52 protein-coding genes and 2 pseudogenes (1 of these 54 running past the window's edge) are annotated in these 57,671 nt (G+C 42.7%); 32 read left to right on the top strand and 22 right to left on the bottom strand.

The annotated features are described in order from the left end of the window. The 3 genes from GX654_01455 to GX654_01445 all read left to right on the top strand — a co-directional run. A protein-coding gene (locus GX654_01455) for a serine/threonine protein kinase (protein NLD35516.1) crosses the window boundary here: on the top strand, nt 1-793 show its end. Its footprint begins 1,721 nt before the window's first position; only the last 793 of its 2,514 coding nucleotides appear in the window; its start codon lies beyond the left edge, outside the window; its stop codon occupies nt 791-793. Nucleotides 794-904: 111 nt separating this feature from the next. After that, nucleotides 905-1,774, top strand: a complete 870-nt coding sequence (locus tag GX654_01450) for a serine/threonine-protein phosphatase (GenBank protein NLD35515.1) — start codon at nt 905-907, stop codon at nt 1,772-1,774. 64 nt (nt 1,775-1,838) lie between these two features. Then, nucleotides 1,839-2,552 (top strand): FHA domain-containing protein, encoded by a 714-nt coding sequence (locus tag GX654_01445; GenBank protein NLD35514.1) that lies wholly within the window; start codon nt 1,839-1,841, stop codon nt 2,550-2,552. Between the two features lie 67 nt (nt 2,553-2,619). Here the strand turns inward: GX654_01445 and GX654_01440 are convergent, their stop codons facing one another. Next, on the bottom strand, nt 2,620-2,856 hold the full coding sequence (locus GX654_01440; protein NLD35513.1) for a hypothetical protein: 237 nt from the start codon (nt 2,854-2,856) through the stop codon (nt 2,620-2,622). A gap of 256 nt (nt 2,857-3,112) precedes the next feature. Between GX654_01440 and GX654_01435 the strand changes: the two genes are divergently transcribed. Genes GX654_01435 through aspS form a run of 4 tightly spaced genes read left to right on the top strand, consistent with a single transcriptional unit; the run spans nt 3,113 to nt 8,689 of the window. After that, nucleotides 3,113-4,168 carry an NAD-dependent epimerase gene (locus tag GX654_01435; protein NLD35512.1) on the top strand — a complete coding sequence of 352 codons (1,056 nt, stop codon included), beginning with the start codon at nt 3,113-3,115 and terminating at the stop codon, nt 4,166-4,168. A gap of 35 nt (nt 4,169-4,203) precedes the next feature. Continuing rightward, nucleotides 4,204-5,580 carry a nucleotide sugar dehydrogenase gene (locus GX654_01430; GenBank protein ID NLD35511.1) on the top strand — a complete coding sequence of 459 codons (1,377 nt, stop codon included), beginning with the start codon at nt 4,204-4,206 and terminating at the stop codon, nt 5,578-5,580. 55 nt (nt 5,581-5,635) lie between these two features. Beyond that, nucleotides 5,636-6,892 (top strand): histidine--tRNA ligase, encoded by a 1,257-nt coding sequence (locus tag GX654_01425; GenBank protein ID NLD35510.1) that lies wholly within the window; start codon nt 5,636-5,638, stop codon nt 6,890-6,892. 15 nt (nt 6,893-6,907) lie between these two features. Next, on the top strand, nt 6,908-8,689 hold the full coding sequence (gene aspS / locus GX654_01420; GenBank protein ID NLD35509.1) for an aspartate--tRNA ligase: 1,782 nt from the start codon (nt 6,908-6,910) through the stop codon (nt 8,687-8,689). A 67-nt stretch (nt 8,690-8,756) separates the two neighbouring features. Here the strand turns inward: aspS and GX654_01415 are convergent, their stop codons facing one another. The 7 genes from GX654_01415 to GX654_01385 form a co-directional block, all read right to left on the bottom strand. Continuing rightward, nucleotides 8,757-10,202, bottom strand: coding sequence for a DegQ family serine endoprotease (locus tag GX654_01415; GenBank protein NLD35508.1), 1,446 nt, complete (start codon nt 10,200-10,202; stop codon nt 8,757-8,759). Between the two features lie 84 nt (nt 10,203-10,286). Continuing rightward, complete coding sequence (locus tag GX654_01410) at nt 10,287-11,117, bottom strand: zf-HC2 domain-containing protein (GenBank protein ID NLD35507.1); 831 nt, start codon at nt 11,115-11,117, stop codon at nt 10,287-10,289. Between the two features lies 1 nt (nt 11,118). Further along, nucleotides 11,119-11,733, bottom strand: coding sequence for a sigma-70 family RNA polymerase sigma factor (locus GX654_01405; GenBank protein NLD35506.1), 615 nt, complete (start codon nt 11,731-11,733; stop codon nt 11,119-11,121). A 34-nt stretch (nt 11,734-11,767) separates the two neighbouring features. Continuing rightward, nucleotides 11,768-12,580, bottom strand: coding sequence for an orotidine-5'-phosphate decarboxylase (gene pyrF, locus GX654_01400; protein NLD35505.1), 813 nt, complete (start codon nt 12,578-12,580; stop codon nt 11,768-11,770). A gap of 26 nt (nt 12,581-12,606) precedes the next feature. Beyond that, nucleotides 12,607-13,029 (bottom strand): acyl-CoA thioesterase, encoded by a 423-nt coding sequence (locus GX654_01395; GenBank protein ID NLD35504.1) that lies wholly within the window; start codon nt 13,027-13,029, stop codon nt 12,607-12,609. Nucleotides 13,030-13,054: 25 nt separating this feature from the next. Beyond that, nucleotides 13,055-13,852, bottom strand: coding sequence for a glutaminyl-peptide cyclotransferase (locus GX654_01390; protein NLD35503.1), 798 nt, complete (start codon nt 13,850-13,852; stop codon nt 13,055-13,057). After that, nucleotides 13,849-14,577: a 1-acyl-sn-glycerol-3-phosphate acyltransferase gene (locus tag GX654_01385; GenBank protein ID NLD35502.1), complete on the bottom strand. Its 729-nt coding sequence runs from the start codon at nt 14,575-14,577 to the stop codon at nt 13,849-13,851. Before GX654_01385 ends, GX654_01390 begins: the two co-directional genes overlap by 4 nt. A gap of 141 nt (nt 14,578-14,718) precedes the next feature. Here GX654_01385 and GX654_01380 point away from each other — a divergent pair, with 141 nt between their 5' ends. Together GX654_01380 and GX654_01375 are read left to right on the top strand one after the other, a co-directional pair. Beyond that, on the top strand, nt 14,719-14,928 hold the full coding sequence (locus GX654_01380) for a hypothetical protein (GenBank protein NLD35501.1): 210 nt from the start codon (nt 14,719-14,721) through the stop codon (nt 14,926-14,928). A 4-nt stretch (nt 14,929-14,932) separates the two neighbouring features. Beyond that, complete coding sequence (locus tag GX654_01375; protein ID NLD35500.1) at nt 14,933-15,448, top strand: cytochrome c3 family protein; 516 nt, start codon at nt 14,933-14,935, stop codon at nt 15,446-15,448. Nucleotides 15,449-15,654: 206 nt separating this feature from the next. On the opposite strand, the gene GX654_01370 is transcribed toward GX654_01375, so the two are convergent. Continuing rightward, nucleotides 15,655-17,151 (bottom strand): DUF853 family protein, encoded by a 1,497-nt coding sequence (locus tag GX654_01370; protein ID NLD35499.1) that lies wholly within the window; start codon nt 17,149-17,151, stop codon nt 15,655-15,657. A 579-nt stretch (nt 17,152-17,730) separates the two neighbouring features. On the opposite strand from GX654_01370, the gene GX654_01365 reads away from it, so the two are divergent. The 4 genes from GX654_01365 (at nt 17,731) to GX654_01350 (ending at nt 19,635) form a co-directional block, all read left to right on the top strand. Further along, nucleotides 17,731-18,294 (top strand): RNA polymerase sigma factor, encoded by a 564-nt coding sequence (locus GX654_01365; protein ID NLD35498.1) that lies wholly within the window; start codon nt 17,731-17,733, stop codon nt 18,292-18,294. Further along, nucleotides 18,287-18,676 carry a hypothetical protein gene (locus GX654_01360; protein NLD35497.1) on the top strand — a complete coding sequence of 130 codons (390 nt, stop codon included), beginning with the start codon at nt 18,287-18,289 and terminating at the stop codon, nt 18,674-18,676. The genes GX654_01365 and GX654_01360 overlap by 8 nt, the downstream gene beginning before the upstream one ends. Before the next feature lie 325 nt (nt 18,677-19,001). Beyond that, nucleotides 19,002-19,250, top strand: coding sequence for an antitoxin (locus GX654_01355; protein ID NLD35496.1), 249 nt, complete (start codon nt 19,002-19,004; stop codon nt 19,248-19,250). Further along, nucleotides 19,234-19,635 (top strand): type II toxin-antitoxin system VapC family toxin, encoded by a 402-nt coding sequence (locus GX654_01350; protein ID NLD35495.1) that lies wholly within the window; start codon nt 19,234-19,236, stop codon nt 19,633-19,635. The genes GX654_01355 and GX654_01350 overlap by 17 nt, the downstream gene beginning before the upstream one ends. A 413-nt stretch (nt 19,636-20,048) precedes the next feature. On the opposite strand, the gene GX654_01345 is transcribed toward GX654_01350, so the two are convergent. The 11 genes and pseudogenes from GX654_01345 to GX654_01295 all read right to left on the bottom strand — a co-directional run bounded on the left by GX654_01345 (nt 20,049) and on the right by GX654_01295 (nt 32,884). Continuing rightward, nucleotides 20,049-20,624, bottom strand: coding sequence for a hypothetical protein (locus tag GX654_01345; protein ID NLD35494.1), 576 nt, complete (start codon nt 20,622-20,624; stop codon nt 20,049-20,051). Nucleotides 20,625-20,633: 9 nt separating this feature from the next. Continuing rightward, entirely contained in the window at nt 20,634-21,986 is a 1,353-nt protein-coding gene (locus GX654_01340) for a hypothetical protein (GenBank protein ID NLD35493.1), read from the bottom strand. Nucleotides 21,987-22,040: 54 nt separating this feature from the next. Next, entirely contained in the window at nt 22,041-22,409 is a 369-nt protein-coding gene (locus tag GX654_01335; protein NLD35492.1) for a hypothetical protein, read from the bottom strand. A gap of 170 nt (nt 22,410-22,579) precedes the next feature. Continuing rightward, entirely contained in the window at nt 22,580-23,488 is a 909-nt protein-coding gene (locus GX654_01330; GenBank protein ID NLD35491.1) for a prolyl oligopeptidase family serine peptidase, read from the bottom strand. A gap of 31 nt (nt 23,489-23,519) precedes the next feature. Continuing rightward, complete coding sequence (locus GX654_01325) at nt 23,520-24,878, bottom strand: hypothetical protein (GenBank protein NLD35490.1); 1,359 nt, start codon at nt 24,876-24,878, stop codon at nt 23,520-23,522. 26 nt (nt 24,879-24,904) lie between these two features. Beyond that, a complete protein-coding gene (locus GX654_01320; protein ID NLD35489.1) occupies nt 24,905-26,548 on the bottom strand; it encodes a tannase/feruloyl esterase family alpha/beta hydrolase in 1,644 nt (547 codons plus the stop codon). Between the two features lie 56 nt (nt 26,549-26,604). Then, on the bottom strand, nt 26,605-27,486 hold the full coding sequence (locus GX654_01315) for a hypothetical protein (protein NLD35488.1): 882 nt from the start codon (nt 27,484-27,486) through the stop codon (nt 26,605-26,607). A 26-nt stretch (nt 27,487-27,512) separates the two neighbouring features. Beyond that, the gene (locus tag GX654_01310) at nt 27,513-28,964 is read right to left on the bottom strand and encodes a family 43 glycosylhydrolase (protein ID NLD35487.1); all 1,452 of its coding nucleotides are present in this window, start codon (nt 28,962-28,964) and stop codon (nt 27,513-27,515) included. A 16-nt stretch (nt 28,965-28,980) separates the two neighbouring features. After that, nucleotides 28,981-29,535, bottom strand: a pseudogene (locus GX654_01305) (acetylxylan esterase). 411 nt (nt 29,536-29,946) lie between these two features. Beyond that, nucleotides 29,947-31,530 carry an FAD-binding protein gene (locus tag GX654_01300; GenBank protein ID NLD35486.1) on the bottom strand — a complete coding sequence of 528 codons (1,584 nt, stop codon included), beginning with the start codon at nt 31,528-31,530 and terminating at the stop codon, nt 29,947-29,949. 28 nt (nt 31,531-31,558) lie between these two features. Then, on the bottom strand, nt 31,559-32,884 hold the full coding sequence (locus GX654_01295) for an MFS transporter (protein ID NLD35485.1): 1,326 nt from the start codon (nt 32,882-32,884) through the stop codon (nt 31,559-31,561). A gap of 142 nt (nt 32,885-33,026) precedes the next feature. Between GX654_01295 and GX654_01290 the strand changes: the two genes are divergently transcribed. The 8 genes and pseudogenes from GX654_01290 to GX654_01255 all read left to right on the top strand — a co-directional run bounded on the left by GX654_01290 (nt 33,027) and on the right by GX654_01255 (nt 42,033). Continuing rightward, the gene (locus GX654_01290) at nt 33,027-34,193 is read left to right on the top strand and encodes an esterase (protein NLD35484.1); all 1,167 of its coding nucleotides are present in this window, start codon (nt 33,027-33,029) and stop codon (nt 34,191-34,193) included. Nucleotides 34,194-34,220: 27 nt separating this feature from the next. Next, entirely contained in the window at nt 34,221-35,123 is a 903-nt protein-coding gene (locus GX654_01285; GenBank protein NLD35483.1) for a formylglycine-generating enzyme family protein, read from the top strand. Nucleotides 35,124-35,224: 101 nt separating this feature from the next. After that, entirely contained in the window at nt 35,225-36,832 is a 1,608-nt protein-coding gene (locus GX654_01280; GenBank protein ID NLD35482.1) for an MFS transporter, read from the top strand. A gap of 38 nt (nt 36,833-36,870) precedes the next feature. Next, nucleotides 36,871-38,763, top strand: a complete 1,893-nt coding sequence (locus GX654_01275) for an alpha/beta hydrolase fold domain-containing protein (GenBank protein NLD35481.1) — start codon at nt 36,871-36,873, stop codon at nt 38,761-38,763. 376 nt (nt 38,764-39,139) lie between these two features. Next, nucleotides 39,140-39,637, top strand: a complete 498-nt coding sequence (locus GX654_01270) for a nuclear transport factor 2 family protein (protein NLD35480.1) — start codon at nt 39,140-39,142, stop codon at nt 39,635-39,637. A gap of 207 nt (nt 39,638-39,844) precedes the next feature. Next, nucleotides 39,845-40,783, top strand: a pseudogene (locus tag GX654_01265) (glycoside hydrolase family 43 protein). A 619-nt stretch (nt 40,784-41,402) separates the two neighbouring features. Then, complete coding sequence (locus GX654_01260) at nt 41,403-41,711, top strand: nucleotidyltransferase (protein ID NLD35479.1); 309 nt, start codon at nt 41,403-41,405, stop codon at nt 41,709-41,711. Further along, nucleotides 41,698-42,033 carry a DUF86 domain-containing protein gene (locus GX654_01255; protein NLD35478.1) on the top strand — a complete coding sequence of 112 codons (336 nt, stop codon included), beginning with the start codon at nt 41,698-41,700 and terminating at the stop codon, nt 42,031-42,033. The genes GX654_01260 and GX654_01255 overlap by 14 nt, the downstream gene beginning before the upstream one ends. 213 nt (nt 42,034-42,246) lie before the next feature. Here the strand turns inward: GX654_01255 and GX654_01250 are convergent, their stop codons facing one another. Both GX654_01250 and GX654_01245 read right to left on the bottom strand, forming a co-directional pair. Further along, nucleotides 42,247-43,275 (bottom strand): NUDIX hydrolase, encoded by a 1,029-nt coding sequence (locus tag GX654_01250; protein ID NLD35477.1) that lies wholly within the window; start codon nt 43,273-43,275, stop codon nt 42,247-42,249. Continuing rightward, on the bottom strand, nt 43,272-44,033 hold the full coding sequence (locus tag GX654_01245; protein NLD35476.1) for a class I SAM-dependent methyltransferase: 762 nt from the start codon (nt 44,031-44,033) through the stop codon (nt 43,272-43,274). The genes GX654_01250 and GX654_01245 overlap by 4 nt, the downstream gene beginning before the upstream one ends. Nucleotides 44,034-44,491: 458 nt before the next feature. Between GX654_01245 and GX654_01240 the strand changes: the two genes are divergently transcribed. The 11 genes from GX654_01240 to GX654_01190 form a co-directional block, all read left to right on the top strand. Then, on the top strand, nt 44,492-44,704 hold the full coding sequence (locus GX654_01240) for a helix-turn-helix transcriptional regulator (GenBank protein ID NLD35475.1): 213 nt from the start codon (nt 44,492-44,494) through the stop codon (nt 44,702-44,704). Between the two features lie 36 nt (nt 44,705-44,740). Next, nucleotides 44,741-45,367 (top strand): hypothetical protein, encoded by a 627-nt coding sequence (locus GX654_01235; GenBank protein ID NLD35474.1) that lies wholly within the window; start codon nt 44,741-44,743, stop codon nt 45,365-45,367. 274 nt (nt 45,368-45,641) lie between these two features. Beyond that, nucleotides 45,642-46,580 carry a hypothetical protein gene (locus tag GX654_01230; GenBank protein NLD35473.1) on the top strand — a complete coding sequence of 313 codons (939 nt, stop codon included), beginning with the start codon at nt 45,642-45,644 and terminating at the stop codon, nt 46,578-46,580. Nucleotides 46,581-46,600: 20 nt separating this feature from the next. Then, nucleotides 46,601-47,032, top strand: coding sequence for a DUF2752 domain-containing protein (locus GX654_01225; GenBank protein NLD35472.1), 432 nt, complete (start codon nt 46,601-46,603; stop codon nt 47,030-47,032). Nucleotides 47,033-47,197: 165 nt separating this feature from the next. Further along, on the top strand, nt 47,198-47,998 hold the full coding sequence (locus GX654_01220) for a DUF4097 domain-containing protein (protein ID NLD35471.1): 801 nt from the start codon (nt 47,198-47,200) through the stop codon (nt 47,996-47,998). Between the two features lie 345 nt (nt 47,999-48,343). Next, entirely contained in the window at nt 48,344-48,604 is a 261-nt protein-coding gene (locus GX654_01215) for a hypothetical protein (protein ID NLD35470.1), read from the top strand. Between the two features lie 639 nt (nt 48,605-49,243). Beyond that, nucleotides 49,244-50,125 carry an ORF6N domain-containing protein gene (locus GX654_01210; GenBank protein ID NLD35469.1) on the top strand — a complete coding sequence of 294 codons (882 nt, stop codon included), beginning with the start codon at nt 49,244-49,246 and terminating at the stop codon, nt 50,123-50,125. 690 nt (nt 50,126-50,815) lie between these two features. After that, nucleotides 50,816-52,312 carry an N-6 DNA methylase gene (locus GX654_01205; GenBank protein ID NLD35468.1) on the top strand — a complete coding sequence of 499 codons (1,497 nt, stop codon included), beginning with the start codon at nt 50,816-50,818 and terminating at the stop codon, nt 52,310-52,312. Continuing rightward, a complete protein-coding gene (locus tag GX654_01200; GenBank protein ID NLD35467.1) occupies nt 52,312-53,259 on the top strand; it encodes a restriction endonuclease in 948 nt (315 codons plus the stop codon). Before GX654_01205 ends, GX654_01200 begins: the two co-directional genes overlap by 1 nt. A gap of 133 nt (nt 53,260-53,392) precedes the next feature. Beyond that, nucleotides 53,393-56,533: a DEAD/DEAH box helicase gene (locus GX654_01195; protein ID NLD35466.1), complete on the top strand. Its 3,141-nt coding sequence runs from the start codon at nt 53,393-53,395 to the stop codon at nt 56,531-56,533. A 24-nt stretch (nt 56,534-56,557) separates the two neighbouring features. Further along, nucleotides 56,558-57,671 (top strand): hypothetical protein (locus GX654_01190; GenBank protein NLD35465.1); only part of this gene is annotated, 1,114 nt, incomplete at its 3' end.

Genomic DNA, 57,671 nt, shown 5'->3' with positions numbered 1-57,671 from the left:
GATAAACCGCCTTGTGGCCATAAAAACCATACGGTTCTCTGATGAATTTGAAGAGGATGTAATCAAGGAGATAAAGGAAAGGTTTTTCATGGAGGCGGAGATAGCCGGAAAATTATCCCATCAGTCCATTGTGACAATACATGATGTCGGGGATGACGGCGATCTTACCTACATGGCAATGGAATATCTGGAAGGGGAGGACCTGGATAAATTTATAAAAAAGGGGAATCTGCTTCCTGTCAGGACTGTGCTTAATATTGTGGCACAGATAGCAGAGGCCCTTGATTATGCCCACAGGGATGGGGTGATACACAGGGACATCAAACCGGCCAATGTCATGCTTCTGAAGAACGGGCAGGTCAAGGTTACAGACTTCGGGATAGCAAAGGCTATATCATCATCAAAGACCAAAACAGGGGTTATACTGGGCACACCCAATTATATGTCCCCTGAACAGATTATGGGGCAGAAAATAGATCTGAAATCTGACATTTTCTCTCTTGGCGTTCTTTTTTATCAGCTTCTCACAGGTGAATTACCCTTTCATGGTGACAACCTGAGCGGTCTCCTTTATCAGATCACCCAGGTGCAGCACACATCATGCAGAGAATATAATAACAGGATCCCTAAGGCATGCGAGCAGATACTTGACAGCGCGCTTGCAAAAAATCCTGCAAAACGATTCAGGACAGCCGGGCAGATGGCTCGCATACTTAGATTGCTTGGCGAAAAGATGGATCAACTGAAAACGCAAAAGGAGGGGCAGGTAAATGGTGATGAAAAACAGGTTTAAAACTGTCTGCCATGGTATGCCGGAATTACAAGCCCTTCCTGTGTTTATTTGTATGGATAAAAGAATTCAGGGCCTGAATGTATTTATAATTGATTTCGGGGTTTTTCAAACTTGCTGATAAAATCATCAGGCATAACCGATGTAGGCCTTAAAAGAGAAGGTAATGAGGATTCCTTTTCTGTTGATGATTCTCTTGGCCTCTATATTGTGGCTGATGGCATGGGAGGGCATCTGGCAGGAGAGATAGCAAGCCATATTTCTGTAGATATAATAAACAGAAGTTACAAAAGATGGCTGGAGGAGGATGCCAGCGCAGATGATATTTACGGCGGACCTGATGATTCGCTTTCAAGGGAGGGAAATTATATCCTTGGGGGGATACGCCTTGCAAACAGGGTTGTTTATGAGATGGCCCTTGAAAAGAAGCAATATCAGGGTATGGGTACCACAGTTGTTGTGCTCCTTGTCACCCCATCCATGATCATAGCTGCAAATGTGGGTGACAGCCGTATATATATGTTAAGGGATGGTGAAATTGAAATGCTTTCAAAGGATCACACTATTGTCGCAGAGCAGGTTGCGCTGGGGATGATGACCGAGGAAGATGCCTCACTTTCATCCATGAAACATATCCTTACCAGGAACCTGGGGTCATCTGAAAGTGTTGAACCGGAGATTTACGAGATAGACCCGTCAGGTAATGACCGTTTTGTAATCTGTTCTGACGGGTTAACAGACCTGATGAATGATGAAGAAATCCGGGAGATGATAGAAGACTCAATTGACCCGGAGAATTTATGCAGGAATTTTATACGTACAGTACTTGACAGGGGAGCCCATGACAATACAACTATTGTATCGGTTTTCCTGTCTGATCTGGCAAAGCCCAGGCGTGGTCTTATGAGCAGGATTTCCTATATACTCTCTGATATTTCAGTGGTGGTACATAAGGCGGGTAAAAAAATAATGCTGTTTAAATAATAGTTATTGCTATTTATATTAAAATAAGAATAATATATAACAATTCATATTGAGGGAGATAATAATGGCCAGACTTATCTTGATGTTTAATAATCAGGTAGTTAAAGAATATCCTCTAAAGAAAGAGAGCATCACAATAGGTCGTAATGAGGACAATGTAATTACAGTGGATAACCTTGCTGTTTCAGGTTACCACGCAAGGATAGATGTCGCAGGAAAGGAATATATCCTTACTGATCTTCAGAGCACCAACGGCACATTTGTAAATGACAAGAAGATAGTATCCCATAAACTTGCACATGGAGATAATATCATTATTGGCAAGCATCGTATCCTTTTTGTGGGTGATGGCCAGGCCGTTAAAATAGCCACACCTGAGACCAAGATAGACATGGATAAGACAATGATGCTTGACACTGCAAAGCAGAAGGAGCTTCTTGCCAAACAGCCGGGTGTTCAGGTCGCTGCGGCAACAGCCCAGAAGACAGGAATGATCAGTTTTATCGGCCATGCTGAAATGGGTGAAATCGAGTTGAGTAAAAAACTCACAAAGATCGGAAAGGCAGAAACATCTGAAATACAACTTACAGGTTTTTTTATGCCGGCCACCGCTGCGACTATAAGTAAACGACCGACAGGCTATGTAATTACATCAATGGAAGGAAAGCTCAAGGTAAATGGCAAGATCATTAAAGAGAGCCTTCAACTGAACGAGTTTGATAATATAGAAATAGGAAAATATAAATTTCAATTCTATTATAAGAGCGGTGAGAAATAACCCGTCAGATATCTGTGAAGATATTATTTGATGGCGGGGTTCATTTGTAAGAACCCCGCTTTTTTTGCTATTCCAGATCCGTGTTTTTATGCCTTGCCTTTATGGCTTCCAGTACCTCATCAATCTGATCAATGCTGTATGTTTTTTTACAGTCGTTACACTGGTAGACCTCATCGACCAGGCGATCATATACCAGTGAATCTGAAAAGTTGACACTGTGAAAACGGAGTGAGAAGTGATAGATCCTGAGAAAATCCCTGCCGCCACACTCTTTACATTCAAAAAATTCATTGATTACATCCATTCTTTTGCCCCTTGTTCATCCTGTATAGAAAAATAAAGACGGATAGTCTTTTACCTGTACAGACTTTTTTTTTCAATCATTTTTTAGCTAATCTCTGTTTTATCCTCTAATGAATAAAATAACAGGTTTTAAAACAGAAGGAAATTGCCATAGGCATGCTTAAACCCTTTTAATATCTGAAATAATTAGACATGATTTATCTTATCTGATAAGCTTCCAAAACTTATTTTAAATGATCTATTTTAAGGGAGATAAAATGAAGATACTTGTTACAGGTACTGCGGGTTTTATTGGTTCTCATGTGGCCATAAGGCTTCTTGACAGGGGAGATAAGGTAACAGGTCTGGACAGCATAAATGACTATTATGATGTTAATGTTAAGTATGGTAGGCTGGAGCGGGCCGGTATCGACAGGCAGGATATTGTGCCCGGAAAAATGACATACAGTAAAAAATATTCCGGTTACGGCTTTATAAAGATGAACCTTGAGGATAGAAAAGGGATTGAAAGTATCTTTCTGGCAGAAAAATATGATATGGTCTGCCACCTTGCTGCACAGGCAGGAGTCAGGTATTCTCTCACAAACCCTTATGCCTATATAGATTCAAACATTGCAGGGTTTATAAATATTCTTGAGTGCTGCAGGTATAACAGTGTAAAGCACCTTGCTTATGCTTCTTCAAGCTCAGTTTATGGCCTGAATGAAAATTACCCATTTTCCACACATGATAATGTTGATCACCCTATTTCACTCTATGCGGCCACTAAAAAGGCAAATGAGTTGATGGCCCATACATACAGCCATTTATACCGCATACCTACTACCGGGCTCAGGTTTTTTACTGTGTATGGCCCCTGGGGGAGGCCTGATATGGCCCTTTTCCTTTTCACAAAGGCGATCATCGAGGGGAGCCCCATAGATGTATTTAATAATGGCAATATGAAAAGGGATTTCACATATATTGATGATATTGTTACCGGTATAGTAAAGGTGCTGGATCATCCTCCCGGGGGTAATAGCGAATGGAGCGGAAAGGAGCCTGATCCATCTTCTTCTCCTGCGCCATACAAGGTGTACAATATCGGGAATAATTCGCCAGTCAACCTCATGGATTTTATAAAGGCCATTGAAAAGGCCCTGGGAAAAGAGGCAAAGAAGAATTTTATGCCCATGCAGGCAGGTGATGTGCCTGCAACATGGGCTGATGTGGATGACCTTGTAAAGGATCTGGGTTATGCACCCAGTGTAAATGTGGTAGATGGCGTTGAGAGGTTTGTAAAGTGGTATATTGATTTTTTTAAAGTAAAATAATAAAGCCTTTTAACCAACCGCATAAAGGAGATATCATGAATTTCAAAAGGAAAATACTCTGCATAGGCGCAGGATATGTGGGGGGGCCTACAATGGCCATGATTGCGCTCAAGTGCCCTCAGTACAGGGTTACAGTTGTTGATATAAATGAGCAGCGAATCAGGGAGTGGCAGTCGGATAATCTCCCTATATATGAACCAGGACTTCTTCCCGTTGTAAAGGAGGCAAGAGACAGGAACCTGTTCTTTTCCACAGAGATAGACAGGAACATAAAAGAGGCAGATATCATCTTTGTCTCTGTAAATACCCCGACCAAGAGCTTTGGACAGGGGGCAGGCATGGCAGCTGACCTCCAGTACTGGGAAAAGACCGCAAGGCAGATACTTGCCAACTCTGACAGTGATAAAATAGTAGTTGAAAAATCCACCCTTCCCATAAGAACCGCCAGGGCAATGGAGAGGATACTGAACAGTAATGACAGTGGCATAAGCTTTGAGGTGCTCTCAAATCCGGAATTTTTAGCTGAAGGCACAGCAATAAAAGACCTTGAGGCCCCTGACAGGGTACTTATCGGTTCAAGAGAGACAGAGTCTGGTATAAGGGCCAGAAAAGAGCTTGTGGATATCTATGCCAACTGGATACCACGTGAAAGGATCATAGAGTCAAACGTCTGGAGTGCAGAGCTCTCAAAACTTACGGCTAATGCCTTCCTTGCCCAGCGCATTTCATCCATAAACTCCCTTTCCGCACTCTGTGAAAAGACAGAGGCGGATATAAATGAAGTGGCCTATGCAATAGGCACTGATTCCCGTATTGGCAGTAAATTCTTAAAGCCGAGTGTAGGCTTTGGCGGATCCTGCTTTAAAAAGGATATACTGAACCTTGTCTATATATGCCGGAGTTACGGCCTGATAGAGGTGGCTGACTACTGGGAATCAGTGGTAAAGATCAATGAGTGGCAGGAGAAGAGATTTGTGCAGAATATCCTTGTTAACATGTTCAATACGATAGCAGGTAAAAAGATTGCCCTGTTTGGTTTTGCATTCAAGGCGGATACTGGAGATACAAGGGAGTCCCCTGCAATATATGTAACAAGGGGGCTTGTTGAGGAGCGGGCCAATGTGGTTATCTCAGACCCGAAGGCTATTATCAATGCTAAAAAGGAGCTTGCTGATATAAAGGAATACATAACCTATGAGGAAGACCCTTACAGGGCAGCTGAGGGCAGTCACGCCATAGCCATCCTTACTGAATGGGGAGTGTATAAAGGGCTTGATTACAAACGCATATATGATTCAATGGAAAAACCCGCCTTTTTATTTGACGGAAGGAATATCCTGGATCATAAAAAACTTTATGAGACAGGCTTTAATGTCTTTTCAATAGGAAAAGGTCCATTGAAACGTATCTAATAGCTGAAGGCTGAAAGTTGAAAGCATTTTTAGTATCAATTAAGGAGAATATAATTTGAGTATCGCTACAATAAAAGGTTTCAAGGATATTTTGCCTCACGAGACACCGCTCTGGCAATGGATAGAAAAGAACGCACGGGATGTTTTCAGAGTGTTTGGTTTTAAGGAGATAAGAACACCTCTCCTTGAGTGGACAGAGCTGTTTACCAGGGGAATAGGGGAGGAGACAGATATCGTTTCAAAGGAGATGTACACCATTCCTGACAGCAAGGGCAGGAACCAGACCTTAAGGCCAGAGGCAACAGCATCGGTTGTAAGGGCATACATAGAGCACAGGCTTTACCAGTTAAATCCGGTACAGAAGCTCTTTTCCATAGGCCCTATGTTCAGGCATGAGAGGCCACAGAAGGGGAGATTCAGGCAGTTTCACCAGATTAACGCCGAGCTCTTCGGCGACCCGGGCCCCAGGTCAGATGCAGAGCTGATTACAATGGCAATCCGTATCTTTGAGAGGGTAGGGTTAACGGATGTGACGCTTAACATAAATTCCCTGGGGTGTTCATCATGCCGGGGTGAGTTCAAAAACAGGTTAAAGGGCTTTCTATCTGACAGGGCAGGAGAGTTGTGCGGCGAATGTCAGAGGAGGTCTGAGCTTAATCCATTAAGGGTCTTTGACTGCAAGATCGATTCATGCAAAGAGGCCATGACAGGGGCGCCAGTGATGCTGGACAACATATGTGATGAGTGCAAAAACCATTTTGAGGCTGTTAAGAGGCACCTTGATGAGCTGGGTATAACCTATATTGTTAATAAGCTTCTGGTGAGAGGGCTTGATTACTATTCACGCACCACATTTGAGATACAGACCGATAGATTAGGCGCACAGAGCGCAGTGGCTGGCGGTGGCAGGTATGATGGCCTTATAAGCCAGCTCGATGGCCCTCCCCATTCGGGGATGGGGTTTGCTATCGGTTTTGAAAGGCTTGCAGCATTACTTGAAGAGGAGAAAAAGCCTTTAAGTGATGTGCCTGATCTCTTTATCATTGCCCTGGGAGACGAGGCGTTTAGAAAGGGTTTTATATGGGCCGACACCCTGCGCAAGAAAGATATTTCAGTGGAAATGGAGTATGAGGCAAAGGGGCTAAAGGCGCAGATGAAAAAGGCGGATAAACTCAATGCAAAGAGGGTACTCATTGCCGGTGAAGATGAGCTCTCAAAGGGTAAGTTGGTGTTAAGGGACATGGTAACAAAGGCGCAGGAGGAGATTCCCATCACTGATCTCATCCAGAACCTGGTAAAAATATTAAAATAGAAACAGGAAGAATATATGAACATAGATACACTTAATGACTGGAAAAGGAGCCATGACTGTGGCGGCTTAAGGGCTGAGGATGAGGGTAAAGAGGCCATTTTAATGGGCTGGGTGAATGTGAGACGTGACCTGGGCAACCTTATTTTTATTGATCTGCGAGACAGGGATGGCATAACCCAGATAGTATTTGACCCTCAGAAAAATAGTGAATGCCATGAAAAGGCCCGTATTTTAAGGAGTGAATGGGTCATAGCCGTAAAGGGAAAGGTTGTAAAGAGGCTTAAGGGCCAGGAAAACAAAAACATGCCAACAGGCGATATTGAGCTTGTTGCAACAGAACTGAAGATACTCAACAGGACAGAGGTGCCGCCATTCCAGATAGACGGCACTGTTGATGCATCAGAGACACTCAGGCTCAAGTACAGGTATCTTGAACTCAGGAGGCCAAAGATATTCCAGAACTTCAAGAGACGGCATCTTATGGCAGTTAGTATAAGAGATTATCTCAATAAAATGGGTTTTCTAGAGGTTGAAACGCCAATACTTACAAAGAGCACCCCTGAAGGGGCCAGGGATTACCTTGTGCCCAGCAGGATAAACAAGGGTATGTTTTTTGCGCTCCCACAGTCGCCACAGCTATTTAAGCAGCTTCTTATGGTGGCAGGTTTTGAAAAATATTACCAGATCGTGCGTTGTTTCAGGGATGAAGACCTGCGCGCTGACAGGCAGCCTGAATTTACCCAGGTGGATCTTGAGATGTCATTTGTGAATGAAGATGATGTAATGGGAATATTTGAGGGTATGGTGAGGAGGCTTTTCAAGGAGATCCTTGACATAGATATTGTTAACCCGATACCCCGCATGGAATATGCCGAGGCTATTGACAGATTCGGTAATGACAAGCCTGATACAAGGTTTGGCCTTGAGCTGAAAAATATCTCTGATATGGTAAAAGAGTGTGAATTCAAAGTATTCAAGGAGACAGTCGAAAGGGGCGGCGTGGTAAGGGGTATCAATGTAAAGGGTGCAGCCAGTGACTTTTCCAGAAAGGTTATAGATGAACTTGCTGCCTACGCCGCAGATTTCGGCGCAAAGGGGTTAGCATGGATAAAGATAACAGACGGGCCGTGGCAGTCGCCCATTGCAAAATTTTTAAAGGAGCATGAACAAAAGGCTGTTGAAACTGCATTTGATGCGGCGCCTGGCGACCTTATTCTGCTTGTGGCAGATAAAAAGAGTATTGTGAATCAGGCATTAAGCGCACTAAGGCTCAATATTGCATCAAGATTAAACCTTATAGGGAAGGATGAATTCAGCTTCCTCTGGGTAACAAAGTTTCCGCTCCTGGAATATAATGAGGAGGAAGGGCGTTTTCAGGCTATGCATCATCCCTTTACTTCGCCTCTGCATGAAGACCTGTCAGCGCTGGAAAGTGATCCGGGCAGGGTAAGGGCAAGGGCCTATGACCTGATATTGAACGGGGTTGAGATAGGGGGCGGGAGCATCCGTATCCATGATACCATGATGCAGGAGATGATATTTAATCTGCTCGGAATTTCAAAGGCAGAGGCTGAGATGAAGTTCGGCTTCCTGCTTGAGGCCTTAAAATACGGGGCACCTCCGCATGGCGGAATGGCAATAGGGTTTGACAGGCTTGCTGCCATTATGTCCGGGGCTGATTCCATAAGGGAGGTTATTGCCTTCCCGAAGACATCAAGCGCGTCTTGTCTTATGACAAATGCACCCTCAGGAGTGGATGACGCACAGCTTAAGGAGCTGGGCCTTTCAGTAAGATAATTTTTTCCCATAAAAAAAGCCCCTTTACCATTGCACAGGCAAAGGGGCTTTTGTTTTTCTAATCAGGTTATTGTTTATCCTTCGAGACCCTCAGAGTTGTATATATTTGTGATTTCCCGCGTTTTACAAGAAGCAGCAATTTGTCTCCAGGTCTGTATGACTTGAGTTTTGCCTCAAAATCATTCTCAGTCTTTATCTTTATGCGGTCAACCTCCAGTATGATGTCGCCCTGCCTTAAACCCGCCTCTGCGGCAGGTGAGTTATATTCAACATCCAGCACAAGTATACCTTCGCTGTCAGCTATTCCATATCTTCTTGCCTTTTCTTCTGTAAGTGCCTCTATTGACATCCCAAGGTTCATGCTTGATGACTCTTTTACAACTCCCTCCTCATCGGATGGCGGCCTCTCTCCCAGCTTTACACTGAAGGTCTTTCTCTCTCCCTTTCTTATTACAACTACCTCTGCCTCTGTACCGACAGGGGTTGCAGAGACAAGATAGGGTAGCCTTTTTGAGTCTTTGATCTCCTTGCCCATGAAGGATATTATAACATCATCTCTTTTCAGTCCTGCCTTTTCAGACGGGCCGTCAGGATATATCTGCGTAATAAGGGCGCCATTTTCGCTCTCAAGTTTGAATTGTTCCTTCAGATCAGGAGTTATGTCCTGCACCCCTACACCAAGATAGCCTCTCACTATCTTGCCTGTTTTAAGCATGGGAAGCAGGTCCTTTGCCATATTGATCGGGATGGCAAAACCTATACCAACGCTTCCACCTGTCTGTGAATAGATAGCTGAATTTATGCCTATAACATCACCATTAATATTAATCAAAGGGCCGCCGCTGTTACCGGGATTAATAGATGCATCTGTCTGTAAAAAATTATCAAATGTGCCTATGCCCACATTATTCCTGTGTTTTGCGCTTACAATACCTGCTGTTACCGTGTTTCCAAGTCCGTATGGGTTTCCTATTGCTACAACCCAGTCTCCTACATCCATCAGGTCAGAGTCACCCAGTTTCAATGCCTTCAAATTTTTTGCACCCTCTATCCTGATAAGTGCAATGTCAGTCTCAGGGTCACGGCCAACTATCTTTGCCTCAAATTCACTTTTGTCTTCAAGGGTCACCTTGATCTCGTCAGCCATTTCAACAACATGATTATTGGTAAGTATATAACCCTCTTTATCTATGATAAAGCCTGTTCCAAGTCCGCTTTGAGGCCTGTCTCTTGGAAAACGGTCACCATAGAATTTTTCAAAGAACTCCCTTAAGGGGTCGTTCTGACCGAATGGGGAGAGGAACCTCTGCTTTATTGTCTTCTTAGTGCTGATATAGACTACAGATGGGCTGGCCTCCTTTACCAGGCCGGAAAAGCTATCCGGAGCGGGTTTAGCCGATACACTTGTCCCGACCGGTAGAATAAAAATGGTAAACAGAATGGCAATGCCAGAGGCTATTACACTTCTTTTAAGGCATGTACTTATGTATTGTGTTATATATCTATTTTTCATTTGATGCTCCTTTTCTAGGTTAATATCATCTTGATACTGGTGCCTTAGACATAAAGACTTATATAAATGTTCCTTAAAATAATCCTATTCATTGACATTAAATCTTATGCGCACAAGAACCTGATCAGCGCTCTTGCCAGTCAATGCAGGGGCGGGGGGGTGAAATCTCCCTATCTCTTCTGCCCCCTGTATAAAAGAATCATAACTTTTTTTAGGGATGCTTACTGTAATTGCATCTATGTTTTCGGCTGCACCCTTATGCTCCTTTAATACTATATCCCCTCCTGCTTTCGTGATCAACTCATTAAGGCTTGATATAATTTTTTGATTTTTCAGGATAGGGGAGTCCATATCCATCATTTTAAGAATATCAGGGAGCTGCAAGTCGCGGGATGGCTTGCCTGATGAAACTGAAAACAGATTATCTGCTGAAACCGTACCAGACCCCTTTCGGCTTACAGGGATAAATTGAAGCTCTAAAGGTTCAACTGATACAGCGCTGGGGCCGGTATTTGACCCTAAAAATTGTCTGTTGCCGCCTGAACCTGCAATCATATTATCCTTTTCATTGTCAATGTAGATGCTGGTAAAGATAAAAACAACAAGCACAGCCGTTGCAGCAAGGGTTACATACTCCATTGGTAACCTGAATCCTCCTGAACCCGGAATATAGTCAGGGAGCCTTAAATACCAGGGCCTCTTCTGGATAGCAATGTTGACTTTATTGAGGAGATTTGAAGGAGCCCTGTACCTTTCCATGGAGCTCAACTCTTCTGTAATGGATTTAAGTTTGAAATATTCACGGCTGCAATCCTTGCATGAAAGCAGGTGCTCCTTGACCTCTTTAACAGTATCATTATCAAATGCCTTATCCATATATTCTGATAGAAGAGATTTTATCTTTGCGCATTCCATTTTATATTATCCCCTCAAGTTTGTTTCTTAAGCCAAGCCTTGCCCTTGAAATCTTTGATTTTACTGTCCCCAGCCTGGTTTTTGTAATACCTGCAATCTCATCATATGAGAGCCCCTCAATATCACAGAGCACAATAACTGTTTTTTGATCAGGCGGCAGGCTGTTTAATGCCTCCTGTACCCTTTTCATCTTTTCCTTTTGTTCAAGGGTCTTATCCTGCATTGGCCTCTGGTCAACTATGTCAACGATTGTATTGCCTCTGTTTTCCTGGTCGCTGTCAATGGAGACCCTTGATTTTATACTCCTGTATTCAACAGATTTTATCCTGTTTTTACAGGTGTTGATAACAATTCTATAGAGCCAGGTATAAAAGGAGGATTTAAACCTGAATCCTTTCAATGCCCTGTATACCTTAATAAAGACCTCCTGGGCAGAGTCTTCTGCCTCATCTCTATCTCCCAGCAGGCGACAGCACAGGTTAAATACACGATCCTGATATTTGAGCACCAACTTTTCAAAGGCTGAATGATCCCCTTTAATAAAGGCATTTATAAGGTCATTATCATTTTCAGCACTGCCTGCATCGACAGTTTTTATATTCGTCAGGTTTGACAATTTATTTTCTAAAATGTTCCATCTGTTAATATGATTATCTGTATAGGTTTATCTCATCACGGAGTGTGATTGCCGCTTTACGTACCGCATCTGTATAGTTTTTACCGCTTCCGGCAAATATGATCCCGCGTGATGAATTGATCACCATTCCGGTTTTATCATTGGTAATGCCATTTTTTACAGCCTTTTCCACATCTCCTCCCTGTGCGCCGATCCCTGGCACAAGTAAAGGTATGTCTCCTGCAATCGCCCTTATCTCGGCGAGTTCGTTAGGATATGTTGCGCCCACAACAAGCATTATATTATTGTTATAGTTCCATTCCTTTGATGCGCGTTTTGCTATTATACTGTATATCTTTTCATTACCAGACTCAATGTCCTGAAGATCAATCGCACCCGGATTTGATGTCCTGCAGAGTATTATAACCCCCTTATCCTTCCTGTCGATAAATGGGGCAAGGGTATCGCCTCCCATGTAGGGGTTAACAGTAACCGCATCTGCCCTGTACCTGTCAAATGCCTCTATTGCATACATCTTTGCAGTTGCGCCGATATCTCCCCTTTTTGCATCAAGTATAACAGGTATGTCAGGGTAGTAGTTATGAACATGTTCAATGGTGAGTGTAAGCTCATCCTCTAAACCGAATGCAGAGTAATAGGCTATCTGGGGTTTATAGGCGCAGACAAGGTCATGGGTGGAGTCAATTACCCCCTTATTGAATTCAAATACGGGGTTATTTATGCCTCTTATATGATCCGGTATCTTTTCTATATCAGGGTCAAGACCGACACATAGAAGCGAGTTCGATGATCGCCACCTTGTTTTTAGCTTTTCCATGAAATTCATATACTGTTTTCTCCAGTCAAAATATTCTAATTCTGATTATTTGTAATTTTTTTTACAGCACTTATAAGCGTATCCGGTATTCGCACCGGTTTTTTATCATTTTTGATACACGCATGCACAGTAAAGCCTGTTACAAGAAGTGTATTGGTCTCTGAATAAATCTCATAATTGAACCTGAGTCTTACCCTTCCTATCTCAGCGATACAGGTCTTTACATGGATCACCTCATCATAACCCACATTTGCCATATATTTTGCAGAGGCCTCTATAACCGCTAGTGCTGATCCCTTGACCTCCAGTTCCGAATATGGGTAGCCCACTGCCCTCATGTATTCGGCCCTTCCGACCTCAAAGAAGGTAAGATAATTGCCATAATATACCACACCCATGCGGTCAGTATCCTTGTACCTGACCCGTATCTGGGTGGTATGCCAGCCGTTTTCAATCATTATATGTTTCCTTTCCGATCCGGTTTTAATTGCTTGAAAGCCTTATCCTGTAAATACAGGGCCAGTATTTGCCTGTAACAAGCAGTGTATCGTTTTCTGCGTCATAGGCGATACCGTTTGCAGGGTCATCAACCCTGAATTTGTGATGGCCTTTAAGTATGCTTCTAAGGCTAAAGGTGTCTACTACTGTCCCTGTTTCAGGGTCAATCTTTTTTATATCAGAGGTCAGAAAGATATTTGCATAGATATACCCCTTAATATATTCAAGCTCATTAATCGCCCTCACCTCACCATTTTTATCATGCACCTGCACCCTTTTTACCACCTCAAAGGTATCAGGGTCCAGAAACTGAAGGGTGGATGTCCCGTCGCTCATGATCAGATTTTTACCATCATTGGTAAGACCCCATCCCTCAGTGTCATAGCTGAATGTTCTTATCTGCTTGAAGCTCTCAAGGTCATAGACATAACCTTTTTTTGACCTGTAGGTAAGCTGTATGATCCTGTTATTAAATATTGTTATTCCCTCGCCAAAAATGGGGCGGGGGAGAGAGATGTATTTAAGAATCTTGCCGGTCTCAAGATCGATTTTCCGCAGGCTTGAGGGGCCATCCTTGCATGGGCCTGTGCCTTCATAAATAAAACCATTATGGAGTTCAAGCCCCTCTGTCTGTGAATTTTTGTCATGTGGATATACATCAAGCACCATACTGCTTTTTTCTATTTTGATATTTTCAGACGCCTTGCAGCCTGAGATGGGTGTAAATAATATTAAAGATAACAGGACAATTATTAATCTGTACTGAGGGTTTTTATTTGTCATTGATTACCTTCTTTGAGCGCTTTGTTGGATTCAAACTCTTTCACTATTCTTTCTCTCACATCCACAATAAGTCTTGATTTATCTGCCTTTGAATAATCAGTAACATTTACAGACGGAAGTATGGAGAGGGTTACATTACCAGGTCTTATGGCTAATGAATCCTTTGACATGATAGACCATGTCCCGTTCAGCACGATAGGAACAATCTGCGCCCCCGCGTCATAAGCAAGAAAAAAGCCCCCCTTTTTGAATTCGCCTATATTGCCATCCAGGCTTCGGGTGCCCTCCGGAAATATCATTACTGAGACGCCTGACCGAATCTTTTCAGCCGCCTCTCTCAGGCTCTGTATGGCCTTTCTCCTCTCTTTTCTTTCTATGCTTATGTAACCAGCGCCTCGCATGGCACGCCCGAAAAGGGGTATTTTAAAAAGCTCTGCCTTGGCTATCCACCTGAACTGCGCAGGAAGTGCAGAAAAGAGCACGGGGATATCAAAATTGCTCTGGTGATTGCACATAAAAACACTGGGCTTTGATAGGTCAAGGTTTTCAATGCCTTTAACCTGAATCCTGATGCCTGATACCCATAGTATAGACTTTCCCCACCGCCTGCCAATTTCATGGGGGCCATTTCCGTTCCTGGAGAAAAAGGCAGTACATATGGCCACAAGGCTCAGGGTAATGGTGCTGATGATAGTCCAGATGAATATAAATAGATATCGAATCATTTGTAAATTACCCTTATAGTATTAGAAGAGTTATACTAGCAGAAAAGATGGATCGGGTCATCTAATAATTGGTTATTGGTGCCTAAAATGGAGCTTGGTAATGATATTTCCGGCGAAAATAAATAATCGTAACCGCTGTAAATGTTGTCAGAAAACCCCGAAGCGGTTGAATGGGATAAAGTCACATTTGAAGATATGAATCATGAAGAGGGTCAGTTTCTGAACCGGCAGTTTTTAGAATTGACACAAAGGGGCATCACCTTTATAGTGCTCACGAATCAGGAGCTTTTAATTAACTGGGTGAGTACTGTAAGCAAAATTACAATCAACATTATCAATATTAAAGGGTAAATAAATGCACAAATACACCATATTATGTCTTACCGGCCTGTGTCTGTTGTTTTTTCTTTCCTGCGGCGTAAAGGAGCTGGATAACGCTGTAGCTGTAAAGGCTCCTGCTAAACCTGGACCTGGTGATTGTAAAGTCTGCCATAAGGAAAAGGATGTTTTACCCCAGGGGCATGTTGATACAGCTAAAATGACCGGAAAGGGTTGTGATTCATGTCATTCTAAAGGGCAGCTAAGCCTGAGCACGAAAATGCCTTTGAGCCATAAGCATCAGCTCAACGGGTTGACATGCAAAGATTGTCATGAAAACACTGAGCCCAAAACGATTGTGGACTCAAGTATGTGCCAGACATGTCATAATGATCCTCAGGCCCTGCTTGAAGCAACAAAAGGGCTCCCGATAAATCCCCATTACTCTCCCCATGACGGAAAGATTCCTGACTGCAACAAGTGCCATCATCAGCATAAAAAATCGGAAAATTATTGCGGTGGCTGTCATGGTCTGGAATACAAGGTTCCGTAAAATAAGGATGTTCGCCTGTTAAATTTGATTTTTATGCGTTCATAAAGAATTTTCAGACTGACATTCCAGGCCGATAATAATGAAATGGATTTCGGTCAGTCTGACTTTATGAATCTATCACCGGTCCGCTCACATCCAATTCGCTTTTGCGGTAATGATGCCTGAGGTGGATATCTCCATTTATAAATATTTTCTGCTGAATCAAGTTACCTGCCCACTTTTCCCCCGAATATCCCTCCAAGTATGCCCCGCACGATCTGCCTTCCTAGCTGGCTCCCTACAGTGCGTACGGTCTGTTTGGCCATTGTTTCAACCATGCCCTGCCGCCTGCCTGTGCCCCACAGGATATTGCCGAGCATCCCCTGCCCCTTCTCAGCCGGTTTCTCCGACTTGGCCTCTTTTTTTCTGATCTCTGATTTTTCGGTCTTTTCAAGCGCCCGCCTATTCAGTATCTCATAGGCTGATTCACGATCCAGGGGGGTATCATATTTCATCCCGATAGGGCTTCTCATGCGTATTGCAGCCCGCTCATCAGGTGTTATAGTCCCCATCCTGCATCGTGGCGGACATATGATTGTTTTCTCTACAGGCATGGGTACACCTTTTTCCTGAAGGGTAGATACCAGTGCCTCGCCCACACCAAGTGTTGATATTACTGAGGCTACATCCAGCTTGGGATTAACTGCAAAGGTCTCTGCTGCGGTTTTCACTGCCTTCTGGTCGCGTGGTGTAAAGGCGCGAAGCGCATGCTGAATGCGGTTACCCATCTGGCCAAGTATCTCACCCGGCAGGTCATCAGGGAGCTGTGAACAGAAGTAGATGCCAACACCCTTTGAGCGGATAAGCCTTACAACCTGTTCCACACGCTGGCGGAGAATTGTAGGTGCATCATCAAACAGTAGGTGCGCCTCATCAAAGAAAAATACAAGCCTGGGTTTATCAAGATCACCCACCTCTGGCAGATTCTCGAATAACTCGGATAAAAGCCACAAAAGAAAACTGGAGTAAAGCCTTGGTTTCAGGATGAGCTGATCAGCGGCAAGTATGTTTATAATACCTTTGCCCGAAAGATCAGTCCGCATAATGTCAGTCAAATCAAGTGCAGGCTCACCGAACATCTGGTTGCCACCTTCCCGCTCAAAGGCGAGCAGGGAACGCTGTATGGCTGCAATCGACTGTTTACTCACAAGGCCATACTGCGCTGACACCTCCTTGCTCTTCTCGGAAATAAAGCCAAGGATGGCCCTGAAATCATTAAGGTCAAGCAGAAGCAGCCCCTGTTCATCTGCAAGCTTAAAGACAACCTCCAGGGTTCCGGATTGGGTATCGTTCAGCTCAAGTATCCGGCTTAAGAGGGCAGGCCCCATCTCACTTATGGTTACACGCACAGGATGGCCCAATTTGCCATAAATATCCCAGAATACAGAGGGGGATGGTTCGTTTACATACCCCTCAATGCCTATCTGGGTGATCCTCTGCTGTATCTTATCGTTCATGGCGCCTGGCGCTGCAATGCCAGCTACATCGCCTTTAACATCAGAGATAAATACAGGCACACCCATGCGTGAAAACCCTTCGGCAAGAAGAAGAAGAGAGATAGTCTTACCCGTGCCTGTGGCCCCTGCAATAAGCCCGTGGCGGTTACCATACTTTGATAAAAGGTGTACCTGCTGCTCGCCTTTTCCTATGAGTATCTGATTCATGCATGACCTCCTTATCGTAAGCCTATTTTTATGTTATCCGGAAAAATATATCTTTATTCTTTAGATGCGAATTTTTCATCCTTTTTAAACCATCTTTTATTAAGGGTCAAATTATCTTTCTTGATTATTTAACTCTAGCCTTAACTCTTCCCTCCACTTGTGGGAGGGGCTGGGGGAGGGGGAAACCAGGATTAATAAACGAAACCATTTTATTACCTATTTTTTCCACCCTCTCCCGACCTCTCCCATCAAGGGAGAGGAGCTTAAGTTGCATTTTAATTCAAAAACATTGGACTTTAGCGCCTATGCTTCATTACGACTGGGTATGAATACATAGGATGGAAAAATGAAAAACTTTATTTTCGAACCTTGAATTTTGAATTATGTATAATTTCCCTTGTTTTTTGCTGTGTTCTCCGCCTGTCCCGCCATAGCTTCAGCGAAGGCGGATGCTCTCCGTGGTGAAAATACAGGATGTTTTATTTACTCCAATGTATACTTGGTGCAATATATCATTTAATATTTGAACCATTTGAGTCGTTCAAACGACTGTATGGTTAAAAAGGACAATTATCTGACATGTCAGGAAAAGTAGAACAGGTCTTTAACGATATTTTAGTGCTAATGGCACTGGATGGCGACAGGCAGGCGCTTGATAAACTGGCCAGGCGCTGGTGGCCGCGCCACTATGCCCATGCATGCAGGTTCCTGGGTCATCATGAAGGTGCAGCGGATGTGGTACAGGATGCCTGGAGCCAGATCATAGCCGGGCTTAGAAAACTGAATGATGTATCGCGGTTTCCGGCCTGGTCATATTCCATTGTCTCCAGGCGCTGTTATGACCTGATCAGGAGAAGAAAAACTAGCAGACAAAATGAAACAGTCGATAATGAACAAATAGGCGAGAGAGAGGCAGATGAGAGTCTGAAGATGGATATGGAGAAGGCACTGAAACAGCTCCCTGGCGAACAAAGGGCAGCACTTGCGCTGTTCTATATTGAGGGATTTAATGTTAATGAAATAGCAACCGCCCTTCACATACCCGCAGGCACGGTAAAAACCAGGATCTTTCATGCGAGGAACAAATTAAAGGCATTTTTTAAAAATAACGAAGAGAACACAGGAGGAAAAGATCATGAGTAATAAAGAGACAAGTAATCTGGATAAGGCCATTCATCAAACCTTAACACAGGAAGATCAGGATTTTTTGGGTCGGCTTAATGAAGAACCAAAGTATACTGCACAGGCTTTGGGGATTTACAAGGGCAGCCTGGGCTTCATAAGCTGGTTCGCTACTATCGTTAATATTGCGCTGCTGATAGTTGCGGCATTTGCTCTTATCCGGTTCTTCAGTGTCTCCCCTGTTATCGCAGACATGTTAAAATGGGGAGGGCTCACTGCATTCTGCATATGTGGGATATGGGTAAGCAAGATATGGTTTGGCCTCCATCTGCATACCAACAGGGTCTTGAGAGAGCTCAAGAAACTGGAGCTGCAGATTGCTTCTCTGAAACAGAATCCGTAGGGGCGGACCTGCGTGTCCGCCCGAAAAAAATAAATTTTAATCTGCTTGGATTTATACCCGAATTTTGTACCGGATACCAATCAAGTAGAGACGGGTTTCATCCGCTGTCGCCGTACGGCTATGTCGGGACAGGAACCCGTCTCTACATCAAAATCAAGGAATAGGGCAGACACATTTGTCTGCCCCTACAATTGTATAATGATTTTTTGCCTGGATATCTGCAATACTAATTTCTCTTGATTTTTGCTCCCCGCTCTCTGTGCTCTTGACATTCAAATTCAGTGGTATATACTTTGTGGTATAGCTCACTGATTTGGAGGATAAAATGGATACTGCAAAATTATTTATTAACGGGCGAAGTCAGGCAGTGCGTTTACCCAAGAGTTATCGATTCGAAGGGAAGGAGGTATATATTAAAAAAGTCTCTCAAGGAATTTTAATAATACCTAAAGATAAATCAGTATGGGATGACTGGGAAGAAAATTTAAAAAAATATGATGAGCCATTTATGACTGACAGGAATCAACCTCATTCTCAACAGGAAAGGGATGGTTTAAATGATCTATTTGATTGATACCAATATCTGTATTTATCTAATGAATCAAAAACCCTTTAAAGTAATTCAAAAATTTAAAAATACAGAAGTTGGGAAAATCGGTATATCGACTATCACTGTATCCGAACTAAATTATGGTGTTGCAAAAAGCAATAACAAAAAACAGAATGCTCAACGACTTGAAGAATTTCTCACCCCATTTGAAATCCTGCCATATGACGAGGCTGCATCAAAATATTATGGAATAATTCGCACTGAGCTTGAATCACAGGGTAAAATAATTGGCCCTCTTGATATGCTTATTGCTGCACATGCTCTAAGTAAGGATTTGATATTGGTCACAAATAATGAAAAAGAATTTCTAAGGATTAAATCATTAAAGGTTGAAAACTGGGCAAAGTAGAGAAATCGACGAAGATGAAAATGGATTCCCTCCTTCGAGGGAATGACGTCTGCGTTTGGATTACCACATGTGTGGGAATGAAGTTGTCGTGGTGGATTCCCCGACTTATCCCTCAATATTCAAAGACTACAATGTGACAAGATTACGGGATATCAACTTTGAAAGTTAACGCAGAGCGTTAAAAATAATGTTCCCACGGGGACCATGGGAACAAGAGAAAATCAAAAAACAGGGCGGACACGCCGGTCCGCCTCTACATTAATATAAATGAGCCAGGGCAACCACAGGGGGTTGCCCCTACATTAATAAAACATGAATCAGGGTAGACACGCCCGCCGTCGCTAACCACCTTCCCTAAGGCTATGATGGCCGGAGAAGCTTTGGCGCGGCCAGCAGGTCTGCCCCTGCATTTATCAATCCTTAAAGAGCTTAAAGAACACGGTCTTTCCACGGCCTGTTGCGCCACCAGTATCAGGGTCAAACACCATTATTGGCCCCTTGTCTTTTTTATCTACAGCAAATGCCACCCAACCTTCAAGTTTTTCACCGGGTTTCACAGTGCCCTTTAATGCAGGATCAGGTACTGTTACTGAAATACCGGTGTATTCGAGCAGCTCCGATGTCAGGGCAATCCACTGAAGAGGTGAGTCGCCTATGTTAATGGTTAATTTGTCTGATACAGCCCTTGCCTTCATCTCAAACCTTACCTTCGCAAGAATATACTCAAATCCTTTGGATGGTTGTTTAACATTTGAGTCAGCCTTTTTAAGGAGTACCATCGCACCATTACCCCTCACAGTTTCAAGAACCGTGATGGTAATGTCATATATGTTTGAATATACAGACCCCAGCTCAACCATGTCTTTTACCGGCGACCCAATGGGGGCAGGGTTTTTTGATGAATTAAACTGTGCAAGGGCGCTCCCTGGCGCAACTATCAGCCCCAATAAAACAGAGACAGCTAATATTGTAGATATTTTGATTTTCATTTTTGCCTCCTATCTCCAGAAATCCACTGATGAGCTTCCTATATAGCCAAAATCACCGCCAGACCAGAAGGTATTTGTCCCGCCGCCAGTGACCACTATATGTATGGAAGTTATGGATTCATTGTTTTCAGTTGTGGCAAGCAGGCCAGACCCGCCCATTCTCCTGCCCATATAGCGTGAAACAGGCACAACTGCATCCTCTCCCCTTTTAAGCCACCCGGCAAAGGGTTCTATGCCATCCTGAGCCTTTTTAAGGTTGTCCCTGTTTTCTGACCAGTAGAGCCAGCCAGGGGTTCCTGTTTTTTCTGCAAGGTATTTTGCAAAGACCGTTTTGGTATTATATCCCTTTGAGGCTACATCGGCTGCAACAATGGGGTCAAGGATAAGTGTCGCCTGGGTAACGCCAAAAGAAAAGAAATGCTCAAGCCATCCCCTTATGACCTCATGCTGGGGAAGGGGTGAATACCATGCTATGTCATTTAAACTCCATCCGCTGAAGAGGCTTACAACGCTCTCTGATTTTTCAAACCCTTTCTGTACATGCAGCGGTTCCCATCCTTTTGGAAGTCCTTCTTCATTTTCCGGGAAACAGATATTATTAAAATTAAGCTGGTTCCCCTGGCTGCCCAGGTATGTCTCGCCCGGCTTTCCGGAATTTCCAAGATTTTTTGAGATAAGTGTCCAGCTTCTTCCTATTGTTGAGTTAGCCCTGTTAAAAGGCCCCATAGCGCCTATCCCCGAATTCATGCCTATCTCTTTCACAACAGGGCCGTTTACCACCACCATCCTGGCAAAGGATGATGTGGAGCTGATCATTGATGTTGCGCCTTTAGAGGCTATTGCCAAAATAACCGGGAAGTATTCAGGTTTAGCGCCTGCCATTACCGCATTGACTGCAACCATCTCAACTGTATAGTACCATGCCTCATGAGGAGGAGAAGGCCTCATCTGGCCAACCCATTCATCTGGCTGATGGCTTGTTGCGCTGAGCATCTCCTTAACCTTATCTTCAGTTGGAAGGATGATCGGGTTTCCATCTGTGTAACCCTGATTGTAGAAAAACTCCATAAGGTTTTCAGCTGTATCCGCAGGAAACAGCCTTGGCCTGGCCTCTCTCTCAAGAAAACCAGCTTTGGCATCGATAGCTGAAAGGGGGGTAACAAGGCCTGAGTATATCTCATCTAGCATGGGTTTATTTGATAAAGGGTTATTACCCGCAATATATTCCCTGCATAATTCCGCAGGCCGGTCTGTTATGGGGTGAGGTGTATAGACTATACGCAGGTTTGGTATGCCTTTTTTAAATGCTGTAGTGGATGCCAACTCCTGAAACCGGCTGGTAATCATGGGGATTGCTGGCACGCCTGTTCTTTCAATGGTTACTGCATGACCGACAACTGCCGGAGAGCAGCTGCTTCAATGCCCGACAAGTACAATGGCCCCCTGGGCTTTTGCCTTGATCTCCTTCCATAAAGCAGGGTCATCATCCATGTACCCGCCGAACTTTTCCTTAAGTACCCATGTGGTTTTTGGGTATTTTGTTTTTAATGCAGTATAGAGTTCTTCAACAAAGGGCTTTGTGTTGGGATATTTTGTATCCACAATATAAACTGTTTTGTTGTCCAGTGTTGCAGGCCGTTTTGCCATGGGGATCTTGCGGATCTCAGGCTGGATGCCCCTCGGGTTCATTACTACTATCTTTCCTTCTTCAGCGTAGATTAGAGAAGATGTAATCATGAATGAAAATAAAATTGTTAAGATAGTATAAATTAATCGGTGTTTCATTTGCTACTCCTATTCAGACAGGTGAACAAAAAAATGAGTAACATTACTCAAAAAATAAAAAAGATTATATACCTGTATCCTGTAGATTGTATAGTTAAAAGAGACCGTTTATGCAGGCGGTATTATGATAACTGATTACACCCTGCATAAACATTACCTTTAAAAATAGATTATTTCGATTTTGAGTGTTTACCAAAAAACTCATATACAGCCGGAAGTGCAGCGGTTATAACCGGCCCGTGGGTTACACCCTCCATTTCCTTGAATTCATATGTCATGTTCAATGACTTTGCCTTTTCAACCCATCTCCTGGAGATGTCTATTGGTACTACTTCATCAGTAGCGCCGTGTACAAAAATTACCGGCATGCTTTTTATTTTTTCCAGTATATCAGGCTCAATGCCAAAGGCTGCCGGGGCAATGGGCGCTATTGCAGCCCAGATATCCGCATACTTGCTCCCAAGGTAAAGTGTCCCGGCCCCGCCCATGGAATGGCCCATCAGGTAAATCCGGTTCTCATCAATTTTATACTCTTTACGTACCATATCCAGAACATTCATTACATCCTTTTCACTCAACTCATGCAGGTTTGGCGGATCATTCGGATCAAAAAACAGAGAGGGCTTTGGTGCCGGTTTGGCAGTTGCACCCTCATTTGAAGGGGCGGGTTTTGGCGGAGTCTTGCCCGCGGGGATGCTGAAAGGTACACCGTACCAACCCCTTTCATTATATCCCATGGGCGCCACAAGGATGTAGCCCCCTTCCTCTGCCAGGTCAACAGCCTGTTTATTCATCATGATTGATGGGCCTGCGCCTAGACCATGAAGCGTAACAATGAGAGGGGCCTTTTTCTCTTTATCTACCTTTGATGAAACAAACAGGCAGTATTTGAGTTCTTTATTGGCATCCTTGAAGTTATAGGCGATCTCCTTTGCGCGTGAATCCATCTGGAATGGATTAAACTCCATTTTGGGTTTGGGTTGTGGCGCAGCATCCTGCGTATAGGCAGGATGAGTAAGAATAATAGCCAGTAAAATGGTTAATGTTAAAGTTAAGATTCGGTTAGTGTTTTTTCTCATGAGATCATCTCCTTTGTACTATTAAAAAAAATTATCTGGCTTCGGCCCTTTTTACCGCATTTATCTCCATAATCTCAGTAACTTTATTATCAGAAAGTGAATAAAAAGAGATTATCACAAAGGCCATAAGACATGCACCGGCCGGAAGATAGCATATGAGATTCATCAGGTTACTTATAAATTGTTCGGTTTGTGCAGTATTCGGGACAAAACCGATAAAATCCAGCCCCGCGGTTACAATAGTCCCGGCAATTGCTATAGCAATTTTTATAGGCAGAGTAAACATCGACATTATGAAGGCGCTCGCATCCTTACCCGTTTTATAAAAACCATATTCAGCAGCATCCATATACATTGCCTGGCGTATAGGGCCGTTGGTTCCGGCGCCAAGTGCCGATATAACTATAATTGCAATATAAACATATGGGCCTGACAGGCCAAAAAGACGCAGAACTATATAGCCTGCTGTTCCCCAGATTGAGGCAAAAAGGTATGTGTTTTTCTTGCCTAATACCCTTAATACCGCCGGCCCAATCAGCGTGCTGGTAAAACTTGCAATGGCGAGTGAGAGAGAATAGGGTTTCATATACTGTTCATTTTCTATTACATATTTGAAATAGTACACTGCAACTGTCTGGAGGCTGAAGATACCCAGATAGGATACAATATCCGCAGACATTAAAGTCCGAAGGTGCTTATTTCCAATAACCTGCTGCACCATCTCTTTAAGAGACATCCTGGTTGACAGGATTTTTGCCGGATTATATTTATCGTAATCTTTTATCTGGTAAAAAAGAAACCAGTAGCCGAATACCTGAATAACAGCCAGGATTCCAACAGTGTAGAAGTATCCCCATGATTCGCTTTTTTCAGTGAAGCGATAAAACATACTTAAAACAAAATAGCTGTAGATAATCTGGCTGGACATGCCATACTGTACATTCCTGGCTGACATCCGCATCCTGTCTTTAACACTTTTCGCCACTACTGATATCAGGCCAAGCTGGGCATTATATGCAAAATTAAGACTCACATGGGCTATCATATATGCCAGGCTCAGATAGACTATTTTAATTCCATAGATCACCGGCAGATTTGTAAATGTAAGTGTAAAAAAAACCGAGGTTGCGAGAGGCATAAACAGCAGCCATGACCGGTACTGGCCCCAACGAAACTGGGTGCTCTGTATCAGGGCGCCCGAAACAGGGATTGAAATGGCATCAACAACATGGGTTATAAAAAAGATAACAGGGATAATTGATAATTTAATCAGGGCCACATCGGTTAAAAAAATGGTGTAATACTGAAGCGCAAAGCTCATCATCAATGAAAAGGTCAGGTGTGAAAAACCGTAAGTGTGTACAAGCAGGCCGGGTATTTTTTTTTCCACGTTCTAATTCTCCTTAAATTTTGCCGCTACTTTGAACAGACAAAACTGTCTGCGCTGTTTACATCTCCATCCTTATAACGTGCAACAAGAGGGTAGGGGCAAAGTGGCCTTGATACACCGGGAAATGCCTTGCCTGTTGCAATGATTCGATCCGGCGCCTTACCATTTTCCACCCAGCCTGTTATTGCGTCAAGCATGTTGAACTGGTCTGTTGCTTTTCCCCCGCTGCAGTGGCACATGCCCGGGATAAAGAAGAGCCTTATAGAATCACGGATAGCCGGGCCATTGACTTTAACTACTTCATCGTACCAGGCGGAAAGAACGCCTGATGCCATGCCCTGATCAGAAAGTCCGTTATAAACGATCATCTTCCCATGGTCTGCAAAGGTCGAAAGAAAGGTCGAGTCAGCATCTGTATTGGCAGCAGTATGGCGAGTCCGAACAGCATCACGGTCAAAATCAAACTCAAGGGGATCAAGATCAGGATCAGGAGGGGTTAATTGAAGATAACTTAAATTTACTAATCCCAGTGTGGCGTCAGCAGAATCCCATTTCCCGGTGCCTGAAGAACCGATATGCATGCCCCTCCATTCTGATCCTCCAATGCCGGTATCATAGTTGAAAGGGCCGTATATGGATTTTCCATCACTCGTGCGCGGCCCGTTAAACATATCCCTTAATGCATCTACCTGTGCCTTCGTAAGACATGTCCCTGTTTTAACCGATTTGCATGTGAGGATTCCGGGGTCAAAGTCGCAGCCCTGCCAGTCATTGATAAAACCGTCAGCCAGCCCATCCAGGGCATCACAACGATTAAGCAGGTTGTTCGCGACGAGTCGCAAGTCTTCATCAGAAAATGCCTTTGAGATTATGGGCCGGCCATTGTCATCTTTGGGTGCAATCCGGGCTGCCACCTGAACGTTCCATATCTGATCCATTGCTATGCCTGAGAATTTTATTGCAGGGTCTCCAGCTACAATCCCGTCAAAATAAAGGGGAAAACGCTGAGATGCCATCAGTGCCTGCCTGCCGCCATTGGAACAGCCTACAAAATAAGAATAGGTAGGTGCAGCGCCATAATACTTTTCTATCAGCTCCTTTGCCTTGAGCGTGACCTTGTCCAGTGCATTATAGCCGTAATCAATACGCGCCTGCTGATCCAGGCCAAAGGTGCCATCGAGCATGCTGCTGCGATGTCCCCCGTCCGTTGAAACCACTGCAAAACCGCGGGCAAGGGCAGAGGGCTTTATTGCGCCCATATGACTGCCTGTAGCAGGGGAGAGTACACCATCAAGCCCGCCTCCTCCCTGGAAAAAGAACCGCTTGTTCCAGTTTGCAGGCATACGCAATTCAAAACCTATCCCAAACTTCTGCCCTTTTACACCTGTCCGGGGATTTAGCATACCCTGGATAAGGCAGTGTTCAGGCAACTTATCTCCATTGCCTCCCGGTCCGGGGATTGGACCTGCCGGAACAATCTCCGCCTTTTCAACTACAAAGTTATGCCCTGCGAGCTTTGCGATATCCGAACATTGCGAAAGGTTTGTTTTTATATCTGCAGCAAGGCTGTTTTTAACAGGAAATACAAAGAGCAGCATAAGACAGATTAACCCAAATGGAATTGTAATTCTGCTATACAATTTTCTCGCAAAAAACGATTTAAAATTCATGCGAACATCCTCCCATATATATTCCCTGCAATTTAGTTTAATAACTGAATAAGCATCTAATGATTACACCTTAATCGATCTATAATAATGGCTGCAAATCCGGGCTTCATTGTATCATTCGGCCCAAATCCGCTGCGGGTGCAAATCCTTGGCGCAAACTCCCTGAATTCCTTTGCTTCAAAGGGGACTCCCCTGTCATAATCAACCTGCTCTGCACAATCTATAAAGTCCTCAAGTATTGATTTTGGGGTAATCTCCGGACTATGGGAAAAGACTATATGGTTTATGTTGAGGCTGTTGGCCTTTCCAAGGGTTTTTTTATATGTTGCAAGGTCAGTTGACTCAGGCAGGAACAAAAACATCAATGGGTTAATGGCATCTGAAGGAAATAATGCCCTCTCTTCACGGTATTCCAGCCCAACGCTTCCTCTGGTGTGGCCCGGTAGTTCATGCATTGCTATTGTCGCACCTCCCAGATCAAACACATGGTCAGGTGTGAGAGGAACCAGTTTACCATGCCCCTGGTGAATATAATGATCCTTTGAAAAATCCTCAGGAAGAGCATTTCTTGTCTTTCCACTTGAAAAGTCCATAAGCCTTTTTGCGCCCAATACTATTTTTTGGCGGGATTCAGTAGAGTTATGCGATTTGCATAGCTCTATGTCGCTCGCATGGATATAAATATCCTCATCAAACTGAAAATTTCCGCAGACATGATCCAGATGACCATGACTGTTAACTATAATGAGGGGGAGATCGGTAATTTTACGGACTGCTTTCTTAAGATTACCAAAACCATATGCCGTATCCATCAGCAACGCCTTCCTGTCACCCAGAAAAAGGAATAGAAATGTTCCTTCAAGGCTGCTGATTCGATACACCCTTTCGAATAACCTTTCTGTTTTATAATAGTCCTCTTTTAGTGTTTTATTTTCCATCTATTGCAGACCTTGAGTATCCTTTATCATGATTTTTTAAAAGACCAGCGTCCTATGTAGCTCTCCGGGTTGAATTTTACAAGAGACGGCATACTCCTTCCCACTGCTGTGAGCGCCACCTGTTCATCTGAACCGGGTACAAGTTTTGGCATTATTCGATATGTACCATCAGTCAACTGGTCAATCTGCCAGAGCTGTTCAGGTGCGCCTGTAAATTCAGGGACTGTCACAACCTCTTTTTCTGCGGTTGCTGCCAGTGCTCTATTGGTGCCTTCGATTGTTATTTTGAAATAGGGTGAGCCAAAATATCCACCAGCCTCAGGTACAGGTGTAACAGTCCATTTCTGGTGCGGTCTGAACATGTAGTCACTCATCCTTACTTCGATGTTGCCATCCGGCCACCCCTTTTCCACATCTGTAAGTTTCTGGATAGGGACCGGGGCAGCAGGTTCTTCAGTTTTAGCCCCAAAAAAACGCATACCGCCTGGCATCCTTACAAAATCCACAGCCAGTTCAAGCGCATAGCCGCTTCGCTCGGATTGTATCTCATAGGTGCTCTCCTTCAAATTTTCACCTTCAACAGGCCACCCATCTTTCCATAGAAGGGGACGAATAGCCAGCACACTGTGACCGCTACGCATAAGATCCGCCTCATAATGGCAGGAGAATTTATTAACACCATCACCAAGGTCTATAAGGCCAAAGTGACCAGGCCCAACATAGGGCTCACTGGCATCAGCAACAAGCTTCCCTCCGCCCCTGAGCATTGGTACACCCATATGATCCACATAGGGACCGGTTACCTTTTTTGAACGCCCCACACGGATGTTGTATGTGGAGTTAGGCCCATCGCAGCAGGTGCCGTGTGTGCCCAGCAGATAATACCAGCCGTCACGGTACATCATGGCTGTTGCCTCGCAGTCGATTGCAATATTAACAGGCTCATTACCTGGCATACGTTTTCCGGTTTTTGGATCAAGCTCGATTATTCTGATAAAGCCGAAGTATGTCCCATAGGTAAGCCAGAGCCTGCCGTCAGTGGGGTCAAGAAGGAATGCGGAGTCTATGGCGTCACAGTCTTCAACACCATCAGATGATGCGACTATTGTTTCATCCCTGAATTCGAAGTCAGGGGAGTTCGGATCAAGGGTCTTTGACCACATTACATATACATTGCTGGCGTGACCGCCTGAAAGCCCCCCTCCACCTTTTGCATATGTCACATAATAGCGGTCATTGATGCGTATAACATCAGGTGCTACACCCCCGCCCGGACGCACTGCCCCCCTGCGCCATATCCATCCATCCTCAGAGATCAGGCCTCCGCTGCCTGTACCAAAGGTATAGTATTTTCCATCACACTCTGTGATTGTGGATGGATCGTGAATATAGGGTTCTCCCACCTGTGCTGATATTGAACCGGAAAAGATCTGGAAAAATAGTAAAGAAAAGACTGCTGATAGAATTCGGGATTTCATAATATCTCCGCTATAATTAAAAACTTGTAAGGTCTTTTACAGGGTCTCCATTTTCATCAATGAATCTCACGCAGAAATCACTCATACCGGGGCCATTGATAACAGCGCCCCGGATTATGTTTTTACCTTTATTAAGTGTAACCCGCTTTGATACACTGTCATCCATGACCATGCGCCTGTCACCGGACAGGATGACAGCCTCCTTCCCATTAAGCCACCACATGGATGCGGAATTTGAACCCACAGCCAGGCGGACATTCTTTATCTCCCTGGGGCTGTTAACGACAGTAACCGCCCAGAAGATGACCCCGTAATGGGGCTTATCAAGGCCATATGCAAACCGAAAGAGTTTTACATTGAAGTTTGTGGAATCAAGTGCATGCCATTTAAGCTCCTGGCCTTCAACTGTAACGCTTTCTTCTCCCTTCGGAACCACAGTGAACTGATTAGGAAAGTACTCCTTGTAAAATGCCCCTCTCACATAGCTGTCTGTAAATACAGTATTGCTCCTGTTCGGTTTAATGATCGGCTCCAGAAGAAGCCAGCGCTGTATAAAGCCATCCGGATCAGGGGACTTTGGGGCTGGTGTGGCCTGGATAAAGTATGGCGCTATACTTATGGTATCACTTTTCTTTGCGTTACTGTCAGCGCCAGCAGGAGTAATAAAAAACAGGAGAAATGTTGTTATAACAAGAAGACCTGACGGCAATATAAAAAAATTACGGCGTATTTTCATAAAAGATCCTCACATGATTATTCATACATCTGCATTCCCAGACTGTGAACCATCCCGGATTAACAGTGTTTTAAAGTCTTACCCAGTGTCCATCCAAAAAATGTCGTTTTTTGATTCAAACGGTCATCCCTTAGCGTTCAGCTTTTAGCAAAAGACTTTCAAACCAAAGAATGAGCTGACAGCTGATCGCTGACTGCTGAAAGCCCCATCCAGAATTTATCTCTTTCTGGATGGACACTACCTCAGTTACCAGGGTTTAAGCGCTGCTGCATTTGCCCCCGCGATCCTGCCGGTTGCGAGACACTCTGAATTATTCCCCCCACCATTGTACATCCAGCCCCAGAATGACCCCAGTTCACCAGCGCTAAACAGTCTCGGTATGGGCGTATCAAACGGGTCAACAATCTGGCATGATGCATTACGTCTTGGCCCGCCCTGGGTGTTATACATAACAGGATATATCTTGAGCGCAACATAAGGAGATTGATCAATTTTGGTCAGCCCCATTTTCGGCCTGTCAAAGTCTGTATCTACACCGGCGTCGCAGAATTGATTGTATGCTGAAAGGGTCTTTTCAAGTGCCTCGGATTTTATACCGAGTTTGCCTGAAAGCTCCTGCAGTGTATCTCCCTTAATAATCCACCCTTTTTCTACTTCAGCGCTGTTATCCTGGCTCCACTTGTATTTTGAGTACCAGTTATACCAGCCGAATTTCATACCGGTGGTCACAAGAGCTCTTTTAAGCGCCCTTGAATCCATTATTGCATAACATGGTATGCGGGTGAAGCTCTGTGTGTTCAGGGTATCAAAAAAGATAAGGTGCTCCTTCTCACCCAATCCATGGCGGCCCTGGACAGATTCATTCATAAAGCGTTTTCCCTGACTGTCTATAAGTATATAGGGGGTTCCGAACATAGATACTGTAACCGGGACTTTTCCAAGCGTCTCATCATCCACCAGGATAGCGCCGACCCCGGCCAAAGCGTTGTTCATATGCCAGAGGTCTGCCCCTGCCTGCTGGGCCATTCTGATACCATCACCTGTATTGTATGTGGTGCCCCTGCCATACATGGGCCATCCGGGAAGAAACTGCTGCTGCATATCATGTGCAAATTCAAAACCGCCGCAGGCAAGGATAACGCCGCGCTTTGCCTTAATGTTGATTATCATTCCTGATGACTCTGCCTTTATGCCAGTGATTTCACCCTTCTCGTTTTTAATCAGCTCCTTTGCTGCTGTCTGATACATGACAGGTATACCCCTGTCTTTAACCTGTTTCCTGACGGGCAGATAAAGGGCGCCTCCAAAAACACCCCTGCCATTACCCCATGTCCTTACTGTCTCGCCTCCAGGAAGTTCCGGGTACTCCGGCTGAAACATCCCCAGGGGCGTGGGTTCAACCCCCAGTTTTTTGAGCCATTCATTGTTTTCAAACATCCCCTGTGCCAGTGCCTTTATGCTTTTCTGGTCTGTGAGGCCGTAACATAGGGCAGTAATATATTTTATTCCCTCATTCACATCCTCAGGGGTCCACCACATGTTGCCCGATACCTTGCTGTTGCCGCCCTCATACTCCTCAGGGGCCTTTTCCAGAATAATGACCTTTGCACCGGCATCATGGGCAGTTATTGCAGATGCAAGCCCGGCAAACCCGCTCCCCGCAATCAGCACATCGGTCTCTTTATCCCACTTCACCTTATTCTCGTAACCCTGACCTTTTGCAGGGGCAGCATTGAGACCTGCTATTGCAGCAGCCCCTATGCCGACTGAAGTTGTTTTTATAAAATCTCTCCTCGATAAATCTTTTTTGTTGCTACCACAATGATTCATTATTTGACTCCCTACGTAATTACTAAATTTATTTTGAATTTACCTTCTGCATTATAAAAATTATCAATATGACCACCAGCGCAAGAATGGCATTGGTAGTACAGATATAGTTAACGCTCCAGTTTCCTGTGAGCATAAGACCTCCTGCAACAGGCGCCAGCAGTGAGCCGGCTCTCCCGACCCCTGTGGCCCACCCGAGCCCTGTGCCCCTGATATCTGCCGGGTATGAAATAGCAGCGAGCCCCATGAGTCCGGAGTTGCTTCCGATTACAAAGAATCCCATGATGGCCGAGAAAACAGCAACTATAATAAATGAGCTGGATGCAAAATATCCAAAAATAAAAACACTTATAAATGCAAGAAAAAAGCCTATTTTTAATATTTTTAACGGGTTGAATTTATCCATCAAAATGCCTATCAATACCGTTGCAAAGACAGCCCCCATATTAACGCACGCAAAGGCAAGGCTGAATTCCTGGGAGGAGGCCCCGCTTTTTTTGAGCAATGTAGGTGTCCATGAAAGAATCAGCCAGAGCAGATAATAGCTTAAGATAAAGGCCATCCATAATAATATTGTATTGGCAGTACGCCCGTCTTTGAACAGATGCTTAAAGGGTACACCGGCAAGTCTTTTTTCTGATGAAACGAAATCAATATTGTTATCAGTTCCATATAATGGGGCGATTCTTGAGACTATTTTGCGTATGCGACTCTTATCTATGTTTGTATTTCTTTTGACCAGAAATTCCAGCGACTCAGGCAGGGATATTAATGCAATGATCCCTATGAGGCATGCTACTGTGCCGCCTGCTAAAAATAAAGACTGCCATCCAAATCTGGGAAGAAAGTAAGAGGCAAATAGACCGGCAAATGTAGCTCCAATGGCAACCCCGGCATACATTGTAGTGGCAAGTGTTGCCCGTTTCTTACTTGGTGCATACTCTGATCCAAAGGCAAGCGCATTTGGAACGGCTCCTCCCAGTCCCAGACCTGCTATAAAGCGGAGAAAGATCAGTTGCTCAACTGATTGGATAAAGGCGATAGCCAGTGTAAAAATACCAAATGTGAAGGCTGAGACCAGGAGCATATTTTTGCGGCCAAAACGATCGGCCATCATGCCCAGGATAAATGCCCCGATAAGCGCTCCAACATTGCCGGCGCTCATTGCCACCCCAAGGGCGGCGGATGTTGAATTTAGATACTCGCTGATATCAGGAAGCGCCACACCAACCAGTGACAGATCAAACCCGTCAAAAAAGGCAAGCAAAAAACACAGTGTGCATATCCATATCTGATATAAAGTAAATTTACCTGAATCAAGGACCTCTTTTATACTTACTGAATTATTGGGCATTTTATCATTCCTTTAATATATTATTAGGCAATTCATTTCAGATAATGTATATAGGTATACAAAAGCCAAAACAGAGTCAATAATATAATTCTATGGGAAAAATAATCTTTTAATCAATTTTAAACCATAAAGGAGAAAGATCATGAAACAATATCTGACCACCCTTTTCCTGATAGTTATATTTGGGTCTATAACATGTCAGGCCCAGACTAACCAGCCTGCTATAATTAATGACTGGAAGCCATCTACCCTCAATCAGCCCGGCCAGGAGTATCCGCAGGTAAACTCACAGGGATATGCACGGTTCCGCATTGTTGCACCAGAGGCCAAAAGCGTGAGTGTAAGTCTTGGTCTGGGGGCACGCGGGGGCACCACACTTGCCAAGGCCGCAGAGGGTGCCTGGATGGGCACAACTGAAGGGCCGCTTGATGAAGGGTTCCACTATTATCGTATCACCGTGGATGGCGGAACATTTAATGACCCTGGCACACTCAACTTTTACGGCTCTACCAGGTGGGAAAGCGGTATTGAAATCCCTGCCCATGATCAGGATTTTTACGCCCTTAAAGATGTTCCTCATGGCAATGTGCAGCAGATTTTATTTCCCTCAAAGAGCACCAATACCTCACGCCGCGCCTTTGTATATACCCCACCCGGATACGATAAGGATTTAAACAGGCGTTACCCTGTGCTATACCTGCAGCATGGATGGGGCGAGGATGAAACCGCCTGGAGCGTTCAGGGACACGCCAATCTCATCATGGATAACCTGATTGCAGAGAATAAAATCAAACCATTTCTGATAGTGATGACCTACGGCATGACCAATGATGTTAAGATAGGCGGCCTTGGAGGTTTTAAGATTGAACCCTTTCAGACAGTCCTCGTGGATGAGCTTATTCCATATGTAGATGCCCATTTCCGCACACTTTCTGATCAACCCAATCGGGCTATGGCGGGCCTCTCCATGGGCGGGATAGAGACCAGGCTGATTACGCTTTCTAACCTGGATAAATTTTCCCATATCGGTCTTTTAAGCGGTGGCAGTATTTCTATGGATGATGTCAAAAATACACCCGGTTTTAAGGAAAAGGTAAGGCTGGTTTTTGTAAGTTATGGCAGCCGCGAGCTTGGCAATAACAGTTTTGGGGGCAGCAATCCATTTGGCGGTGACCCGAAGGAAAATAATGCTGCCTTAAAAAAGGCAGGTATAAACAGCGCATTCTATGTTTCACAGAATACAGCCCATGAATTTTTATCATGGAGACGCAGCCTTAAGGAGATGGCTCCTCTGCTGTTCAAGAAGTAAATATAGCCGGATAAAGGAGGTATGAAGATGCAAAAGAGAGGAGCTATAATACTAGCGACGATTGTGATGAGCTTTGTAACCGGATTTACAATCTCATCTGATGATAAGGGTCGAACCGAAAAAAACTTTAAGGATTGCGATATGTGTCCCGAGATGGTTATAATTCCTCCTGGCACATTCATCATGGGCTCTCCTGAGAGTGAAAAATACCGCGAAAAGGATGAAGGCCAGCACCGGGTTATCATTAATTACTCATTTGCTGTCAGCAAGGCCCCTATCACCTGGGATCAATGGGAGGCATGTGCACGGGATGCCATGTGCGATGGACAGGCTGTGGAGACAGCGCTCAGGAAAGAAAAACAGGGCAAAACTGAAAAAGAGGAGTATATTGATTATGGCCGCGGAAACAGGCCGGTAGTAGGCGTAAGCTGGTGGGACGCACAGGTGTTTGTGGGCTGGCTTAATAAAAAAACAGGCAAGGATCAGTACAGGCTTTTAACAGAGGCAGAATACGAATATGCAGCCCGTGCCGGCACCTCAACCGTATACCTGTGGGGGGATGAAGCCAGCCGCGAATATGCCAATTTTGGCACAGAGGTTAACAATGAACTGGGAGGCGCTGTCGGGGGCAGGGATCTATGGATTAACACATCTCCTGTATGCTCATTTCCTGTAAACGGATTTGGATTATGCGATATGGCAGGTAATGTTTATCAATGGGTTGAGGATTGCTATGAGGCTGACGGGATAAAGCTCCCGGCTGATGGATCAACGGTAAAGAGCGGCAACTGTAATGTCCGCGGATTCAGGGGCAATTCATTTATGAGCGATATAAAGACACTGCGGTCCGCCAACCGTGCCTTTGTATATTCACCTGATGCAAGGGGCAGAAGCTTCCTGGGCATCCGTGTTGCCAGGATCATTGACTGATCTGGTGATTAAAGGTTATGAAAGAGAGAAAAGAGCGTTAACAGGTTCAATCATATATTCTGTTTTTATTTATATCTTGCAGACACTAACGGGAGGAAACTATGAATCAGGCACTCACCAAAGATGGCTCTCAGGGTTTTTACACCAGATCGCTTGTGTTCAGTCTCGCAGCGGTATTTCTCACCTATTTTCTGACATTTTGCATGACCCTGGGTCAGAGCATTGCATCACCCATGATTGCGGCAGACCTGAAGGGCATGGCCCTGTTTTCATGGGCCATATCCATACCGGCGCTCGCAATGGCCTTTTCAACCATGCTTTTTGGAAAACTATCCGACATGTACGGTCGCAGAACTATGCTTCTGATCTCCCTGTTTTTTTTCGCAGCAGGATCAATACTCGCGGCCGTGAGTCCGACATTTGTGTTCAACATTATTGCCCGTGTAATAATAGGCCTGGGGCTGGGGGCACTGTCAGCCCTCTGTTTCTCTGTAATTGGAGATCTTTTTACCGCCCCTGCTGAAAAAAGCAAATGGACCGGGCTGTTGAATCTGGCTGCCGGTGTCGCTGCAATCTTTGGCCCTGTACTGGTTGGAATTATAACCGATAATCTTAGCTGGCGTTATTTTTTCTGGGCTGTTGTCCCTATAGCCATTATATGCATATTACTTGTGATTATAGGTGTCCCGGGACAAACCGGGCGGACAGGACACCAGATTGATTATACAGGGGCATTTATACTTGCAATTGCCTCTTCGGCCATGATCCTGGGTGTCTCCTTTACTGACAGGCATCCCTGGGTCTCCTTTTATGTTATGGGGCTCCTCATTATATCCATTGTCTTCTGGTGCCTCTTCATACTGGTAGAATTAAAGGCAGAAGAGCCTATTCTTGATCCGCAGGTCTTTACCAACCGCACCTTTTTAACTGCGGCAGTGGCAGCCTTTCTTTCATTTTTCGGGTTTATCGGTATCATGAATTATTACCCGCTGTTTATCCAGGGGGTACAGGGGGCAAGCGCCAAACTGAGCGGTGCAATGCTGACCCCGTTTACAGTGCTCATGGCCTTTACAGGGGTTCCAGCAGGTCTGTTGATTGCCAGAACAAAACGCTATAAATGGAATTTTATCATGAGTTATGGTGTGCTCACCGCGGCCATGTTTATGCTCTTTTTGTTCAATCAGAAAACACCAATATGGCTTGGTGTAGTGGTCATGATATTTGGCGGGTTCGGTGTGGGGGCCATACCAACAACCAATATCCTGGTTGTACAGTTTGCACTGCCCAAAAAATTCAGAGGGGTTTCTGTAGCGGCCATCTTTTTCATTGTGGCGCTTGGAACTGCTGCCGCCCCTGCCATCCTTGGCCCAGCCATGAATGCCACCTATAATAAAAGTCTCAACAGTCTGCTTCCCCAGGACCTTAACCTGCATATTGATACAGCGACACTTGAATCCCTTGCTGATCCCCGTGTCCTGATGTCAAAGGAGGCAATGGACGAACTCAAGGATGCCTTTGGTGAAAATGAAGCGATAAATCCAGCGCTGTTTGATGAGACAGTACAGGCGGTAAGAGATTCACTGCAGACAGGTCTCAAAATACTTTTTCTCATTGGCGCTGTTGCCCTGTTTATCGCTTTCCTGTTTATAATTACCATACCGGAGGTTCCAATAGAAGGCGGTGGGCCGGATGAACCGCATAAAGAATAGATATATCGTTGTACATTTTTTATTAATGGAGGTTTTAAATGCTTAGAACAAAAAAGCTATTATATGGTTGTGTAATTACTGGCAGTCTAATGATGTTATCAGCAGTGGCACAGAATTTATATGCAGAGAAGGCTGATGACAACCTGGCTACTTCAAAGGTCACGAGCCCGCCGGTTGGTAAAACAGCCGGAGAGAGCAGGCGAACAGGCATGGACCCGGTTGATGACCGTGTGGAACTGAGGGAGTACCTCTTTACTGATACTGGTGAGATGCTTCCATATGCGGTGTTTGTATCTTCAAAGGTTAAAAAGGATGTAAAGGCCCCACTGGTTCTGGCTCTGCACGGGTTCAGCGGGAATCACGGTACCTTTATGAGGAGGCAGTGCGTGGAGGAGGCAGAAAAGAATGGCTACATTATGGTCGGCCCTATGGGCTATAGCCCGACTGGCCCATTCGGTATGCAGATGCGCATGCCTGGTCCGCCGAAACCAGATGCCGAAGCACCCGGTGACCCAAATGCCCCCGCTTCCTCAGCCAGGCAAAAGCCCAAAACTATGTACATGGGTGGTGATGTCGGCGGTAAAAAAGAGAAGGACCCGGCCAAGGTTACCGAACTGAGTGAAAAGGATACCATGAATGTACTTAATATGGCCCTTAAGGAATTCAACATAGATACAAACAGGATATACCTGATGGGCCATTCAATGGGCGGAGGCGGTGCATTGCATATAGGAGAGAAGTATTCAGATATCTGGGCTGCGGTTGCCGGTGTGGCCCCGGCTACTTTCGGGTTTGAATGGAATGCGGAGATGAAGCTTAAAAATATACCTCTTATGATTATTGTGGGAGAGGATGACACACTGGTCAAGGGGTCGGAACAGGCAGCAGGAGAGCTCAAAGGGCTTGGCTTCAGGGTGGAGTACAAGTCTTTGCCCGGACTGGATCACGGTGAGATCATAGGGGGCAGCATGCCGGATGTGTTTGATTTTTTCAATCGGTATAGTAATGAGGTGACAGGAAGAAAGTCTCCTCCTGGTGTTTTCCCTGCCAATGCCAGGGGTGAAAATGTGATGGTAAGCCTTACACCTCCTGCCAATGTCAAACGAATCAAACTCTATGAAAAAACACCTGGTAAAATAGAGTTCTCCGAAAATGAACTCAATCCAATGGAGCCCACTCTGGATTTATATATCCCTGATGCCGGCAAGGCAACAGGGGCAGGCGTGCTGGTCTGTCCGGGTGGTGGTTACGAGATGCTGACAGTGCCCGGGGAAGGAGGCACGATCGCGGAGATCTTTAAGGCACATAATATTGCCGCCTTTGTGGTGCGTTACAGGCATGGCCCTCAATACCACTACCCCACAACACTGCTGGATGCCCGGCGCGCACTCAGGCACATTAAGGCCCATGCAAAAGAATACAATGTGGATCCGGATAAGGTTGGGGTTTTCGGAGGGTCAGCAGGAGGGCATCTTGCTGCCATGCTCGCTACGCTTTACAATAATAAACTCTTGCCTGAAGCGCCATATGCGCCCGACCGGATTGATAGCCTCAGCGCCAGGCCGGCCTTTGCGCTTTTGCTCTATCCGGTGATTGACCTGACTGATGATTCAATTACTCATAAAGGTTCACGAACAAACCTGACACAGGAAAATCACGATCTATATGAAGCGCTGTCACCATGGAAACATGTTACACCTGATACCCCTCCTGCATTTATTGTGCACGGTACTTATGATTTTTTGGTGCCTGTAAAGAATTCGCTCCTGTTTTACGAGGCATGCATTAAAGAAAAAGTTCCAGTGGAGATGCATCTTCTTGATACACCAATGCATGGTTTCGGGGTAGGGGCAAGTCTGAATGATAAGACCGTAAAAGATTGGCCTGAACAGGCAATAAGGTTTGTTGAGCGGCATACAGGATCAAAATAGTAAGGCAATAATGACGCGTTATTCAACGATTTTGAGAATCGTGGAATTTTGTTTGTCATTCCACGATAAATCGGGATCAAGGACCCGCAAAGGGGCATTGGCGTCAATTTAAATATTGTGAGATGACATGGAATAGTATTAACTACGAAAAAAACAAAAGCCTAAAACATGTCTCACACAGAGGCGCAAAGGCCACAGAAAAAAACAAAAGCAAAAACTGTTTTGTGTTTTAGGAAAATAAAAATTCTTTTCTCTGTGTGCTCTGCGTCTCCAGTGACCGAAGCGAACGGGCGAGATATATGGTTTCTGTTTTTATTGTGTCCATGTCTTTCACTCGAACCCTTGAACCATTTTTATTAATTAAGGAGATATAAATATGACTATCAGAAAACTTGCAGTTTTAACAATGTCTGTATTACTGCTGGCAGGTACTTCAGCCTTATATGCCTCGGAAAAGGTCCAGCTTCGGGCACAGGACAGGGTGGAGATCGAACAGTTGATGTGGGAGTACATCCAGGCGCTCGATTCCCACAATGGAGAGGCATTCATCACCATGTTCACTCCTGATGGTGAGTTCAGGAGCAAAGAGACCACAGCAAAAGGCAGGGATGCCCTTAAAAAGATGGTGGTAGATGCATGGCAGAAGATGGATGCAAATAATGAGGATGGCAAAAAAAGGCCCCACATGTATCACATAGTAACAAATCCGCATATTGAGTTTATAGATGATAATCATGCACGCTTCCATGCATACTGGATGGGTGTACTTGAAACCGGCGGAGATATAGTAACTGCTGGTCGCGAGGTGAATGAACTTGTTAAAGTAAACGGCCAGTGGCTTATCCGTATCCGTGATGTGAATCCGGGAAATTAAAAAGGAAGATCTATGAACTGCTACAGTATAAAGGACAATAAATGTAAGATTTATATTATTTTTCTTCTGGGTGTTTTATTCTTCTGTATTTCTACGTATACCTTAGCTCAAGCGCCTCCGGCAGGAGTTGAATCCGGAGGTATTGTAATTGTGCCCACTCTTGATAACTACCGGAGTATCCACCAGTTGAAAGAAAATGACTTTGGCGGATATTTAATGGTTTATTTTAAAGATGAAACCCAATGCGCATATATGGCCGTAAGCAGTGACGGATATATGTTCACTGACCTTAACAATGGCAAACCGATTTTTAATGGTGAGATACTGGCTGAACAAAAAGGAGTTCGCGATCCGCATATTACGCGGGGTCCTGACGGAGCATTTTACCTGGCCATGACAGACCTTCACATCTTCGGTAAAATGGCTGGATTCCGTGATACAAAATGGGAAAGATCTGACGAAAAATACGGATGGGGGAACAATCGGGCCATAGTCCTTATGAAATCATTCGACCTTATCCACTGGACTCATTCGGATATCAGGATAGACAGGGAATTCCCGGAGCTGGGAGACATAGGATGTTCCTGGGCGCCTGAGACTGTCTACGATGAAATAAAGGGAAAGATGATGATATATTTCACCATCCGTGTAGATAATGGTGACTGCCACATGTACTATTCATATACGAACGATGATTTTACCAGGCTCGAAACAACGCCCAAACCCATAGAAAACATCGAAGGTATTGACGGTGATATAACAAGGGTTGATGACAAATTTCATATGTACTATGTATCACAGGCAAAAATCCTTCATGCCGTCTCAGACAGGATAAACAGGGGATACAAACCGGAGCCAAAACGGATTGATCCGGAGACTGTAAACACAGAGGCTCCCAACCTGTTTAAACGTTTGGGAACCGACACATATGTTCTGATGTATGATGTCTATGGCGCCAGACCCAACAATATGGGATTCAGTGAAACCAAGGACTTTGTCAGTTACAAGGATATAGGGCATTTTAATGAAGGAGTGATGAAGGGAACAAATTTTGAACGCCCGAAACATGGTGCAGTAACATATCTGACCCAGGACGAATTAAAAGCTATAGCAAAACACTGGGACATTAACATCAAACTTGATTGATAATTGAATGCAATCATGAATTTTTATCATCTATTGGAAAGGCAATAGGCAGGGCACGAAGAACAGTGGATATGTATATAGCCGATTTGGCCTTCTACAGCAATCAATCTCAAAGCATTTACAACTTTTGGCAATCTTGCTAAAAGTTGTAAATGACGATCTAAAGAAAGGCTTTACTGTCCCACAAGTTGCTGAAAAACACAACTGGTCTGAATCTCTGGTGTGGGCAGTCAAACTTGATGGGAAAGATGACCTCGGTAAATGCCATGAATTACAATGGGTAATGAAAGATAGCCCAAAGGTGTTTAGACTGTAGTCTGAAGAGAAGATCGGAAAATACTAATAGCCTTCAGCCGAAAAAGCTTCAGCCTGCTACTTGTCCGCCTAAGGTGGATTGAAGGTACCAAGAGTCAAAGGCTGACTTGAAATCTTTTATGAGGGTCTGTCAACTGTATAGGCACTTATTGTTCCTTATTGTTCTCTGACCCCTTTTTACAGAAGATAATCATGTAACGGTCAGGCATATGATGCTTATAGCTGATGGTTTGACATTCATGTGATAAAATATATAATCTGTTTTGTGTATAAGACAAATCTTTCTTAAGATTTTGAGGTAGAGATGATGGGAAAATCGGGCATTGATCTTTCATATAGAAAAATTAGAGAATTCTGCCGACGAAACCATATACGTAAATTATCAGTCTTTGGTTCTTTTTTGCGGGACGATTTTAATGATGATAGCGATATCGATATGCTGGTTGAGTTTTTTCCTGATCATATTCCAGGACTGATACGCCTCGCTGGTATGGAAAACGAATTAAGTTCAGTACTGGGGCGAAAAGTGGATATGCGAACTGCAGAGGATCTTAGTCGTTATTTCAGAAATGATGTATTAGAATCAGCAGAGGTGAAATATGTTGAAGAATGACATTATTCGTCTTCGTCATATGCTGGATGCTGCAATAGAAGCGGAAGGGTTCATAAGTGAAAAAGATAGAAACGATATTAGCAATGACAGGAAATTGGAACTTGCCCTTGTTAAATGTGTAGAAATAATTGGTGAAGCAGCAAGTAGTGTTTCAAAAGAATGCAGGGATGAATTCCCTCAAATTCCCTGGAGTGACATAATAGGGATGAGAAATCGGTTAATTCACGCCTACTTTGAGATAAATCTTGATATCTTATGGAAGACACTGACAGATGATCTACCCCCTTTAATTATTGAGCTTAATATAATAATTCCGCCTTAGGCCACCACTTAAACAAACAGAATTTTACCAGTTATGCTGGTCCAATTTTGCAGCCAGTAGACGATAGGGGTTTAGCTTATTGATATGATTTATACTTAGTAAGCTAACAACGTTCCCTCTCACTGTAAGGTTATTAGGTTAAATCGCACCAACCTTATAAACTTACAGAGTCCCCCTTTACACCCCTGGATGAAGGTAATATCGTAAAATATTTTATTGTTTCTTCTTATTGCTGCCTGAAAGTTCCATGTATCCCATGACTGTATAATACGCCGCCCTGTCAAAGAAATAAACGAGTCTTTCCCCGAGTTCAAACATGCGGTATATGTCGACGGCTTTCTCCCACACGCCGTAGGAATAAATAAACATCCAGGTATGTTTTTTAAGAAGGCTGAGAGAGCTTATCAGGTCTTTAAGAACGACGTTGTCTTCTTTCCGTTTTTTAGCAAGGTTATAATAAAAATCTTTCAACTCTTCTTCTGTTTTCGTGCCTTTCAGCCATAACTCGAATCTGTCTATAATGAACGCTGCCCTTTCAAAAAGGTCATTTCTGTCCAGACTGCGATAGGATGTTGTTGATGGATTGGTCGTTATGTCATCGATCCATAAATTTATGATTTTTTTTGAATTTTCGCTTGCGATAGTTAACAGGTCGTCCGAGAGAAGGTTTTTGTTCCCGGGCGTTTCCCCTTTTATGGCGGCTTTAACGAACGTATCTACTGAATCGTGTATGTTCCAGAGGTCTTTTTTCAGTTCAACATATTTCTGCACGGCTTTTTCCTGCGAGTCGAATGCGAGCTTGGGAAGATTCATGATCGGGAAATACCTGCAGTCCGACGCGTCATCTCCGGCCTTTTCCGTGCCGCCCAGTTTCTCCGCTTCAAAAGTGACTATCAGAAGCTCGCCGTAAAGCGGATTTGTATGCGAGCATACATCTACAAGCTGGACGATCTTTCCTGTTATCCCCGTTTCTTCTTTAAGCTCCCTCAAGGCTGCCTCTTCTATGCTTTCGCCTGTTTCCGCGAAGCCGACTGGCAGACACCACATTCCTTTAAACGGCTCATTCGCTCTTTTTACGAGCAGGGTTTCTCTTTCTTTATTTGGAAGAATCACGGCAGCCACGGGGAGCGGATTTTCGTAATAAATCTCCCTGCAATTTTTGCATACCTGTCTTTCTTTCTCGTCAATAAATTCCGATACGAGTTCTTTCCCGCAAAAATTACAGTATTTCTTTTTTTTCATTTCTTTACCAAAAATATTTTATCATTTTTATTCAGAGATAATATCCCGTTTTTTTTCAGTTCATTAACCATTGTATCCCGCACAAGATCAGGGTCCGCGTCTTTTTTGATAAACTCATATTTGAAATTAATATATTCCGCAAGGTCTTTATCTTCGCCTTCATGGAAAATAAGGGAATTGGGATAATCGATTGATCGTAATCGACTGAAATACTGGCCTAGTATCGATTCCCCGTTCTCGGCGGAAAAATTTTCTATGACAGTCCGTAAATTATTAAAGTCAAAAAAGCGCATTCCTTCTTCGAGCATTCTCTCGCTGTGAGTTATAACCAGGAAAATACCGTCCCTGCGAAGAATCCGTTTTACCTCCCGGATAATGTCAGGGAAAAAATAGAGCGAGTAAGAGCAGACTGCCAGGTCAAAATAATCTGACGGGAAATCCAGGGGGGCAGGGAGGATGACTTTTTTGAATACAGCCTCCCTGGAGATTTTTTTTGCACATTGCAGGAACGGATCGTAATTTTCGTTCAGATAATCGATGCCTGCAATAAGGTCGAGATTTTTTGTTATTGAATCTTTCAGCGCCTCTTCAAACCAGCCGTAACCGCAGCCAAGATCTATCATGCGATGTACGCCTTCCCAGTCGATCATTTCGTTCGCGATAGTGCGTATGTCCGTTTTGTTCTCGGAATGCTCCCTTATCAGGCTACTTATCCTGGCGTGAATAATTTGATTGGAATAGCTTCTTGCGATGTTCACGGCTTCAGTGATACTCCAATAAAACAAAAGTTAATTGAAATCCCTCTATCCTTTTAGCCATGTCTTCTTCCTTATATATATGCGACAATTATATCGCCTTCCATCATCAAGTCAATGTACCTGGCCGGAACTACATTAGCTTTCACACTTTCTCTATAACCCCTGCTCGATATATCAATGGGTTACCAGCTCTTCTTCTGCCTGTTTCTCTTATTTTCTGTTAATTTTATTTACTACGGAAGTTGGGCTAACCGGATTCACTTGTTTTATTTTTTACCTTGTCTGGAGATTATAGGATTGTCCCGCTCTACTCAAATTAACGAATTCGGGAAATGACCTGTATTCAGGAAAAGTTAAAGTTTGCCTCACCAATAAAATATTATTCTAAACAGATATAATTTAATGTTTAACATAAAATCTTTATTGACAAATTAAAATATCTCAATTATTATCACTCCATGGCTATAGAAATACGACTAGATGTAATGATGGCAAAAAAGAAAATGTCTCTGACCGATTTATCAGAGAAGATCGGCATTTCAATGACCAACCTTTCACTTCTTAAAACAGGAAAGGTAAAGGGCATACGGTTCAGCACACTTGATGCAATATGTCGCGAACTGGATTGCCAGCCAGGGGACATACTTGAATATTTAGTTGAATTTGTCTGAAACTATTATTTAAAAATCCTTTCCGGAGGAATCAACATGGCTATAGCATATACAGAGGCTTCTCAGTCGTTTATGGTAGATTCGCGCTTTAAAACAACGGCCTTCATATGTTTTTTTACCGCGATCCTGGGAATACCCATGTTTATATTCGGTATGCTTACTGCCTTGAAATTATCAGCAATCTGGATGATTTTTATCAGGATACCTCTAACAATTGTCTATTCCGTATTTGCCATTTACATATTACTACAACTTGAAAGGCTTCTTGTCAAAAGGTATCACCTTGACAACATCCGTATTATGATAAAATCCATTATTATTATGCTTATTATTTTGTTAGCAATGGAAATTTTTAGCACAATATTACCGATATTTACCAGGGACCAGGGTGCCCTCATGTTACTTGGTATTGTGCCTTATATACCACTGTGTCTACTGGGAGGGATCATCTATTTTATTTATGGTGTCAGGCTTCTAGAGTTAAAGGACCAGACATCTGGTCTGTATCGTATCTATGCAATAATGCAAATAATCGGTGGTGTATGTTTTTTCACCATAATCCTGTGGTTCATCGGCATACTATTTTTCAATGTAGCGTTAATAGTTTTGGGTATGATTTTCTTAAAAGAATCGGAGACCGAACCTGAGGTTGAGTTTGTATAAAAAAATTTTTCCGAAGGAATATACATTTCAACCCAGATTTTGCAGTAGCCATGTTGGGTCAATAACCCAACATCCTTTTAGTGTCTTTGTTGGGTTGCTTCGCTTAACCCAACCTACATACTTTTCCAGGGCAAATCCGGCGTTTGATCCGGAAAAGTTATATAAGGTCGCCTTTGTCTTTGACAAAACGCATAAAGGAATGGTTGTGCTTGATGATATTGGATTCAGGACCAATACATTGAAGCAGGACACTCTATAATTTCGGGGAGGAATCATGGATATTAACTATGGAAAACCGTTGTCCAATGGCTGGGGCCGGATGAAAAATGCCCTCTTCAATCCCTTTGATATGGGTAAATGGTTTACAGTCGGATTTACTGCCTTTCTCGCGGGCCTGGTAGATGGATACTCAGGCAACGGTTCCTTTAATAAGTCATGGCAAAATAACTGGAACATTGAAAAAATCTCAGATTTTCCCGGAATGGCATGGGAATGGCTTTTAAATAACCCTTTTTGGTTTATGCTTATTGGCCTGGGCACATTATTTTTTATCGCGCTTGGCGTACTTTTGCTATGGTTGAGTTCACGGGGGAAATTTATGTTCCTGGATAATGTTGTTCACGATCGAGCACTGGTATCAAAGCCCTGGAATCAATTTAAAACCCTGGGAGACTCACTCTTCCTGTGGCGGCTCTGTTTCAGTATTATTATGTTTGCAGTTATTATGCTGTTTTTAGCTGCCATACTTTTTGTTGTGTTTTATTTCCAGAGTAACGATTTTCCAGGTTTAGCCACCGGTCTGATTATTGCCGGAATGGTTCTATGTTTATTAGCAATATGTATTATTGCAGGATACATTACTTTATTCCTTACCCATTTTGTTGTACCGATCATGTATAAAAACAATATTGGCTCCGTTGAGGCGTGGAGACGCTTCATGCCCCTGTTCAGCAGATACATGCTGCAGTTTATTTTTTATGGAATAATAATATTCTTACTGCATCTCCTGATAGCCATCTGTGTCATAATTATCGGATTATCTACATGCTGTATTGGTTTTATAATATTAGCCTTTCCCTATATCGGAACAATTATACTGCTGCCAATCAAATACACCTTCAGGGCAATGAGTGTAGAGTTTCTGGAACAATTCGGCCTTGAGTATAAGACATTTCCGGAGCCGTATGATGATGGCTTCAATGGATTTGTATGAGTTATAGAACGTACTTACCCATGGAAAAAATCTACGCATACAACCCGATGCCTGTAAACAAAATTATCCCCAAAGCTGTTATGGCATTAACTTTACTGTCTGTATTCCTGGTTTCGATCTTTATAAATCCTGAAGAAACAGAGTTCCTGACATGTCAATTTAAACAACTCACAGGTTACAGTTGTCCTACCTGCGGGTTAACCCGATCCTTTTATGCAGTTTCTCATTTAAACTTTCAGGAATCTTTCAGATTTCATCTACTGGGACCGATTATCTACGCTGCTCTTTTATTTGTTTTGATAAAATTTTCCATTGAAATTGTTACAGGGAAAGAAATCACACTCAAGATCCACTGCGGGATTACAAAAACAAGTATAATTTTATTTTTTTGTGCATTTTTTTGCTTCTGGATTGCAAGGTTTATTTATGAACAATTAACAATGAACAATTAACAATAAAAATAAAATCCGGAATTTACTCTGTGTGAAGGGTGCAGAAGCGTGGGCCACTTATTGTTTTCTCTTTAACAAGTACAATGGGCATAATTTTTTCAGGATCTTTTTATGCAGAAAATGTTTTAACAATATATAAATAAAATACTATCCAGGAGGCAAAGTATGTTAAAAAAAACTATCATGATAAGTCTGTTTTTACTTTTTATCTCGCCATTATCTTTAATTGCACAAACAGCAACTGATGAGTTCCACAAAACTATAAGTTTTAAGAGCGGAGGGAAGGTTTCTGTGAGAAATATTAATGGTTACATTAATGCAGAATCATGGGACAAAGACCAGGTAAAAATTGGTGCTGAAATCAGGGTAAAAGCAGAATGGGGAAGCAGCGTTGATGCGGAAGAGATAATCAAAAAAGTAAAAATAGAAATTGATGAGAGCGGTGACAGGCTGAGGATAGAGGCCGATTACCCGAATAAAAAGCACGGTGTGTCTGACTGGAATTTCAATAATGATGAAAGGTATACTGTAATTGTGGATTATTCAATAAAAATACCTGTTGAAACAGATTTAAATTTAGATTCAGTAAACGGTGCTGTAAAAGCAGAAAATCTAAAAGGTGAGATTTCTCTGAAAACTGTTAATGGATCAGTTAATGTGTCTGATATTAACGGTTCAATTGAAGCAAGTACAGTTAATGGTGCGATTAAAGCGAGGTCAACACATCTTGATAAAAGTGATGATATTCATCTATCAAGTGTTAACGGCAGTGTAAGACTTTCTCTACCTTCTGATGTTGCTGCTGATATTCATGCATCAACTGTAAACGGCGGTATAAGCACGGATTTTCCAGTAACTGTTACCGGGAAATTTATCGGGAAAAAGATAGATGGTAAGGTAAATGGCGGAGGATCGAGTATTGATTTGTCTACGGTAAATGGAGGTATTTCGATAGTTGCGGATTAGTCAGAGAATTATGTAAAAGGGGCAACAACTTAGTAGATGGGGATAATGTAGATAAAATGGTAAAAATAAATATTTGATTTACCTTTTTACCTGCATCCCCTAATCCATTTACGTTTTTTCAAATAAAATATTTTTTTCGTCATTTTTACCCTTTTCAACCCGTAATGGGGGACGCGGTCATTATATAACAGGGCGATGCCTTTTTGGGGTACCGGGGCATCAAGTCCCCAATCCGTCATTCCCGCGCAGGCTGGAATCAAGTTGTTTTTGTTTTGTGATTATTGAAGCCATAAAGAGTCAAGGGCAGACCCCTTTACTTTTTACTCAATATATATGGAGACGGTAATGGATTTCTGGACTTTTGCTATCTTAATCGTAATCATCATTGTTGCCGGGGATGTTGTAAAAAAAACTCTGCATAGCTCTCAGGTCAACGCTTCAAAAAAGAGTGCTGAGAAAGAAATAGAAAAAATAAAAGTACAAATGGATGAACTGGATAACTACACGAAATATAGAATTGAAAAAAGACTTCAAGCAATTGAAACAATTGTTGTGAGTAACGAGTATAATTTAGAGATGAAGTTTAAAAGATTGGTTGACGATTAATCTCTGCCTGGCACGGCGTAGATATACGAAGCCGGCTGACTTCTGGATTTTTTCAATTTTGAATCTTGAATCCTTTATCCTGTCATTTCGACCAAGGGGATAAATATTTGTCTTTTCACTTGAACCCTCGACCCCTCTTGTCCCGCCTTAGCCTTGGCGACGGCGGATGAATCCTTGAACCCTGTCTTTTTCATCTTGCATTTATTACCAAAAAGTCTTAAACCTAACCCATTCAATCATTTCAGGTACAACAAATAACCGTCTCACAGAGTTTTTCGTTTTAAGCTTTTCTTTGATAACTGTTCATTGTTAATTAACCACTGAAATGACTGATAACTGTTTACTGATCATTGTTCATTGAAAACAATTTTGAATCTTGTCGAAGATCCCGTGTTGTGTACAGGTAATTTTGTTGAAGATCCCGGGTGTGTACGGGGAATCTTGAATATTGAATCAAGATAGGCGTTATTTACTTATTTATGGTCGGTTTTGCATTTATAATACTTGTCCGCCTAGGGTGGATTGAAGGTGCTAAGAGTCAAAGGCTGACTTGAACTCTTTTATGAGGGTCTGTCAACTGTGTAGACACTTATTGTTCTCAGGACTTTCAGAATAAATATGTGTTCAGGAAAAAATATTATGAAAAACAATGTTGCATTAGAACCAATCATACAGAGCAAGATAATAGTAATCCGCAATCAACCTGTAATTATTGACCGGGATATAGCTGCTTTCTATGATGTGGAGACAAGAGTATTAAACCAGGCTGTAAAAAGGAATATAGTAAGATTTCCAGAGGAATTTTGTTTTCATTTAACTGAAAAGGAATTTCATGATTGGAAATCACAAATTGTGATATCCAATAAAGAAAAAATGGGGCTCAGGAAAGCGCCTTATGCATTTACTGAACAGGGCGTTGCAATGCTTTCTGCTGTCTTGAAAAGTGATGCAGCTATTAAGATAAGTATCAGTATTATCAAAGCCTTTATAGCAATGCGACGGTTTATTATTAACAATGCCCAGATTTTCCATCGCCTGGACAATCTCGAAATTAAGCAGATTGAAACGGATAAAAAACTTAATCAGGTTCTGGAAGTTATTGATAGCAAGGAAATTAAGCCAAGCCAGGGAATATTTTTTGATGGGCAGGTTTTTGATGCCTATGTCTTTATCAATGATCTTGTTAAATCAGCTAAAAAATCCATCCTCCTTATAGATAACTATATAGATGAAACTGTTCTGGTATTATTCACGAAACGAAAGAAGGGGATTCCACTTACCATCCTTACAAGGAATCCATCAAGAAAGCTGGAACTTGATGTGCTGAAACATAATGAACAATATCCGCCGATAGCATTAAAGCCTTTCGATAAAGCCCATGACCGGTTTTTAATACTTGATGATAAGACGATATATCATTTTGGCGCATCACTGAAGGATTTAGGGAAAAAATGGTTTGCCTTTAGTAAGCTGGATACATCGGCGATTGAGTTGTTGAATGAGATAGGAATAATAACATAAATAATTAGTGCAGTAAGCGGCACCATGGAAACCAGCCAGGATTGTAATTACAAACTCTCCTGCCAGACCATAACTTTAGTGATGACTGGATCGGAGAATCCATTTTCTTTATGTTATGCATTATGCCTTTTTCAGGGTAATTTATTTTTCTCCGCCATAGTTTTTTTAAAGAAAGTGGAAGCCTTCAGCGACGGCGGCAGTTTGCTTTTCCTAACAGCCTTCAGCCGAAACCCCTTCAGCCTGCTTCTAACTACAAACATCATGCCATATCATTATATTTGTTTATTGTTTGGGAGCTAAAAAGCTGGAAGGCACTAATATCAAGGCTTTCAATTGCATTATGGTCTTTGAAGTGGTTTTGTTGGGAGGCTCTACTATTTAATAAAAAGATGATAAATGCACATTATTATGTGCAAGATTCAATTTTTTATTTTATGAAGCTTTCGGTTCTGCTATCTGATAACTGATCATTGATCATTGTTCACTGATAAATGATTTTTCCCTTAATTTTCCAATCCATTAGCAGTAAACCCATTTCATCAAGCCGCAAATAACCAATAAATATAGCAAGATAAAATCATTCTATTGTTAATCATATTTGTGTAATATAGGATATTGAAAAAAGAGAGGTTATGGGGTAAAAGCTGATACATAGTTTTTACTTAACCTAAAATATATCAATTCCATTTTATGGAGCCCTTTTTGCTATCAATAGTTGAAAAATCAAGATTAAACATCTCAAGAACCACAGAACAAAAGAAAAAGTCCCTGTATGGCCAGTTTTTCACGCCTGCCAGTATTGCCTGCTTTATGGCGAATATGTTTACCCGGACATCTGTTGACAATTGCCGGCTTCTTGATGCAGGGGCAGGGATAGGGTCGCTTTCAGCCGCATTTCTTGAACGATATATTTCGGATGATTTTTATTTTAAGAATGTTGAAATAGATGCCTTTGAGATCGATCAGTCATTGTTACCCTATTTAGCAGAATCACTTGAAGTCTATAAAAAACATAGAAATATTGTCTTAAATATAAGGGAAAATGATTTTATAATTACAGCAGCCAATTCACTGTGCGGAGACCTTTTCAGCAAAGCACTACCAGCATATACCCATGCAATCCTTAATCCGCCATATAAAAAAATCAGAAGTAATTCCGAACACAGGATAGCACTAAGAAAAGCAGGGATTGAAACAGTCAATCTATATTCGGCCTTTGTAGCGCTGGCTGTTGCCTTGCTTGAAAAAGGCGGCCAGATAGTCGCAATCATACCAAGGAGTTTCTGCAATGGGCCATATTATCTTCCCTTCAGAAAGTTCCTTCTCGATCATGCAGCGTTCAAGCACATACACTTGTTTGGTTCCAGGACAAGGGCATTCAAGGATGATGATGTACTGCAGGAAAATGTAATAATCATGATGGAGCGTGGGGCAAAACAGGAAGATGTGATTATTACAACCTCCACAGACTCAACCTTCTCTGGCTTAAAAACCTTTGAATATCCATTTGATGATATTGTTACTCCTGATGATATTAACCATTTTATTCATATCCCGACCTCACAAAAAAGGAAAATCCTGCACCTTAATCCTTTTATCCGATATAGCCCTAAAGAGTTAGATATAGGTATTTCCACCGGCCCGGTGGTGGATTTTCGGATGAAAAGTTATTTAAGAGAGATGCCTGAAAAGGGGACTGTCCCGCTCCTTTATCCGGGGCATTTTAATGGCTATAATATCAACTGGCCAAAGGCCAATTTTAAAAAACCAAATGCGATTGTTCATAACAAAGAGACAGAAAAATGGCTCTACCCCAATGGCTTTTATTGTGTTGTGCGAAGGTTTTCATCCAAAGAAGAGAAACGACGTGTAACCGCAGGGGTTGTTCGCTCCGATGTGTTCAAAGAATATAATATGCTTGGGTTTGAAAACCATTTAAATGTATTTCATGAAGAAAAAAAGGGATTGCCTGAATCCCTGGCCTATGGCCTTGCCGGATATCTTAACAGCGCATCAGTTGATGAAAGATTCAGGCTGTTCAATGGTCACACCCAGGTTAATGCAACTGATCTGATGACGCTAAAATACCCCAGCCGAAACGCCTTGATTTCATTGGGTGAGTGGATGCTTGAACAGGGAATACCGACACAGGATGAGATTGATAATAAACTTAGGGATCTCGAATAATGAATAAAAAAGTCAAAAAACGAATAGACGAAGCATTAAATGTACTTCTATCTCTGGGCTTACCAAAAGCTCAGCAGAATGAACGCTCTGCCCTTTCTCTGCTTGCCTTACTCAACCTTTCCCCGAACAAACAATGGTCTGAGGCAGAAAATCCGCTTATGGGTATAACACCAATAATGGACTGGATGCAGGCGCATTATAAGAAGACATATGCACCAAATAGCCGTGAAACAGTTCGAAGGCAGACAATGCATCAATTTGTTGATGCAGGGGTTGTATTATATAACCCAGATACGCCGGACCGTCCTGTAAACAGCCCAAAGGCTGTTTATCAAATTGAACCACAGACTTTAAAGTTGCTACGCAGTTTTGGAACGAAAAAATGGCATGATAACCTTGTAGAATTTCTATCGCATCGTGAGACACTTGCAAAAAGATATGCAAACGAACGTGAACAAAACCGTGTTCCTGTTCAGATTAAAAAAGGAAAGAAAATTACACTCAGCCCCGGAGAGCATAGCGAACTAATCAAGGCAATTATTGAGGATTTCGGACCTCGGTTCGCGCCTGACAGCATCCTTGTTTATGCAGGAGACACAGGGGATAAATGGGGTTATTTTGATGCTGCCTTACTCACTGAACTTGGCATCGAGGTTGATGCCCACGGGAAAATGCCGGACGTAGTACTTTATTATGCTAAGCGTAACTGGCTTTTGCTTGTGGAATCAGTCACCAGTCATGGGCCAATGGATGCGAAACGACATTCTGAACTGGCTAAACTATTTAAAAACGCCAAGCATGGTCTTGTCTACGTAACTGCCTTTCCAAACCGTTCAATTATGGCAAGATATTTGAATGAAATAGCCTGGGAAACAGAGGTGTGGGTAGCTGAAGCCCCTTCGCATTTAATCCATTTCAATGGGGAAAGATTTTTAGGACCATACTGATTTCCGAATATATAAAATATGCTTATTTAAAGGTTATTTTTTCTATATAACTTTTTAGAATCCAACTTTGGACATTCTTAAATATACAGGAACTTTAAATTAATAGAAATTTAAAGTGGGAAAATAAATAATTATGAAAAACGAATCATCAAATAATACTGTACCTTTTAAACCTGGTGATTGGCTTATAGATAAGAGCAATCCAGGTCAGCCTGGACAATATACTGGAAACTGTCGTAAAGCTGGACCTCACACTATGGTCCAATTGATTTTTCCTGGAGGAGGCTCAGTTTACAGGCCCATTACTTGCCTTAAGCTTATTAAAAATACCAAAGGTACAATTGAAGATCGTTTAAAGGAAGGACACTTTGGCAAGATCCGCGATCTTCAAAGACTGATTACCTATGAAAAACTCAAAGGAGTCCTTTATGAAGTAATATATTCAATGGAGGCAGCCCAGATAGATTTCTACCCTTATCAGTTCAAACCTGTTTTAAAATTTATAAACTCACCAACCGAACGGCTTATCATCGCTGACGAAGTAGGTTTAGGAAAAACAATTGAAGCTGCACTCATTTGGATAGAACTTCAGGCCAGGCGGCAGGCAAAACGACTGCTAGTAGTGTGTCCAAAGTTGCTGGCAGATAAGTGGTGTGATGAATTACGAAGTAAGTTTCTCATTGATGCACGAGTAGTTAATTTTTCAGGGTTGAGCCAGGAAATAAAACACCTTAAATCAGAGGGGCCGGGACACTCTTTTGCCTTGATTGCGGCTTATACTGGTATAAGGCCCCCTAAATCTGAACTGCAATACTTAAAGGAACCACAGGATGAACAACTCAAAGTTTCATCAAAAACAGCTTTTTTACAAGAAATACGACACTGGGATTTGGATTTTGACCCATTTGATTTAGTAATATTTGATGAAGCCCATTATATGAGGAATCCGGCAACAACAACATTTAATCTTGGATCAAGTTTGGCACAGACTGCCGGAGGCGTTCTTTGTGTGTCCGCAACTCCAGTGAATAATAGCAATGTTGATTTGCACAGCTTACTACGTCTGACAGATGAAGATTTTTTTGAAACACAGGGCATGTTCGAAGAACTTTTAGAAGTGAATAGACCTACTGTGCAGGCGTCAAATGCATTATCAAAATTTCCTGTAGATACTCAACTTCTGATGACAGCGGTAGAGGGTATGAGCTCAAGCCCTTTTATAAAACAATCACCACTTTTTAAGCAATTCCTTGAAATCCTTGAGAGCATAAGCCCTGCAGATAAGAGTAAAATTGCAAAGTGTCAGGAGTTGGCTGAAAAATTAAATCTTTTAGGGAACTATGTTAATAGAACTCGCAGGGTCCAGGTAAAAGAAAATAGACCTATTCGCGTCCCAAAAGTTATTCAGGTTGAGTACTCGAAAGAAGAAATGCAGCTCTACTGTACTATTCTACAACTCGTGCGCGCACGATGTCGCAAAGATAATAGACTTTTTCATGTATTTAGAGTCATTGGGTTACAGCTTAGAGCTGCAAGTTGTTTGCCAGCCATCGCTGCAGAAATTCGCGATGGTCGGCTAGGTGATCCGGAAGAGCTTTTATCGGAGGCCCTGGGCGAAGAAACATTAAATGATTTTGATGACAATATTACTGATGAAGAATTAGATAAGGAATCTTTTTCTAGGTTACTTGAATATGATTTTGAAAAAAATGACAGTAAATATTGTCAACTCCGAAATATGCTTACTGAGCATATCCCGGATGAAAAAGTGATAATATTCGCCTATTATCGCCAAACTCTTGCATACTTGCAACGCAGATTAATAGCAAATGGTATTACAGTTACTGTGATACACGGTGGCATACCAAATGACCGGCGTTGGGAGGAGATTGATCGTTTTAAAGACCCTAGAGGCCCGCGTGTTCTTCTTTCATCAGAGGTTGGAAGCGAAGGTATTGATTTGCAATTCTGTCGTGTAATGACAAATTATGATTTACCATGGAATCCAATGAGAGTTGAGCAGAGAATAGGGCGTATTGATAGAGTTGGTCAACAGGCAAAACGGCTTTCTATTATAAATTTTAAAGTCAGTGGGACTATTGAAGAAAGACTTTATGACCGGCTTCATTATAAACTTGAAAAATTTGCTAACAGTCTTGGTGACCTTGAAGCAATTATTGGTAATGAAGTTCAAAGCCTTACTGTTGACCTGTTAAGTAAGGAATTATCTATAGAGGAAGAGCAAAGACTGATGGATCAGTCTGAACGTGTCATAGAAGAGCGTTTACTCCAGATTCAAGCTTTGGAGACTGAGGGAGACGCTCTTATCGCTCTTTCTGACTATGTACAGCAAAAAATAGAAGAAGGTCGTGAAAAAGGAAGGTATATTCAACCTGGTGAACTGGAGGATTATTTAAGTGATTTTTTCGAACGCGAATTTCAAGGTTCAGAAATAAATTACAATACTCCAGTGGATGGATGTCTTCGAGTAAGACTCAGTAATGAGGCCCAGTCATCCTTATCTGCCTTTATTGGTGATGATAAATCTCTTACTGCCCGCCCTTTACGCAGAAAAGAGTTTAATATTACTTTTAGGCGCGAAGTGCTTCAAAGACTATCTTTTGGCCAGCAAAAGTCTATTAATTTTATCAATCACCTTTCGCCGCTAATACGTTGGATTACAAAAATAAACGCAGAAGGAGCGCATAATTTTTATGATGTTGCTGCTCTGAAAATCAATGACACATTTTTACCTCCTGGAGATTATTGTTACAGAATCGAAAGATGGAAGCTTAAAGGCCTATTAAACCGGGAAATGTTGGCTTATGGTGTTGCAAGAGTATACGGAGGGACAATTTATCCGGAAGATGTATCAGAAAAGATTATTCAAAAACTTCTGCGTGATGGAAAAGATTGGGATTATGTTGATTGTGATACCGAAGCACTGCTTGAGGCCCATAACAGGGTGGTAAATGACTTGGAATTACGTTTTAATGATGCAGTAGTAGACTTTGAGGCGGAGAATGATACTTCATACCAGATTAAGGTTCAACGAGTGAAAGGAATCTTTGATCGTCGTATTGAACAAGATAAACAACGCTTAAAAACATTGCGAGAAGCAAATCGTGATCCAAGGATAATAAGGATGACAGAAGGACGACTTAATACAGGCATTAAAAATAAGGAACAAAGGCTCCTTGAGTTGAGTGAAAAGGCAAAAACTGATATAGAGCAGGCGCAGGTAGCAGCGGGGATATTTAGAGTAATGAACTAGCATATCGGATTTGGAGTATATCCAATGGGCATTTTTTCAAATTTTGTAAAATCGATTAAAGAAAGTCTTTTTGGTAAAGCTCAGGATATAAGTGAAAAAAAACAGCTAAAACCTTCAAATAAACCCCAAGAAAAAGCTTCTGCCCAACTGATAAGTGACCAGAAAAAGATTGATAAAATTCTGGTAGAACAAACACGCTCTGATACACCTATAAAAGAGACTAAAGTAGAAGTAACACCTGTAAAAAAAACAGGCAGAGATCCATATTTTTTACAAATAGGGCTCGATTTTGGGACTTCTTATACAAAATGTATTTGCAGGGATATCATGACCAATAAGGCCTGGGTCCATCATTACTCAAGGTCAATAGATAAAGAAAGACCATTCCTTATACCTAGCCTGGTTATTGTTAAAGAAAATAAAATTTTTCATGCGGAAGATACAAAAAGTCATTATCCTTTAAACGGATTATTTCATTTAAAAAATGCGTTGGTATTGGCAGCTAATGGAGATATAGATAATCCGCAGCTTTTCACTTACAGGAATGCTATTAAATTGAAAAACAAAGATCAATTACCTTCTTTTATAGCTACTTGTGCTGTTTACTACTTAGCTGGAGTAATTGGAGAAATAAAAAGCCAGATAAAGTTACGTTTCAAAGGATTTGGGGAGCTTCCAGAAGATTATATCGCTATCAACATGGCAATTCCTGTTGATAATGCTCAGGACAGGAGGATCAGTAGATTATTTAATATTGTCCTTTGTGAGGCATGGGGACTATCTGGCGAGCTATCAGGGCTTTCATATATGGATATTACTAAACTAGTATCATTAATAAAAAATTACAGATCAGAAAATAAAAATTCATCCAACAATGGATGTTTTATTTATCCGGAAGTAAGTGCAAATGTTCAAGGTTTTATCCGCTCCCGTGTTTCAAGCCCTGGTGTTTATCTGTTTTCAGATGCAGGTGGAGGCACAGTTGATCAGAGTGTGTTCATTTTTACACGAGAAGATGGTATTGAACATTTACATTACCTCGCAGGGCAAGTGCTGCCTCTAGGATCGAGCCAAATTGAAAATCGTATTGCGCAAAAATGCGGGGATTCAGGGTGTAAATTTCTTGAATTATGGCGGG

This window comes from Desulfatiglans sp., from assembly GCA_012513605.1.
In the GTDB taxonomy this organism is placed as follows: domain Bacteria; phylum Desulfobacterota; class DSM-4660; order Desulfatiglandales; family HGW-15; genus JAAZBV01.
Note: the sequence above shows the minus strand (reverse complement) of the source record. Positions and strands in the feature narration are given on the sequence as shown.

Excerpts from the sequence above, each read along its gene's own strand:
- GX654_01445 (NLD35514.1), top strand. The coding sequence starts at position 1,839 with ATGGCCAGACTTATCTTGATGTTTAATAATCAGGTAGTTAAAGAATAT.
- GX654_01440 (NLD35513.1), bottom strand. The coding sequence starts at position 2,856 with ATGGATGTAATCAATGAATTTTTTGAATGTAAAGAGTGTGGCGGCAGG.
- GX654_01435 (NLD35512.1), top strand. The coding sequence starts at position 3,113 with ATGAAGATACTTGTTACAGGTACTGCGGGTTTTATTGGTTCTCATGTG.
- GX654_01430 (NLD35511.1), top strand. The coding sequence starts at position 4,204 with ATGAATTTCAAAAGGAAAATACTCTGCATAGGCGCAGGATATGTGGGG.
- aspS (NLD35509.1), top strand. The coding sequence starts at position 6,908 with ATGAACATAGATACACTTAATGACTGGAAAAGGAGCCATGACTGTGGC.
- GX654_01415 (NLD35508.1), bottom strand. The coding sequence starts at position 10,202 with ATGAAAAATAGATATATAACACAATACATAAGTACATGCCTTAAAAGA.
- GX654_01410 (NLD35507.1), bottom strand. The coding sequence starts at position 11,117 with ATGGAATGCGCAAAGATAAAATCTCTTCTATCAGAATATATGGATAAG.
- pyrF (NLD35505.1), bottom strand. The coding sequence starts at position 12,580 with ATGAATTTCATGGAAAAGCTAAAAACAAGGTGGCGATCATCGAACTCG.
- GX654_01395 (NLD35504.1), bottom strand. The coding sequence starts at position 13,029 with ATGATTGAAAACGGCTGGCATACCACCCAGATACGGGTCAGGTACAAG.
- GX654_01390 (NLD35503.1), bottom strand. The coding sequence starts at position 13,852 with ATGACAAATAAAAACCCTCAGTACAGATTAATAATTGTCCTGTTATCT.
- GX654_01385 (NLD35502.1), bottom strand. The coding sequence starts at position 14,577 with ATGATTCGATATCTATTTATATTCATCTGGACTATCATCAGCACCATT.
- GX654_01380 (NLD35501.1), top strand. The coding sequence starts at position 14,719 with ATGTTGTCAGAAAACCCCGAAGCGGTTGAATGGGATAAAGTCACATTT.
- GX654_01375 (NLD35500.1), top strand. The coding sequence starts at position 14,933 with ATGCACAAATACACCATATTATGTCTTACCGGCCTGTGTCTGTTGTTT.
- GX654_01370 (NLD35499.1), bottom strand. The coding sequence starts at position 17,151 with ATGAATCAGATACTCATAGGAAAAGGCGAGCAGCAGGTACACCTTTTA.
- GX654_01365 (NLD35498.1), top strand. The coding sequence starts at position 17,731 with ATGTCAGGAAAAGTAGAACAGGTCTTTAACGATATTTTAGTGCTAATG.
- GX654_01360 (NLD35497.1), top strand. The coding sequence starts at position 18,287 with ATGAGTAATAAAGAGACAAGTAATCTGGATAAGGCCATTCATCAAACC.
- GX654_01355 (NLD35496.1), top strand. The coding sequence starts at position 19,002 with ATGGATACTGCAAAATTATTTATTAACGGGCGAAGTCAGGCAGTGCGT.
- GX654_01350 (NLD35495.1), top strand. The coding sequence starts at position 19,234 with ATGATCTATTTGATTGATACCAATATCTGTATTTATCTAATGAATCAA.
- GX654_01345 (NLD35494.1), bottom strand. The coding sequence starts at position 20,624 with ATGAAAATCAAAATATCTACAATATTAGCTGTCTCTGTTTTATTGGGG.
- GX654_01335 (NLD35492.1), bottom strand. The coding sequence starts at position 22,409 with ATGAAACACCGATTAATTTATACTATCTTAACAATTTTATTTTCATTC.
- GX654_01330 (NLD35491.1), bottom strand. The coding sequence starts at position 23,488 with ATGAGAAAAAACACTAACCGAATCTTAACTTTAACATTAACCATTTTA.
- GX654_01320 (NLD35489.1), bottom strand. The coding sequence starts at position 26,548 with ATGAATTTTAAATCGTTTTTTGCGAGAAAATTGTATAGCAGAATTACA.
- GX654_01315 (NLD35488.1), bottom strand. The coding sequence starts at position 27,486 with ATGGAAAATAAAACACTAAAAGAGGACTATTATAAAACAGAAAGGTTA.
- GX654_01310 (NLD35487.1), bottom strand. The coding sequence starts at position 28,964 with ATGAAATCCCGAATTCTATCAGCAGTCTTTTCTTTACTATTTTTCCAG.
- GX654_01300 (NLD35486.1), bottom strand. The coding sequence starts at position 31,530 with ATGAATCATTGTGGTAGCAACAAAAAAGATTTATCGAGGAGAGATTTT.
- GX654_01295 (NLD35485.1), bottom strand. The coding sequence starts at position 32,884 with ATGCCCAATAATTCAGTAAGTATAAAAGAGGTCCTTGATTCAGGTAAA.
- GX654_01290 (NLD35484.1), top strand. The coding sequence starts at position 33,027 with ATGAAACAATATCTGACCACCCTTTTCCTGATAGTTATATTTGGGTCT.
- GX654_01285 (NLD35483.1), top strand. The coding sequence starts at position 34,221 with ATGCAAAAGAGAGGAGCTATAATACTAGCGACGATTGTGATGAGCTTT.
- GX654_01280 (NLD35482.1), top strand. The coding sequence starts at position 35,225 with ATGAATCAGGCACTCACCAAAGATGGCTCTCAGGGTTTTTACACCAGA.
- GX654_01275 (NLD35481.1), top strand. The coding sequence starts at position 36,871 with ATGCTTAGAACAAAAAAGCTATTATATGGTTGTGTAATTACTGGCAGT.
- GX654_01270 (NLD35480.1), top strand. The coding sequence starts at position 39,140 with ATGACTATCAGAAAACTTGCAGTTTTAACAATGTCTGTATTACTGCTG.
- GX654_01260 (NLD35479.1), top strand. The coding sequence starts at position 41,403 with ATGATGGGAAAATCGGGCATTGATCTTTCATATAGAAAAATTAGAGAA.
- GX654_01255 (NLD35478.1), top strand. The coding sequence starts at position 41,698 with ATGTTGAAGAATGACATTATTCGTCTTCGTCATATGCTGGATGCTGCA.
- GX654_01250 (NLD35477.1), bottom strand. The coding sequence starts at position 43,275 with ATGAAAAAAAAGAAATACTGTAATTTTTGCGGGAAAGAACTCGTATCG.
- GX654_01240 (NLD35475.1), top strand. The coding sequence starts at position 44,492 with ATGGCTATAGAAATACGACTAGATGTAATGATGGCAAAAAAGAAAATG.
- GX654_01235 (NLD35474.1), top strand. The coding sequence starts at position 44,741 with ATGGCTATAGCATATACAGAGGCTTCTCAGTCGTTTATGGTAGATTCG.
- GX654_01230 (NLD35473.1), top strand. The coding sequence starts at position 45,642 with ATGGATATTAACTATGGAAAACCGTTGTCCAATGGCTGGGGCCGGATG.
- GX654_01225 (NLD35472.1), top strand. The coding sequence starts at position 46,601 with ATGGAAAAAATCTACGCATACAACCCGATGCCTGTAAACAAAATTATC.
- GX654_01220 (NLD35471.1), top strand. The coding sequence starts at position 47,198 with ATGTTAAAAAAAACTATCATGATAAGTCTGTTTTTACTTTTTATCTCG.
- GX654_01215 (NLD35470.1), top strand. The coding sequence starts at position 48,344 with ATGGATTTCTGGACTTTTGCTATCTTAATCGTAATCATCATTGTTGCC.
- GX654_01210 (NLD35469.1), top strand. The coding sequence starts at position 49,244 with ATGAAAAACAATGTTGCATTAGAACCAATCATACAGAGCAAGATAATA.
- GX654_01205 (NLD35468.1), top strand. The coding sequence starts at position 50,816 with ATGGAGCCCTTTTTGCTATCAATAGTTGAAAAATCAAGATTAAACATC.
- GX654_01200 (NLD35467.1), top strand. The coding sequence starts at position 52,312 with ATGAATAAAAAAGTCAAAAAACGAATAGACGAAGCATTAAATGTACTT.
- GX654_01195 (NLD35466.1), top strand. The coding sequence starts at position 53,393 with ATGAAAAACGAATCATCAAATAATACTGTACCTTTTAAACCTGGTGAT.